This is a genomic window from Mucilaginibacter sp. P4_A11, assembly GCF_056402535.1.
Map to the genome: position 1 here is coordinate 115,344 of NZ_JBFUHE010000011.1, position 57,671 is coordinate 173,014.

At 43.3% G+C, this 57,671-nt stretch carries 41 protein-coding genes (2 of these 41 cut by a window edge); 16 read left to right on the forward strand and 25 right to left on the reverse strand.

What is annotated here, in order from left to right; genetic code table 11:
- Positions 1 to 2,121, reverse strand: the 5' portion of a protein-coding gene (locus AC1DUD_RS20715; protein WP_477377855.1) for an alpha-glucuronidase family glycosyl hydrolase. Its footprint begins 60 nt before the window's first position; the window shows 2,121 of its 2,181 coding nt (coding positions 1-2,121); it begins with the start codon at positions 2,119 to 2,121; its stop codon lies off the left edge, out of view.
- 264 nt (positions 2,122 to 2,385) lie between these two features.
- Between AC1DUD_RS20715 and AC1DUD_RS20720 the strand changes: the two genes are divergently transcribed.
- Entirely contained in the window at positions 2,386 to 3,684 is a 1,299-nt protein-coding gene (locus AC1DUD_RS20720) for a family 8 glycosyl hydrolase (protein WP_477377857.1), read from the forward strand.
- 86 nt (positions 3,685 to 3,770) lie between these two features.
- Here the strand turns inward: AC1DUD_RS20720 and uxuA are convergent, their stop codons facing one another.
- Positions 3,771 to 4,964, reverse strand: a complete 1,194-nt coding sequence (uxuA, locus tag AC1DUD_RS20725; protein WP_477377859.1) for a mannonate dehydratase — start codon at positions 4,962 to 4,964, stop codon at positions 3,771 to 3,773.
- Positions 4,965 to 5,121: 157 nt separating this feature from the next.
- Between uxuA and AC1DUD_RS20730 the strand changes: the two genes are divergently transcribed.
- Both AC1DUD_RS20730 and AC1DUD_RS20735 read left to right on the forward strand, forming a co-directional pair.
- A complete protein-coding gene (locus tag AC1DUD_RS20730) occupies positions 5,122 to 6,153 on the forward strand; it encodes a LacI family DNA-binding transcriptional regulator (protein ID WP_477377862.1) in 1,032 nt (343 codons plus the stop codon).
- 17 nt (positions 6,154 to 6,170) lie between these two features.
- Positions 6,171 to 6,917: an SDR family NAD(P)-dependent oxidoreductase gene (locus AC1DUD_RS20735; RefSeq protein ID WP_477377864.1), complete on the forward strand. Its 747-nt coding sequence runs from the start codon at positions 6,171 to 6,173 to the stop codon at positions 6,915 to 6,917.
- A 271-nt stretch (positions 6,918 to 7,188) separates the two neighbouring features.
- On the opposite strand, the gene AC1DUD_RS20740 is transcribed toward AC1DUD_RS20735, so the two are convergent.
- Together AC1DUD_RS20740 and AC1DUD_RS20745 are read right to left on the reverse strand one after the other, a co-directional pair.
- Complete coding sequence (locus tag AC1DUD_RS20740; RefSeq protein WP_477377866.1) at positions 7,189 to 8,709, reverse strand: alpha/beta hydrolase family protein; 1,521 nt, start codon at positions 8,707 to 8,709, stop codon at positions 7,189 to 7,191.
- A 23-nt stretch (positions 8,710 to 8,732) separates the two neighbouring features.
- Positions 8,733 to 10,661 (reverse strand): sialate O-acetylesterase, encoded by a 1,929-nt coding sequence (locus tag AC1DUD_RS20745; protein WP_477377868.1) that lies wholly within the window; start codon positions 10,659 to 10,661, stop codon positions 8,733 to 8,735.
- A 233-nt stretch (positions 10,662 to 10,894) separates the two neighbouring features.
- Here AC1DUD_RS20745 and AC1DUD_RS20750 point away from each other — a divergent pair, with 233 nt between their 5' ends.
- Positions 10,895 to 12,724 carry an ABC transporter ATP-binding protein gene (locus AC1DUD_RS20750; protein ID WP_477377870.1) on the forward strand — a complete coding sequence of 610 codons (1,830 nt, stop codon included), beginning with the start codon at positions 10,895 to 10,897 and terminating at the stop codon, positions 12,722 to 12,724.
- A gap of 193 nt (positions 12,725 to 12,917) precedes the next feature.
- On the opposite strand, the gene AC1DUD_RS20755 is transcribed toward AC1DUD_RS20750, so the two are convergent.
- From AC1DUD_RS20755 to AC1DUD_RS20765, 3 genes are all read right to left on the reverse strand, one after another.
- On the reverse strand, positions 12,918 to 14,243 hold the full coding sequence (locus AC1DUD_RS20755) for a vanadium-dependent haloperoxidase (protein ID WP_477377872.1): 1,326 nt from the start codon (positions 14,241 to 14,243) through the stop codon (positions 12,918 to 12,920).
- A gap of 9 nt (positions 14,244 to 14,252) precedes the next feature.
- Positions 14,253 to 17,603 (reverse strand): VCBS repeat-containing protein, encoded by a 3,351-nt coding sequence (locus AC1DUD_RS20760; RefSeq protein WP_477377874.1) that lies wholly within the window; start codon positions 17,601 to 17,603, stop codon positions 14,253 to 14,255.
- Positions 17,604 to 17,916: 313 nt separating this feature from the next.
- Positions 17,917 to 18,942, reverse strand: a complete 1,026-nt coding sequence (locus tag AC1DUD_RS20765) for a glycoside hydrolase family 53 protein (RefSeq protein ID WP_477377876.1) — start codon at positions 18,940 to 18,942, stop codon at positions 17,917 to 17,919.
- Positions 18,943 to 19,098: 156 nt separating this feature from the next.
- On the opposite strand from AC1DUD_RS20765, the gene AC1DUD_RS20770 reads away from it, so the two are divergent.
- A complete protein-coding gene (locus tag AC1DUD_RS20770; protein WP_477377878.1) occupies positions 19,099 to 19,659 on the forward strand; it encodes a thioredoxin family protein in 561 nt (186 codons plus the stop codon).
- A gap of 205 nt (positions 19,660 to 19,864) precedes the next feature.
- Here the strand turns inward: AC1DUD_RS20770 and AC1DUD_RS20775 are convergent, their stop codons facing one another.
- From AC1DUD_RS20775 to AC1DUD_RS20810, 8 genes are all read right to left on the reverse strand, one after another.
- A complete protein-coding gene (locus AC1DUD_RS20775; protein ID WP_477377880.1) occupies positions 19,865 to 20,965 on the reverse strand; it encodes a phytase in 1,101 nt (366 codons plus the stop codon).
- Between the two features lie 60 nt (positions 20,966 to 21,025).
- Positions 21,026 to 22,279: a right-handed parallel beta-helix repeat-containing protein gene (locus AC1DUD_RS20780; RefSeq protein WP_477377882.1), complete on the reverse strand. Its 1,254-nt coding sequence runs from the start codon at positions 22,277 to 22,279 to the stop codon at positions 21,026 to 21,028.
- Between the two features lie 32 nt (positions 22,280 to 22,311).
- Positions 22,312 to 25,080: a TonB-dependent receptor gene (locus tag AC1DUD_RS20785; protein WP_477377884.1), complete on the reverse strand. Its 2,769-nt coding sequence runs from the start codon at positions 25,078 to 25,080 to the stop codon at positions 22,312 to 22,314.
- 259 nt (positions 25,081 to 25,339) lie between these two features.
- Positions 25,340 to 26,983 carry a tetratricopeptide repeat protein gene (locus AC1DUD_RS20790; protein ID WP_477377886.1) on the reverse strand — a complete coding sequence of 548 codons (1,644 nt, stop codon included), beginning with the start codon at positions 26,981 to 26,983 and terminating at the stop codon, positions 25,340 to 25,342.
- A gap of 160 nt (positions 26,984 to 27,143) precedes the next feature.
- Complete coding sequence (locus tag AC1DUD_RS20795) at positions 27,144 to 30,260, reverse strand: AsmA family protein (protein WP_477377888.1); 3,117 nt, start codon at positions 30,258 to 30,260, stop codon at positions 27,144 to 27,146.
- Between the two features lie 232 nt (positions 30,261 to 30,492).
- Positions 30,493 to 32,970: a glutaminase family protein gene (locus AC1DUD_RS20800; protein ID WP_477377890.1), complete on the reverse strand. Its 2,478-nt coding sequence runs from the start codon at positions 32,968 to 32,970 to the stop codon at positions 30,493 to 30,495.
- A 45-nt stretch (positions 32,971 to 33,015) separates the two neighbouring features.
- Entirely contained in the window at positions 33,016 to 34,731 is a 1,716-nt protein-coding gene (locus AC1DUD_RS20805) for an arylsulfatase (RefSeq protein ID WP_477377892.1), read from the reverse strand.
- A 381-nt stretch (positions 34,732 to 35,112) separates the two neighbouring features.
- A complete protein-coding gene (locus tag AC1DUD_RS20810) occupies positions 35,113 to 38,577 on the reverse strand; it encodes a TonB-dependent receptor (RefSeq protein WP_477377894.1) in 3,465 nt (1,154 codons plus the stop codon).
- A gap of 154 nt (positions 38,578 to 38,731) precedes the next feature.
- On the opposite strand from AC1DUD_RS20810, the gene AC1DUD_RS20815 reads away from it, so the two are divergent.
- The gene (locus AC1DUD_RS20815) at positions 38,732 to 38,884 is read left to right on the forward strand and encodes a hypothetical protein (protein ID WP_477378110.1); all 153 of its coding nucleotides are present in this window, start codon (positions 38,732 to 38,734) and stop codon (positions 38,882 to 38,884) included.
- 63 nt (positions 38,885 to 38,947) lie between these two features.
- On the opposite strand, the gene AC1DUD_RS20820 is transcribed toward AC1DUD_RS20815, so the two are convergent.
- Positions 38,948 to 39,478 (reverse strand): OmpA family protein, encoded by a 531-nt coding sequence (locus tag AC1DUD_RS20820; protein ID WP_121812668.1) that lies wholly within the window; start codon positions 39,476 to 39,478, stop codon positions 38,948 to 38,950.
- Positions 39,479 to 39,766: 288 nt separating this feature from the next.
- Between AC1DUD_RS20820 and AC1DUD_RS20825 the strand changes: the two genes are divergently transcribed.
- The 3 genes from AC1DUD_RS20825 (at position 39,767) to AC1DUD_RS20835 (ending at position 44,359) form a co-directional block, all read left to right on the forward strand.
- Positions 39,767 to 40,948 (forward strand): alginate lyase family protein, encoded by a 1,182-nt coding sequence (locus AC1DUD_RS20825; RefSeq protein ID WP_477377897.1) that lies wholly within the window; start codon positions 39,767 to 39,769, stop codon positions 40,946 to 40,948.
- A 367-nt stretch (positions 40,949 to 41,315) separates the two neighbouring features.
- Positions 41,316 to 42,731, forward strand: coding sequence for a glycosyl hydrolase family 18 protein (locus AC1DUD_RS20830; RefSeq protein WP_477377899.1), 1,416 nt, complete (start codon positions 41,316 to 41,318; stop codon positions 42,729 to 42,731).
- Between the two features lie 236 nt (positions 42,732 to 42,967).
- Positions 42,968 to 44,359, forward strand: a complete 1,392-nt coding sequence (locus tag AC1DUD_RS20835; RefSeq protein ID WP_477377901.1) for a glycosyl hydrolase family 18 protein — start codon at positions 42,968 to 42,970, stop codon at positions 44,357 to 44,359.
- A gap of 170 nt (positions 44,360 to 44,529) precedes the next feature.
- On the opposite strand, the gene AC1DUD_RS20840 is transcribed toward AC1DUD_RS20835, so the two are convergent.
- On the reverse strand, positions 44,530 to 45,342 hold the full coding sequence (locus tag AC1DUD_RS20840; protein WP_477377903.1) for a DUF3108 domain-containing protein: 813 nt from the start codon (positions 45,340 to 45,342) through the stop codon (positions 44,530 to 44,532).
- Between the two features lie 234 nt (positions 45,343 to 45,576).
- On the opposite strand from AC1DUD_RS20840, the gene AC1DUD_RS20845 reads away from it, so the two are divergent.
- From AC1DUD_RS20845 to AC1DUD_RS20855, 3 genes are read left to right on the forward strand one after another with little or no spacing between them, the layout of a single operon-like run.
- Positions 45,577 to 46,596 (forward strand): sensor histidine kinase, encoded by a 1,020-nt coding sequence (locus AC1DUD_RS20845; protein ID WP_477377905.1) that lies wholly within the window; start codon positions 45,577 to 45,579, stop codon positions 46,594 to 46,596.
- Positions 46,593 to 47,303, forward strand: a complete 711-nt coding sequence (locus AC1DUD_RS20850) for a LytR/AlgR family response regulator transcription factor (protein WP_477377907.1) — start codon at positions 46,593 to 46,595, stop codon at positions 47,301 to 47,303. Before AC1DUD_RS20845 ends, AC1DUD_RS20850 begins: the two co-directional genes overlap by 4 nt.
- A 35-nt stretch (positions 47,304 to 47,338) precedes the next feature.
- Positions 47,339 to 48,526 carry an alginate lyase family protein gene (locus AC1DUD_RS20855; protein WP_477377909.1) on the forward strand — a complete coding sequence of 396 codons (1,188 nt, stop codon included), beginning with the start codon at positions 47,339 to 47,341 and terminating at the stop codon, positions 48,524 to 48,526.
- A gap of 4 nt (positions 48,527 to 48,530) precedes the next feature.
- Here AC1DUD_RS20855 and AC1DUD_RS20860 read toward each other — a convergent pair whose 3' ends face one another.
- Positions 48,531 to 48,971 (reverse strand): SRPBCC family protein, encoded by a 441-nt coding sequence (locus AC1DUD_RS20860; protein WP_477377911.1) that lies wholly within the window; start codon positions 48,969 to 48,971, stop codon positions 48,531 to 48,533.
- A 140-nt stretch (positions 48,972 to 49,111) separates the two neighbouring features.
- Here AC1DUD_RS20860 and AC1DUD_RS20865 point away from each other — a divergent pair, with 140 nt between their 5' ends.
- Positions 49,112 to 49,708: a TetR/AcrR family transcriptional regulator gene (locus AC1DUD_RS20865; RefSeq protein ID WP_477377913.1), complete on the forward strand. Its 597-nt coding sequence runs from the start codon at positions 49,112 to 49,114 to the stop codon at positions 49,706 to 49,708.
- A 9-nt stretch (positions 49,709 to 49,717) separates the two neighbouring features.
- Positions 49,718 to 50,866, forward strand: a complete 1,149-nt coding sequence (locus tag AC1DUD_RS20870; RefSeq protein ID WP_477377915.1) for an FAD-dependent oxidoreductase — start codon at positions 49,718 to 49,720, stop codon at positions 50,864 to 50,866.
- 102 nt (positions 50,867 to 50,968) lie between these two features.
- Here the strand turns inward: AC1DUD_RS20870 and AC1DUD_RS20875 are convergent, their stop codons facing one another.
- From AC1DUD_RS20875 to AC1DUD_RS20895, 5 genes are all read right to left on the reverse strand, one after another.
- Positions 50,969 to 51,991, reverse strand: coding sequence for an asparaginase (locus AC1DUD_RS20875; RefSeq protein WP_477377917.1), 1,023 nt, complete (start codon positions 51,989 to 51,991; stop codon positions 50,969 to 50,971).
- A 36-nt stretch (positions 51,992 to 52,027) separates the two neighbouring features.
- On the reverse strand, positions 52,028 to 52,795 hold the full coding sequence (locus tag AC1DUD_RS20880) for a TatD family hydrolase (RefSeq protein WP_477377919.1): 768 nt from the start codon (positions 52,793 to 52,795) through the stop codon (positions 52,028 to 52,030).
- 122 nt (positions 52,796 to 52,917) lie between these two features.
- A complete protein-coding gene (locus AC1DUD_RS20885) occupies positions 52,918 to 53,910 on the reverse strand; it encodes an FKBP-type peptidyl-prolyl cis-trans isomerase (protein ID WP_477377921.1) in 993 nt (330 codons plus the stop codon).
- Positions 53,911 to 53,970: 60 nt separating this feature from the next.
- Complete coding sequence (locus AC1DUD_RS20890; RefSeq protein ID WP_477377924.1) at positions 53,971 to 54,948, reverse strand: FKBP-type peptidyl-prolyl cis-trans isomerase; 978 nt, start codon at positions 54,946 to 54,948, stop codon at positions 53,971 to 53,973.
- A gap of 7 nt (positions 54,949 to 54,955) precedes the next feature.
- The gene (locus AC1DUD_RS20895) at positions 54,956 to 55,966 is read right to left on the reverse strand and encodes a DHH family phosphoesterase (RefSeq protein WP_477377926.1); all 1,011 of its coding nucleotides are present in this window, start codon (positions 55,964 to 55,966) and stop codon (positions 54,956 to 54,958) included.
- A gap of 210 nt (positions 55,967 to 56,176) precedes the next feature.
- Between AC1DUD_RS20895 and AC1DUD_RS20900 the strand changes: the two genes are divergently transcribed.
- The gene (locus AC1DUD_RS20900; RefSeq protein WP_477377928.1) at positions 56,177 to 56,596 is read left to right on the forward strand and encodes a nucleoside-diphosphate kinase; all 420 of its coding nucleotides are present in this window, start codon (positions 56,177 to 56,179) and stop codon (positions 56,594 to 56,596) included.
- Between the two features lie 149 nt (positions 56,597 to 56,745).
- Positions 56,746 to 56,943 (forward strand): hypothetical protein, encoded by a 198-nt coding sequence (locus AC1DUD_RS20905; RefSeq protein WP_147446141.1) that lies wholly within the window; start codon positions 56,746 to 56,748, stop codon positions 56,941 to 56,943.
- Here AC1DUD_RS20905 and AC1DUD_RS20910 read toward each other — a convergent pair.
- Both AC1DUD_RS20910 and recF read right to left on the reverse strand, forming a co-directional pair.
- On the reverse strand, positions 56,930 to 57,220 hold the full coding sequence (locus AC1DUD_RS20910; RefSeq protein ID WP_477377931.1) for a DciA family protein: 291 nt from the start codon (positions 57,218 to 57,220) through the stop codon (positions 56,930 to 56,932). The two genes, AC1DUD_RS20905 and AC1DUD_RS20910, sit on opposite strands and share 14 nt — an antisense overlap.
- On the reverse strand, positions 57,213 to 57,671 hold the 3' end of the coding sequence (gene recF / locus AC1DUD_RS20915; RefSeq protein WP_477377933.1) for a DNA replication/repair protein RecF. It continues 642 nt past the right edge of the window; only the last 459 of its 1,101 coding nucleotides appear in the window; its start codon lies beyond the right edge, outside the window; its stop codon occupies positions 57,213 to 57,215. The genes AC1DUD_RS20910 and recF overlap by 8 nt, the downstream gene beginning before the upstream one ends.

The following is a 57,671-nucleotide window of genomic DNA, read 5'->3' on the forward strand; positions in this document are numbered from 1 at the left end:
ATAATAGTCAAGCGGATGCTGCGGCTTTGCATAGGCAGCCCTAATAGGCATTTTTGAAAACGTTTGAAAATATAAAACACAGGCATCCCGCCAGGTTACAGCTTCGTTGAGCTGAACCTGCATTAGTTGCTGCACTTCGGTAAAACGTTCGGCGTCAATCTTGCCTTGCATTTTACCCCAGGTTAAACCCATTTGCTTAACAGAATCGGCTCCCAGGTAATAATGATGAACCAGCTCATCCCACAATGACTTGCCCGAGCGCATTTTGTAGGCCCAGCTTAAATGATGGAACCATAGCAGGTATTCATCGGGGCAGGATTGCAAACTTTCCCAATACGCTTTAACCTCTGGTGCATATTGCGATAACGCGTTACTGCCCTTACCTGTACGGTCAAAGCCTATCCCCGCCGAATCTGCCTTATGATAATAAGTAGCATTCCAATCCGGTCGACCGGCATTATCAACCCAGGGGCCAGGACCATAATGTGTTGATACGCCCATAATATGGTGCAGCCCGAGCGGGGTCATATAGCTAACCGTATTTTCTCTTGATTGCAGCATAAACTTTTTTACCGGCGATACAAATCCCACATCGTTGGTAAAAGTCATTTTGAGCCAGTCGGCAGCAATTAGCGCCGGGGATTGATCCGGGTTCCAGGCCATGCGGCCAAAGGCATACCAGTTAGCCTGCGCAAAAGGGTGCCCACACCAGTTTAAATCGGTGCCGATATTGGCTACGCCCGCCATGCCGGTTATCAGTTTTTTGTTGAAATCACCTTTTATCACCCGTGCCACGGTTGAACCTTTGCCTTGTGTATAGGTGTCCGATTGCAGGCATTCGGCAAATAATGGCGCTTCATAAACCAAGTGTGTTGAAAAGCCCAGATACTCCTGTGTTAACTGGAACTCCATCATCAGCGGGGTATTGGGCATAGCTCCAAACAGCGGATGAAACGGCTCTCTTGGCTGAAAATCGATCGGACCATTTTTAACCTGGATGATCACATTATCCTTAAACTTTCCGTCAAAAGGTTTAAACTCGTTATAGGCTTGCTTAAAACGGTCGTCGGGTACTTTATTATCATAAACAAAGGCACGCCACATCACTATGCCATGATGCGGGGCTAAAGCATCGGCCAGCATATTGGCACCATCGGCATGGGTACGGCCATAGCTTTGCGGACCAGGCTGCCCCTCCGAATTAGCCTTCACCAAAAAGCCACCGAAATCAGGGATGTAGCGGTAAATTTCATCGGCTTTATCAGCCCACCATTTTTTTACAGCAGGATCGAGCGGATCGGCAGTTTTTAAGCCCCCCAGCTCAACCGGGCTGCTGAATTTTACTGACAGGTAGATCCTGATCCCGTACGTTCTGAAAACATTGGCTAAAGCCTGTACCTTTAATAAATATTGAGGCGAAAGGGTCAGTGCGTCGGCATTTACATTGTTGACAACCGACCCATTGATCCCTACCGAAGCATTGGCCCGCGCATAATCAATATAACGCCGATCAACAACACCCGGCAACTTGTGCCAGTTCCAGATAGATGAACCCGCATACCCGCGTTCCACAGTGCGGTTCAGGTTATCCCAATGATCCAGTACCCGGTACATGATACGCGGATGATCAGCAAGATCCAGTTTATTTATGGACTGGTCAGTTTGTATGAGCTTCAAAAAATTAAAAACGCCATACATAACACCCGCGTCGGTGTTAGCGGCTATGATGATGCATTTCTTTTGGTTGATAAGAGCCGTTTTAATAAGATAGCCTTCGCTACCTATACTATCTGGCACAGTTATCAAAAATGATTTCAATGATTTCGGTGTGCCGATTATAATGGTTTGCCCGCCCGTTATGTTTTTAGCATCGGTTGGTTTTAATGTCAACATTCCATCCAGCCCGGTTAAAAGCTCGGTCTTTGCGGCTTTAAGCTGATCAGATTGTGCCGGGAAGATCAGGTATTGCAACTGCTGCCTGTAAGCCGTTGCCAATGGGCCGTTGGTTACTTTATTATATTCAAGCCATAACTTATAACCATTATCCGCATAAACGTTGTTTATCGCCGCAAAGAAAAGCAGCGCCAGTAAACACATGTTCTTTATTGAATATTTAGCCATGGCGTTATTAATTCAGCTTATAAACCATTAAGGTGATTTATAAAAAACACAATTGATCTGTTGAAAAATTCATCAATGAAACAGGTTAAGACCCTGCCTCATTTAGTACGGTTTATAAAATCTTTAATTTTATGCAATCGATTGCAAATATATAAACCTTTATTTACATTTAACAACTGAAAGCCAATTATTCATTTATTATTTAAGCACTTACCCTGAGTTATACCCACGAACTTCTCTCCAATAAAACCAAAACAGAAATCTATGAAAACACCCTCCCATTTTAAAATATCATACATCATAACAAGTGCACTTTGTATGATTATTTGCGGGATAACAACTAATGCACAAACAGGCAAATTGGATAATGGCAAAGGGGCGTTTGCTACCGGGAAGTATCCAAACCTGTTTAAAGAACGAGGCCATAGCAAAAACGAAATTGACGACAAGATCAACAAAGCCTTCAACCAGCTATTTTTCGGTAACCCGGATAGCGAGGCGGCTTATTTCCCTGCGGGGAAAAATGAGAGCGGCCCGCTGGCTTACGTAAGCGATGTACCACATCATGATATCCGCAGCGAAGGCATGTCATACGGGATGATGATAGCCGTACAACTAAATCGGAAAGATGTTTTTGACGCCATCTGGAACTACGCTATGAGTAATATGTATATCAGTGATCCTAAGCACCCTTCGGAAGGTTACTTTTCATGGTCATTAAAAAGAGATGGCACGCCTAACGAAGAAACACCGGCTCCTGACGGTGAGGAGTATTTTGTAATGTCGCTTTACTTCGCCTCCGGCAGGTGGGGCAACGGTGCAGGGATTTATAATTATCATCAGTGGGCCGATAAGATCCTGAGCACCATGCGGCACCATCCCATAAAAAGCGGCATGACCAAATTCGGCCCGAGAAAAATTGGCCCGATGGTTAATGAAGAAAAGAATATGATCTTATTTGTACCCGGTATTGAACGTGGCTCGTTTACCGACCCTTCCTATCATTTGCCTGCATTTTATGAACTCTGGGCCCGCTGGGGACCAAAAGAAGACCGTGCCTTTTGGTATGCCGCCGCCGATACCAGTCGCGCCTTTTTTATAAAAGCAACTAATCCACAAACGGGGCTGGCATCTGACTACGCCAATTTCGACGGCAGTCCGCGGGCAGCCGGTTTCAATAAAAACGCTGTTAATTTTTCTTTTGATTCCTGGAGAACGGCCAGTAATTGGTCGGTTGATTGGAGCTGGTGGCACAAAGCGACTGACGAACAGGCATTAAGCAACAGGATCCAGGCTTTCTTTATCTCCAAAGGGATAGACAGCTACGGCTGCCAGTTTACGCTAACCGGCAATCAATATGATAATCGGCACGCAACCGGCCTCATCGCCACCAATGCGGTGACCAGCCTTGCGGCCACTAATGCCAATCGCAATCAATTTGTTGATGCCCTATGGAATGCACCTGTACCACAGGCACTCGTTGAGCGCTATTATGATGGGCTGCTTTATTTGATGAGCTTTTTACATTGCAGCGGCAACTATAAAATTTATCCACCTAAATAAGCGTAAAGCACAAGGCTAAAAGCCTAAAAAATAAGCAAAAGCGTAAAATAAGTACAGCTTTAAGCCTTATGCATTCTGCTTTCAGCTTAATAGGTCAATGTTCTTTTTATTCCCATTTCTAATCCTCGTAACTCGGCCAGGCCCTTAAGCCTGCCGATTACCGAATAACCGGGATAGGTATCATAATTAAAATCATCAAGCAGCTTATGTCCGTGATCGGGCCGTATAGGGATGGCTGTATCGCCCCGGCCCGCATTTTTGCGGGCTATCTGTTCATCAATAATGGCCTTCATCACGGCATACATATCAACACTGCCTGTTAAATGATCGGCTTCATAAAAACTACCATCCTGCTGTCTGGCTACATTACGCAGGTGCAAAAAATGGATCTTATAGCCCAATTGGGCTATTATTTGAGGAATATTATTTTTGCCCGATGCACCTAATGACCCGGTACAAAGTGTTATACCATTAGCAATTGAAGGATAACTGTTTAAGATATCAGTCAAATCATCCAGGGATGAGGCTACACGGGGCAGCCCCAGGATAGGAAATGGGGGATCATCCGGGTGAATGCACATTTTGATACCCAGCTTTTCGGCATAAGGAATGATCGCCCTTAAAAAATAAAACAGGTTTTCCTTTAATGCATTAGCATCTACCCCACTGTATTTGTTCAGGTACTCTTTAAACTCAGCGATCGTGAAAACCTCATCTGTACCGGGTAGCCCCGCTAATATTGTATTGGTTAATAGTGTTCTATCATCCGCATTCAGCCCATCGAGGTAAAGCTTTGCGGCAGTTTGTTGTTCAGCACTAAATTCGTTAAAAGCATTCTCCCGCTCTAAAATATACAGGTCGAAGGCGGCTAAAGCAGGGGCATTATAAAGCAATGCCGAAGCACCGTTTGCTAAGCGATGATCAAGATGTGTACGAGTCCAATCCAATACGGGCATAAAGTTGTAACACACCGTAAAAATTCCTTCCTGCGCTAAATTTTGCAACGTTTGAATATAGTTGTTAATATAATGATCGCGTCCCGCACTACCTGTTTTGATGCTTTCATGAATATTCACACTTTCCACAACTGCCCAGTTAAAACCTGCACTTTCAATCAGAGCCTTCCGCCGGCTGATCTCTTCCTGGCTCCAAACATCACCGCAGGGGATATGATGAAGCGCGGTAACTATCCCGCTTGCCCCTGTTTGTTTTATTGCACTTAAAGTTACCGGGTCGCCGGGGCCAAACCATCTGAAGGTTTGTTCTAAATCTGGTACCATATTATTTAACGGATAATTTATCAAGGCGATAAATTTATGCAACCGATTGCATAAATTTTAGTATTTCATTAATAATTTTATACTTTTATCCATTAAACAATTTTGCACCAGCTATCATCAAGCCTGCAGAATTGTTTAAGCACCTCAAATTAATTATATGCCGGGCAGCGAAAAAGAGATAACCATATATGACATTGCCGAAAAACTAAAGGTTTCGGCAGCTACGGTTAGCCGTGCGCTTAAAGATCACCCGAGGGTTAATAAAAATACCAAAAAAAAGATCGTAAAAGCTGCCGAAGAAATGGGTTATCGCTCCAATTCGTTCGCCAGCAATTTACGCCGCAAAAACAGCAATATCATTGGCGTAATTGTGCCCCGGCTCAACAGCAGTTTCATGTCGGATGTTATCGCGGGCATCGAAAAAGTTGTGAACAATAATAATTATAACCTTATCATCAGCCAGTCGTTAGAGACGATGAAGAAGGAGATCAGCAATGCCAAAGCTATGCTGAATAACCGGGTCGACGGCCTTTTGGTTTCCTTGGCTTATGACACCACCGGCATTGAACATTTTGAACCTTTTATTAAACGTAAGATTCCGGTGCTGTTCTTTGACAGGATCATTGAACATGCGCATTACCCGCAGATCTATATCGATAATTTCAAGGCAGCCTACGAAGTAACCGACCACCTGCTTCAGCAAGGCTGCAAAAGGATAGTGCATATTAACGGCAACCAGCTGCGCAATGTTTACGCCGAGCGTCTTCGCGGATATAAGCAGGCACTTGAAGCACATCATATTGAGTTTGACGAGCAACTGGTGATCATCAACGATCTGAGTGCTAAGGAATCTGCCGCGGCGGCTGAAGCTATTTTAAAAATGGATCCGCTTCCCGACGGTATATTTACTGTTAATGATGTGAGTGCCGTTAGCTGCATCCAGGTGCTGAAAAAAGCAGGCATTAAAATTCCCGAGCAAATAGCCATAGCCGGCTTTAACAATGATCCGGCAGCCTGCGTGATTGAGCCAAACCTCACCACCGTAAATTATAAAGGATATGAAATGGGCGAAGTTGCCGCGAGCATGCTTATCAACCATTTAACCAACCGGCAGGACCTGCAACAAACGCATAGCCTTATCCTCCGGTCGGAATTGATAGTACGCGAATCATCTTCCAGAAAAAAATAACCTTTTTTTAGACTTCCATGAACTCAAAAACCAAACTTGCTATTGTAACCGGGGGTGCTTCGGGCCTTGGACTTGCCACCACCAAAAAATTCACCGAACAAGGCATCAGAACCATCATCATTGGCCGGGACGAAGCAAAACTGATCGCAGCAGCACAGCAGTTTGGTGAGCTTTGCAGTTACAAACAATACGACCTGAGCGATACAACTGGTATCCCTCAATTGATAGCAGAGATTGAAGCTGAATTTAGCGTTCCTGATATTTTGGTTAATAATGCCGGCATCAACCACAAAAAAGCGTTTGCTGAGGTAACCGACGAAGAGTTTTCAAGGGTGATCCAAACCAACCTTACTTCGGTATTTGCCATAAGCCGCGAGGTAGTAAAAAGCATGTTAAAATCAGGCGGAGGTAGTGTTGTTAACATCAGTTCGATGGCGGCCCAATATGGGATCCCCTATGTTATTGCCTATTCAGCATCTAAAACTGCTATTGAGGGCATGACAAGGGCTATGGCTACCGAGCTTTCGCCGCAGGGCATCAGGGTTAATTGCGTTGCTCCGGGTTTTATAGCCACAGATATGTCGGCAAAGGCACTGGATAACGATCCTGCCCGCAAGCAAAAGGTAATGGGCCGCACCCCGATGGGTAAATTAGGCGAGCCCGCCGATGTAGCCGAAGCTGTTTATTATTTAGCTACCGACAGCGCCAAATACGTAACCGGGGTTATTTTGCAGGTTGATGGAGGAAATTCGATAGGGTTTTAGGCACTATAATTCAAACGTCATATTTAACTTGTTTCAACATCTCACTCGCTAAGCCATATGCTAAGTAAATCGCCTACCTTTCTTGTGGGGGCTGAAACAAGTTCAGCATAACGATAACAAAAATTATGGTCATACTGAGCTTCTCGAAACATGGCGGGCAGGCCTCTGCGCGCGACCCTTCGACAAGCTCAGGGTGACAGGCTCTCTTTGTTTAATCTCATTTCTCCTTCAGAGTCCAACGGTTTTAAACACTCAGGATGACACTGGCAAATCACTTCCCTCCTTCCTTTCCATAATGCATCAGCTTATTGGCCCAGGCAATAAAGTATTTTACGTTTGGCGCATCGGTATGGCCGCCGTCGTGTTGTCGCCAGGCCAGTTCGCCATCAAGCAAACCGGTATTAACCGGCGGCATCTTTTCGATTTTGTAATCATTTGAAACACCTATGTCTTTTGCGCCAAGCAGTTTAAATACAGAACCGGCGGCGACAGTTGCCATATAGCTTCCCTGCTGATCAAGCCATTTGGCGTCGCCCTGTTCCGGGATGCCATAGCTTATAAAAGTAAAGCGCGGGGCGCATAGGGCAATCAGTTCATGTGCATCTACCGGAAGATCTTTCGCCGTTTTGGCACCGAATGTTGCCTCCGATGCACCATACTTTATAAAGTTACCGGCCATCCAGTAATATTCGCCGCCGGTAAGGCTTTCAACTGCCTCACCAAAATTGCGGCGGTGCAATTTGGCTCCCCCTTCTCCCGAAGAACCGATCAGCCCCATAGCAAACCGTGGTTCAAAGGCCAGTGTTACCAGGGCTGCCTTTCCATAACGGGAAACCCCTTCAATGCCTACATGTTTGGCATCAACTGAGGGTTCTGTTTCCAAATAATCCAACGCACGCGCCGCTCCCCACGACCAGGCCCGTAAAGCCCCCCAGTCTTCAGGTTTGCGTGGTTGCCCTTTGTTTACCAAACCGATGATCCCTTTGGTCAAACCTTCGCCGTTGTCAGGCTGGATCGATGAAGGGTCTATCAACACATAACCCCAGCCGTTGGCTATCAACTGCGTGGCAGTCGGTGGATCACCTTTGGTCGCCTGGAAACCGCCCGGCCCAAAAGGTGATTGTTCAGGAATGGGGTTATAGGCAGGATACCGTTCAAAAATGGTCTTTAACTCGGGATGCTCTTTTACAAGCAGCTCTTTCAGTGCGGTGTTGATCTTTTCAACATCTGCAGGTGAGGGCTGGGCAGGTGCGGGCAAAGCGCTTCGGCCAAACATCATCAATACAGGTACCGGGCCTTTGGCATTTGCTGGCACTACCAATGTCATTTCAATATTCACATTGATAAGCGGGTAAACCGAATTATCAACATGGCCTATCAGCTGTTTGGCAATCACCGGGAAAAAACCCACGCGTTCCTTATCGGTTACTTTAACCGCCCAGCTCACTTTGGGTACATTGGCCGGGATGCGGCCATAAACCTCCCGTTCCATGTCTTCTACAATTTCGGGGCGGCGCTGTTTCCACCAAATTTCGGCTGTAGTTACCTTTTTGCCGTTCTTTAATGTAAGTGCATCCGGCAAATCAGGGTAAGGGTTAGCCAACGCTTCATCATAATTGGCATGGTTAGGAGCCGATTCGTCACCACTGGGACCATTACGCAAGGTTTTGATCCCTAATTGTTTCATCATGTTCTGATGATCCTGATCGGCAGTAAAATTTACCGGAGCGGCGTTTTGAGCTTTTGCTGCAACAGCACACGCGAGTAGAAAAAAGAATACAGTAGTTTTCATTCTCCTGGATTTAGGTTATTAGTTTATTGTGGCTTATCGGTTTGGAAAGGTGATGCGGGCAAGCCTTCTTTATTATACAGATTTGCACCCTCCGGGTTATCGGCCCAGGCATATCTCACATAAAGCGGTACGGGGATCTTATCGTTCCAAACCAGCACCTTATCCCCTTTAATGACAGCCTTTGCCCAAACAAACCTTTTATCGGCACCGGCTATTGCAAATTGCGACAATTCCTCACCATCCCCAGTAACAAGCCCCGAACCTGTATTTTTAAAAGTAACTTCGATTTTATTCCCGTCAATCTTAGCCGATTGATAGATCGGCCCCGATGGCACTACATTCACGTCACCATAAGCAACATATTCGGCAGCCCGGGCCAGCCGCTCTCCTACAGTCTTTTTATTGAGGGGATGGATATCGTTCCATTCACCGGCCTCAAGCGTAACCGCCATGCCCGTATTGGATACTTCAAGGGCGCTTAGCTGCCCGTTACGCAATTGAGCCAGGCTGCTTTCTGTAGGCGAATATTGTACCTCGTTAAAGTTGGGAAGCTGGGCATAAATAAAAGGAGTATTACCCTGCTGCCAGCTGTTACGCCAATCGACTATAAGGGCTTTTAGCAACTTTCCATATTCAAATGCGCGGGAAGTATTACTTTCGCCCTGGTACCAAACCATCCCTTTAATGGTATAATTGATAACGGGCGCCACCATGGTATTGTAAAGGCCGGTCGGTGCATTTTGGGCCGAAAATTCAGGTTTTACCCTAACCGGTTCAAACACCTGCCCTACCTTGTATTGCCAATCGCCGCGGAGGTCGGTAGTGTCACCGGCTATTGCCAGATAATACCTTTTGTCGGGCACAAAACCACCTTTACCTGATGTATTGGTAACCCGTACCACTATAATGTTTTTGCCCGGCTTTAATAAGCCGGCGGGTACTGTATAACGCCTTGGCGGGTACTGATAAGTAATGTTCCCAACCGGCCTGCCGTTAACATAGGTTTGATCTGCATCTATTATCCTGCCTAAAAACAGTTTAGCCACTTTACCCTGTACCGATGCAGGCAGGGTGATTTCTTTCCTGAACCATACTACCCCATTCAGGCCTTTTACACCCTGATCCGCCCAATAGCCGGGCAGCCAGAAATGGTGCCAATTGTGCGGTAAATAGGTGGTATCATACCATGGTTTGGCCTCATTTAAACCTTTATCTGCATCAAGCGGTTCCGCAGGTTCCGGGCGCTTTTTCAATACACTATCCATAAAAGCAGTATTGCTAAATTGAGCAATGCGGTTATGGTACGATTGGATATCCTTTAATCCATCGCTGCTGATCCAGGCCTCGATAGGCGTACCGCCCACACTTGAGTTGATGATGCCTATAGGCACATGATATTTTTGATAAAGCTGCTTTGCAAAAAACCAGGATGCAGCGCCAAAACCCAAAACAGTTGCTGGATCGGCTTTAACCCATTTGCCGGGTAACAGGTCCGGATGCTGTTTGGTTACATCGGCCTCTGTTTTCACAAAAAAATTCCTGATCTGCGGGTAATTGGCATTGGCTATTTCGTCCGGATATCTTTCCTTTACCCGCTCCATGGGCAAAACCATGTTTGACTGACCCGAACAAAACCATACATCGCCAATTAAAATATCGCGAAGAGTGATATGGTTAGTACCAGCGATCTCCATAGTATATGGCCCTCCGGCTTTCATTGGCTGAAAGCTTATTTCCCATGAACCGCTTTGATCAGTAACAGAGCGGTATGTTTTATGCTGAAAATTAACAGTGATCTTTTCCCCGGCGTCAGCCCAGCCCCAGATCTTTACTTTGGCATCACGCTGCAATACCATGCCATCGGCAACTAATTGCGGCAGGCGCACCACCCCATAGCATGGTAATATAAAACAGGCACACAGCGCGACAAGTAATAGCTTCACTGACCTCATAACTTCGAAAATTTATTGATGGTTTATTTCACTAAGTAACAAATAAAAAAAGATTTGTGCAATCGATTGCATAAATCTTTTTTATTTAATCATTCCCTGCTTAGTTACCTAAAAAGGATGCCTCTTCAATACAATTACATTGGTCAGTAAATGATCATAAATGTGCTGATAGTCTGTATTTCAATACTAATGAGCATTTTTTTGTTTAAAATCGCATTTATCAAAACAGGCAGATGGCTAAAACAAGAAATATTAAACCTGATCAAAAGATCTCGTTCAGAGAGCGCCTGTCTGCCCTGAGCAATCTCCCGGAGTTTTTCAGGCTGGTATGGCAAAGCAGCCCGGGCAAAACAACCACGAGCTTTCTGTTACGCATTGTACGTTCGGCGATGCCGGTTGCTTTGTTATATGTGGGCAAGCTGATCATCGACCAGGTGGTATTGCTTAACCGCCATGGCGGAAGTCAGCATGAGTTATGGAAACTGGTTATCATCGAATTTTTGCTGGCCGTGGTAACCGATGGATTAAACCGGATGATCAGCCTGATGGATAACCTCCTGGGTGATCTTTTTGCTAACTATACCTCGATGCGCATTATGCGCCATGCCGCCACGCTCGACCTGGAACAATTTGAAGATTCCGTATTCTATGATAAACTGGAACGGGCAAGACAGCAAACTGTTGGGCGTACTGTACTTTTATCGCAGGTAATGAGCCAGATCCAGGATTTTATATCTATAGCCTTCCTACTAACCGGTTTATTAACTTTAAATCCCTGGCTTATCCTGTTGCTGCTTATAGCCATCATCCCTTCATTTATGGGCGAAAGCTATTTTAACAGCCAAAACTACGCACTCACCAGAAGCCAGACACCTGAAAGACGCGAACTGGATTATGTGCGCTACCTTGGCGCGAGCGATGAAACAGCTAAAGAGGTTAAGATCTTCGGCTTGTCGGATTTTATCATTAACCGCTTTAAAACATTATCAGATAAGTTTTATGCCGATAACAGCAAACTGGCCGTACGGCGCTCTGCCTGGGGTACCTTCTTCTCTGTTTTAGGCAGCGCGGGCTATTATGCTGCTTATGGTTTTATCATTTACCAAACGGTAACGGGCAAATCCTCCGTAGGTACGCTAACCTTCCTGGCCGGTTCATTCCGGCAGCTTAGCAGCTTGATGGAAAATTCGCTGAACCGCTTTACATCAGTTTCACAGGGTGCTATCTATCTCAATGATTTCCATGAGTTTTTTGAGATCAAACCTAAGATAAAAGTTGCTGCATCTCCTTTACCATTCCCAAACCCAATAATGCAGGGATTCACCTTCGAGAACGTGGGTTTTAAATACCACAATGCCGAATCATGGGCCAACAGGCACCTGAACTTTACCCTGCACCCCGGCGAAAAGATTGCGCTGGTTGGCGAGAACGGCGCAGGCAAAACTACACTTGTTAAACTGCTGGCCCGCTTATACGATCCTACAGAAGGGCGCATTCTGCTGGATGGTGCCGATCTGAGAGATTATGATATTGCTGGTCTCCGGTTAAACCTGGGCATCATTTTCCAGGATTATATCCGTTACCAGATGAGTTTTTCGCAAAATATTGCTGTAGGGAATATCGACGAACTGGCCAATACCGAACTGATCCGTAAGGCTGCCCATGAAAGCCTTGCAGATGTGCTTGCGGCCAAACTTCCGTTGGGCTATGAGCAATGGCTGGGCAGACGGTTTAACGAAGGGGTTGAATTATCAGGCGGAGAATGGCAGAAAGTAGCACTGGCAAGGGCTTACATGAAAGATGCACAGGTGCTTATCCTTGACGAGCCTACTGCGGCGCTTGACGCCCGGGCAGAATACGAGGTATTCCAGCGTTTTTCCTCTCTAACCCAGGGAAAATCGGCTGTCCTTATTTCACACCGCTTTTCAACAGCACGCCTGGCCGACCGTATCATTGTATTGGAAAAAGGCAAGATCCATGAGGCAGGAACACACCAGGAGCTAATGGCTAACAATGGCCGCTATGCCGAATTATTTAGTCTACAGGCGGCAGGGTATCAGTGATAAAAGAGGGCCTGTCACCCTGAGCTTGTCGAAGGGTCGCGCGCAAAGGCCCAGCCCACCATGCTTCGAGGGCCTCAGCATGACACCCTTTTGAAGTTGCCATGAGGGACAAAGCATCTTGTTCGCCATGTAAAGCGGCTTTGCCAATCAAAAAAGAACCTCCACTATCGCTCAAGATAACATATGCCTATTTTTATAACTTCTTTTGCCCGCTTAGTTTAGCTACAACCAGATTGCCAACCTTGTTACCCTGAATAATGCCATTATCAATAGCATCCATAAAATGGATGCCACCCCAAAACCTGGATATAGCGGCTTCCTTAGCGGCTTGCGTAAAAGAATTGAAATGGCGCGGTGGCACACCGAAGTTCACTTCTACATCATCTGTATATTTAAAATTATCGCCCAGGTAATGTGTTAGGATAACCGCGGCTGTTGATGAAACTACCGAATGCCCGCTGATGTACTCGGGAAATGGCGGTGTTTGCAGCAGGGGTTTCCAATGCGGATCGAGGTACTTGCGGATAGCCGTTTCGGGCCGGATGCGGTTGGTGCGGTATTTATCTTCCCAACAGCAGATAAAGCCATCAAGCAGACCGATAGCTACAGCCGTATTAACCTGTACCGTTTTGGAGAACCCGGTTTTGGCCTGCTTACAGGCAATGGCCGTTACCCCCATCCAGTGTGCCCCCGGCGAGATCTTTTTAAGGCCGATAAGCATATGCCCGTCGTTTTGAACAGCAAAAGGGTTACAATCCCAAAAATTGGCTATATCTTTTTCTTCCTGCTTTAAGCCATTGCCGCTTTTGGCGTAGCTCATTTGCAGGTATTTATAAAAAAGCGAGTTTTTATCGGTTGAGAAAGGAATAGGCGCGTCAGGAACAAACTGCGAGGCCGAATCAAGCGTCATGGGCCGGATGGTGTTAAAATAAGGCTCAACCGGTAACATGTAAGCAGGCGGTGTAAGGTCCCAGCTGCCCGGTGTTTGTTTAAGCTTATAACGTGGATAGTTACTTATTTTCCGGTAACCATCGGCCTTGGCATAAGCCAGGATCTGTTTGCTGATTGCTTTGGCATAACTTTTTGAGCTATCCACAACCTCGCTGCTAAAACCAATATTTTTGCACGAATCAATAAAGGAAGCCTCATACCCCAGCATCAAAGCACCCGATGGCTGTAACTTGGCCGCAGTTTCAAACATGGCCAATACCGAGCTTAACTGATAATTATAACCCTTATTTTGTTTGGGGTGTTTGATATCAGGATATTGATTCAGTACACCGCGCATGCTACCGATCTGCTTATCGTTTTCGGCAACAACCTCATATCCGGCAAGACAGGTATAAGTATAAAAACGGGCTGCCAGCGGCGGATTGGTAACATCATGCACCATTACGCTGGTCATGTGACCTATCACCTTGCTCACATCCTGGTTGGTTAATTCGGGTTGCTTTTTAGGGCTGCAGCTTATCATTGCAAATAAGCCACAGGCCGGTATTAGCATTAACAATTTTTTCATTACTTTTTATTATTGCTTATATGCCTTGAGTTTGCCTTTATCAAGGGCAAACAGTAAAATATTATTTAATTGGACTACGCTCCTTACATCACCACGAATATTAAAGCCTGATTTCGGTTGACTTATGTATTGATAATTACCTTTGCCATCTCCTTTTAGCAGTACGCCATAATTGGCATCATATTTACCAAAACGGATGCGGGCCTTGTTAATGTTGCCGCAAAGCAAAAGATCGTCTTTTCCATCATGGTCATAATCAAGTGTAGTAATAGTAAAAACCGGCGAATACTGGGCCTGTAATGGCAATGCGACCTGCTTTAACCGCCCTTGCCCATTGCTAATGAAACATGCTGTTGCAAGCTCGTTGGTTGTCAGTTTTTTTACGTCTTTTAATTCCTCAGGGGTAAAGATCTTATCCATGGTGGCGTCGGCGTAGCTTTTATAATCAGGGAACCGGCTGCGCATAACACTTAACTGATCAAGCAATTCATCGCGGCTTACAAAGGGGTAGCTTTTATGCTGAATGTAAAAACACAGCATAGGGTCGACTGATCCATTGTCGTCAAAGTCTTTATAAAACATTTCGGCAGGCTCGGCGTCGCTTGCTTTGCACTGGGTATTTAACCCAACGTTTCCGGCAACAATATCGGGGTGACCATCATGGTTGATATCGCTTACTTGTAGACAGTTCCACCAGCCGGCATATTTTTTATCAAAATATTTTGTTGTGACATTGGTTAACTTTGTACCGCTGTTTTCAAAAACTGTTATAGGCATCCATTCGCCAACCAGCACCAGATCGGGCTTTTTATCACCGTTCATATCAACCCAGGCGGCATCGGTTACCATACCTATATTTTTTAATGCCGGATTATATTTTGCTGTTTCATCGGTAAAATGCCCCTTACCATCATTTATCAGAATATAGCTTTCGGGCGCTTCGGGGTACCGGCCGGGCACTACCCTGCCGCCAACAAAAAGGTCAGGGAAACCATCCCCATTAATATCGGCCGCCTTTACACAGCTTTTACTGCTGATCATTTTAGGCAAAGCGTTGTTTACTTTGCTGAAGTTTCCTTTGCCATCGTTAAGATACAGCCTATCCTGTAGCAGTGCATCGTCGGGTTTATAATCGGCGTAACCACCTGAGCCTACATAAAGGTCGGACTTACCATCGCCATTGGCATCAAAAAACAAAGCTGCGGCATCAGTACTATTTTTATCAGCCTCAAAGGCGGGAACAGTTTTGCTTATAAATTTCCCATCTTTTTGCTGCAGGTATAACACTCCGGCTTTACCATCATGCGCACCTGCATAGATATCTTCAAGCCCATCACCGTTTACATCGCCTTTGGTAAGGATAGAACCCGAAAAGGATATGGAGTTTACCATTAATGGTTGCCGCTTAAAATCATTGGTTGTATTATCGCTTTCGCGGAATGCTACAGGCGCGGGCACTTCCTTAAATACAGGTTCTATTTGTTTTTGTACCGGACTGACGCCTGTGGCTTCCTTTTCGTTTAAAACAAGCTGTTCGTTGGCTTTTACCTTTTGAATTATTTGTGATTTGCCGCTTTGCCAGGTGATCCTTAATGAATCAACCTGCTTGTCTTTTCCTAATCCAAAATGAAGTACCGGCGAAACAGTTGACTGGTAGCCATGGGTTGGCATTTGCTCCAGGTATTGCATTTTATTACCTGAATAAATGCTCACTTTAGCTCCTATCCCCTGTGTATTGGCCCCGCTGCCATTTAATTTTAAAGCTAAATAATGGTTATCATTTTGCTTAGCGGCCTGGTTTTCATAAACAAAAGCAGGCTGATTTATATTGTTTACCACCAGGTCGAGGTCGCCGTCATTATCCAGATCCACATAGGCCGCGCCGTTACTGTTTGATGGCAGCGTTATGCCCCATTGCTCGCTTGTGTTGGTGAACGTGGCATTACCGTTATTTTTAAACAGGTAGCTTTTCATTTGCGACGATGGCATCTGGCTCACAAAATCCAAAAGGTCCTTCCGCATTACGCGCCTGTCTTTAAGGTTATCGCCCATAAATTTTAAAAAGTCCATGTTGGTATAGTCACGGGTATAACCGTTGCTTACAAACAGGTCTTTCCAGCCGTCATTGTCGTAGTCAGCAAATAATGGCGACCAGCTCCAGTCGGTATTGGAAATGCCGGCCAGTTGCCCTGTCTCGCTGAACGAGTTATTGCCATTGTTGATCTGCAGCATATTGCGCATATACTGGTAATAAAAGCCAACCCTCAGGTTCAGGTCAAAAGCTTCATAGTTATCAACGCCGAACAACAGTTTTTGGCGTTTGTTATCTTCGGGAAGCATATCCAGGGTATAGATATCGGGCTTACCATCATTGTTGATATCTGCCACATCGTTCCCCATGGAATAAAATGAGGTGTGGCCGATCTGCTTTTGCAACTCGTCGGTAAAACCGCCCTTACCATTATTGATGTACAACCTATCAGGAATGCTGTAATCATTTGATACATAAATGTCCGGCCAGCCATCGCCATTAATATCGGCTATGCCGGCTGCCAAACCATATGACAGCGAGGTGTTGATGATGCCCGAAGCCGGGGTTATATCAATAAAATGGTTATTATCATTCCGCAGCAACCTGATCCCAGATTCGTTATCTTTTTTTGCGGTCATCTCTTTAACAAATGCATCGTCAAGAATGCTGATCCGTGCCGGGTTATGATTAACTAACAAAAGGTCGAGGTCACCATCCCTGTCATAATCAAAAAAGTATGCCTGTGTGCTGAACGATGGAAAATCAAGACCGTAATCGGCAGTCATATCTTTAAACATGGGTACTCCAGCGGCATCGTTACCCTGGTTTATGAACAACTGGTTAACCCTTTTCTCAGCTCTTATTTTACCCGAATAACATATATAAATATCCAGCTTGCCATCGCCGTTAACATCGGCTATGGTAACACCTGTTTTCCAGGGGCCAGGCCTGCCCGTTACACCTGCATCAGTTGTAATATCCTTAAACTGCATATTGCCCTGGTTCAGGTACAATTTATTATCAGTCATGTTGCCGGTAAAATAAAGATCCTGCAGGCCATCGCCGTTTAAATCGCCAACAGCCACACCACCACCATTATAAAAATATTCGTACATCAGCACGTTGGTGTTCAAACCTTCGGTTAAAGTATTGGCAAAATCAATATGGGTTTGCTCCGGCTGCAATAATTTAAACAATGGTTGTTGGGAATCAGCAGCAGGCTTGTGATTGCACCCTGCGGATAGTACCAGGATACATAAAAAAGGCAACATCAAAAACGATCGTTCTTTTCGCTTTTTAAGCAATAGAGGGCACCGGAATATCTTCATTTTGGTTTACAGTGGCTACGATAAATGGGCATCGTAAATTTGATGTCAATATAACAATTATTCTGTATCCAAAATATTTTTAGCTTACTTCAGCGTAGCTTTGAATTTTCAGGTGAACATGCATTAAGCAAAGCTTTTTAGCCGCTGGATTTTAAACAAAAATCCCCCTGACCTTTAATCTTACTATCTAAAAGCCCGGGGAAATTGCTTTATTACTGTTTTCTCTATTTGATCACTATTTTTTTACGCTCTCGCTGGGTACGGGGCGGGCATGCAGCGCCCCCATCTTCGGCCATTACTTTTTTTATGGAGCTTACCGGTTAATACGGTATTGGTTTTTAATGCTATCATAGGTGGCCATGTGCATGTTGGTATTGCCTTGTTTATCAACAAAGGTTTCGCCCCAGCTAAACGGTTCCCAAATAAAAGTGCCTTTAACTTTGTTGCCGGGCAATGAAAAGGCTATGTCGTTTACCTCGCGCTTGTGCTGCGAATATTCAGCAACTATCACATCCTGTTTATAGCGGGCGGTAAGGCTCGTGAGGTTATTTTTTAAACTATCCGGAGTGCCATGCCATTCGGGATAGTATGATTCGCCAATGATATCGAAATTTACCCCGCGTTTAAGCATGTTATCAACAAAATAAATAGATTCGGCCTTTTGCCCGCCGCAGGCTATATGCAACATTATCCTGATGTTGCTACTTACTCCCCGTACTGCGCCAATGCCTGCTTTTAAAAAGCCGGCCAGCGTATCCAGGTTTTTAACACGACCATCGGGCCATAAAATGCCATGGTTAATTTCGTTGCCTACCTGTACCATATCGGGCAGGGTGCCCTGCTTTTTAAGGGCAAGCAGGGTAAGCCGCGTAAATGCTTTTATGGAATCCTGTAATTGCTGGTTGTTGAGCTTTTTCCAGGCAGCAGGTTTGTATTGCTTACCCGGATCGGCCCAGGTATCACTGTAGTGAAAATCAAGTAAAAACCCCATGCCGGCTTCTTTAATACGCAAAGCCATTTTTTTGGTATCCTCCAACCCGCAATAGCCTTTTGCTGAGTAACCGCTATCGGCCTTAGGGTTATTAAATATCCGGAGCCTTACATAGTTGAAGCCATGATCTTTCAAAATAGCGAAAGGGTCTTTGCTTACGCCGTTATCATTAAACTTGCGTCCCTCGGCTTCCAGCTGGGGGATAAAGGAAATATCGGCACCCATGATTTGTCTAAACTTAACCGGAACATTTTTTTCCGGCAAATATTTATAGGCCGATAAAGCCCCGAAACCTATGATACTTGATACTATCAGCAATATTTTGTTTATACTAATCCTGGTTTTCATATTGGTTGTGTTAATAACCAAATTTACATAGTATATTTAATCATAGCCCTGTAAAGGTTATCGAAATTAATCTACATCAATAAAATTCACTGGCACATTATTTAATTTAACACCACAAAAGGGACAATCATTAAATGGTACCAAATATAAAGCACTATGGATTTTACGGCATATCAGCAGTTGTTTTTCGATATTTTAAACAGCCCGAACCCGACTGCTCCTTATAATAACCCAGATTATTTAAATTATACAAGGTTGAACTGGTCGCGCCAGCAGCGTTGGCTAAAAGTCGGTGTTCTGAACCCGGACCTGACAAATGCCATCGAAAAGATCAACAAACCACAATTATGGACAGTTATCACCGAGGCCTGGTGTGGTGACGCTTCGCATACCATACCATTTTTGCACCGCATTTCGGAGTTGAATCCGTTGATTAAGGTTGATTACCAGTTGAGGGATTCACCGCCGTTTTTGATTGAAAGCTACCTTACCAATGGCACCCGGTCAATCCCGAAGATTATTATTGCAGATGAAAAGAATCACGATCTTGCCACCTGGGGGCCCCGACCGGCCGAATGTCAGCGGTTATACCTGCAAATGATTAAAGATCATATTGAAATGAGCGAAAAGAAGATAGCATTACAGAAATGGTATAATGAGGATAAAGGCGAAAGCTTCCAGCTGGAGTTTTTAGCTATCATTAATGCAATATTATAACTCTGGGCTAAAACATGCGACTCTCAAAAACAGCATACAAAAAGGCGTCATTGCGAGGCACGAAGCAATCCCAAACTGTACAGAGAGACTTGCATGGCCGCTCTGCCTCTCGGGGATTGCTTTGTGCCTCGCAATGACGTTTCTTTATAATGTCCCATCAGGATCCTCTGCGAGAGACCCTGATGGGACGACAAGCAGTTTATTTCTATTTCACCTTAAGTTCTTTACCAGCAATATCTTCCCAACGATAGTAATGAAAAGTTTTATCGTTGCTCATCACCACAAAAATACCATGTTTAAAAGTATCATTTAACGGTGTAGCGGTTACATCACTGCCATCACTTTGCCTCGCGGCTACGTTTGCTATTTTCAGCAGCCTATGCTCAAAAGGATTTGCTTTAGTGCCTTCCCTGCTAAATACCTGGAACCTGTTAGCCCCCTGATCAGATACCAGGATATATCCCGTTTTATCGGTCAGTTTATAAATTGAGATGCCCTCATGATCGGCATTAAATCCTGATGTGCCGAATATCGCCAGTTCCTGGTCTCCTTTTTCGGGATCGGCATAATACTGACGAACGCCCACTTGTTCGTCTGAATAGTATATATAACCCAGTTCATTATCAACAGCAATTGACTCTATTTCTTTTTTGCCGCTGTATTTACCAAACTTGCGTACAAGCGTTGCCTTTACATTCCCGGTGCCATCGTCAGATAACAAATACTGCCAGATATATCCACCAGTTTGGGGGCCATTTTTGCGACCGGCTATGGCATACATTTTTCCATCTTTTGAGGTATAAATAGAGATGCCCATCAGATCGCGGTATTCAAAACCTGTTTCGCCTACAAAAGCATCAATGCCGCCATTATCTACAGGTTTCATATCCGGCAGGGAAAAGATCCGCAGTTTGTGGGTCATACGTTCGGTAGTAATAGCAATATCGGTGGGTTTGCCACCAAGCATCAGGCCATAAGCAAGGTCAACGTTGTTAGGGCGTTTTAAACCTCGAACAACCTTATCTTTAATAATCTTCCCTTGCAAGTCGAACACGTAAAGGGCACCCTCGCTGTTTTTATCGGTGCCTATGATAAGGCTTTTAGCCGGATCTGCGGGGTTGACCCATATGGCAGGATCATCAGTATCATACAATACAGGTTCGGTAATAACTACTGGTTTAATTTCGGGAGATGTACTGCCGGGGATAGTAAGGCCTTTATTATTGCGTACCTGGCTTTGGCTACACGCGGTATTACCTATGGCAACAGCAAGTGCTACAAATGCTAATTTGCTTAATTTATTCATTGATCATTATTAATAAAAATGATCCTGCAAGGGTATGCAGGACCATTGCGATGAGTTAATTTATTTTGTTCCGAAAGCACCGATATAGGTAGCCGGATCAGGAGATACATAAGTTATCCCGTTTACGGTAATACCAGCAGCATGGTGACGGGTAAAATCTGTTTTACCATGGTTTAAAGCAGGAGAACCACTTTGCAAGTGAAAATCCCAATTGGTATCAAAAACCGCGTTCAGTACCGGGGTAGATTCAGGGTAGTTCACAAATTTTGGGTCATTATCACCGGCTTTGGCACTTCTGATCTCATTAACACCTGCAATAATATCTTTTGATGGTTGAAACTGGTTTACCGTAGTTTGATCATAGCCATAATAAAGGTTATTGCTGATGATGGTACGCTTATCTTCAGTTGATTTGGTATCGCGTTTGATACCAAAACGGGTATTGGCAAACAGGTTATTGTAGATATCGGCGTGAACGTTGTTCTCCAGCCAGATAGAACCACCCTTTGCCGATGGCCTGCGCCAGCCTGTATTTACCATAGTATTGTTATAACATATAATATAAGCCTGCGGAGTACGGTCGCCAGAATTTGATAGCTTCAGGGCATTGGTGTTGGCGCTGTAAACCAGGTTAAAGCCAACATCAGCTAAACAGCCCGATTTAAAGTTCATAGCCTCGCCGCCGGTTACACCGGTAGTATAAAAAGTATTATTGGCAAAAATGATGTTACCACCTTCAATATAGGTACAATCTTCCTGAAAGTTACGTACAGTTGAATTTACAACGATGAGCTTACCATTAACATTTGAAAACCATAAGGCGGGCAAGTTTTCGCCGGCCACGGCTTTATAAAGCCCTTGTTTTACCGATGTTGAAGCATCAGATGTTGTATTACCACCATACTCTAAAATGGTGTGGTCAAGCACCAACTCAGCACAGGTTTTAGCAGCCAGGATACCGCCCCACATCTTACCAAATTTTTTGGCATCGGTACGGTATGCCGGGTTTACTGTTATCCTTACCGGGTTTTCGGCAGTACCTAAAGAGTAAAGGTTACCTTTTACTATAAACTCAGGTTTAGCAATGGTATCCATCAATACAGTTACCCCTTCTTCAATGGTAAGCGACTTACCCTCGGGGATAATGATATCACCTTTAATGATCTGGGTGCTGCCTTTGGCCCAAACACCAGATACCTCACCGCTTGCTGATCCGTCGCCAGAGCTTGCATCGACGTCAAGATTAGCTTTTCTGCAACTGCTAAAGGCTACGGCCGATAGCAGCATTACTGCAAATATTTGTTTCAATTTCATTGTAATGCCTTTTATTTATGTTTTATAAATTATTAGAGTTTATAGCGAACGCCTATCAGGTAGGTTTGCTTGTAGTAGTCACTACGGATCAGCGTTTGTCCGTTTGCTACGATGTTATCATCTTTCAGTGTCGCGTTTTCAGGGTTGGTACCTTTTATAAACAGTTTGCTTGGGGTGTTAAGCAGGTTACCGGCCTTAACAAATACACTCAGGTTATTTTTAAACCTCTTTTCGGCCGATGCATCCATCTGGATAAAGCCACGCTGCCAAAGGTCATTGTTCAGGAACTGTGATACGGTGTTGATCCGCGGACCGGTATATGCTCCGGCTATCTGCGCATCCCAACCTTTTTTAGTGTCTTTATATAGTAATGACAGGTTTGCAATGTGCGCCGACTGACCATACAGCGGCCTTGTTTGGTTTACCGAAATTTTGCGGGTATCACCATTGGCATCGGTGATGTAAGTATCTTTAGGAGTAGTGATGCGTGAGTGGGTATAAGTATAGTTTGCTTTTACACCAAACTTGTTAAAGAATTTGATGAAATCGAGTTCCAAACCATAGTTCTTGGCAGTACCAAAGTTACCAGGTATATAATAAGTATCCTGTCCGCGTGTAGCATCGGCCTGGAAGCTGTATTCAATTGGATTCATGATCCTTTTGTAAAATGCACCTGCTAACAATTGAGTACTTGCATCAGGGAACAGCTCATATCTTAAATCGTAGTTATCGGCAACAGCATGTTTCAGGTCAGGATTACCACGTTCGTTATATTCATCCCCTACTCTTCCGCCGGGAATAAGCTCATAGAAGCCGGGGCGGTTAACTGATTTAAAATAAGAAGCATGAAGTTGCTCTTTATCAGTTAAAAAGTATTTAAGGGTTAAGCTTGGCAATACATCGGTATAGATCTGGTTACCTGTTGGCCTCGATTCTCCCTGCGGGAAAAGCATCCGATAACCCTGATTGGTATGCTCCACACGGGCACCGCCAACTACCTGGATGGTTTTTGTGGTAAATTTAAACATACCATAGCCAGCGCCTATCTTTTCAGATGCATCGTTGGTTAAGGAGTTATTTACAGCACCGCCCGGGTTGGTTACGTTAAAGTTAAGCTGGGTATAATTCGTAAAATCAGTACCGTATAAGGCACTTGGATTGGTTGCTGTAAGATTGTAATTGTTATAAAAGCTGCTACGCTCTTTATCACGATATAAACCACCGGCAGAGAAATCTACATTAACACCTCCAATCGGAGCGGTATAAGTAAGGTCGAGGTAACCTGCTTTATCCTCATCGGTATTACGTTCCCAGCGATGGGTAAGTGAAGTACCGTTTGTAAGATAAGTAGGCCTGTCTACAAAGTTTTCGCGTACACCATTTAAGCTGATGGTGGTATTATTTGGCACTTCATTTTCGGCCGAAGAATAAACTGCCGACCATTGTACTTTAAGTTTATCATTAAACAGCTTATGATCACCGCGCAGTGTTCCGCTGTAAATTTGTTGCTCGGTAAAACGGCTGCGGGTTGCATAGCCTAACTGGGCATTTCCTTTGTCCGGATCATAGTCGGTTGAAAAACTGGTAGATTTTTCATCCCGTACCTGGATATTGGTTAAGTTAACATAGGTGTTAAACAAGCTCAGTTTATTGCGGCTGTTTATCACATAATCAACTTTTGAAAATAAGCCATAACGCTTTTGTTGTTCAGAGTATTGTCTGTCGGCCCTGCTGGTAACTGCAGCATACTCGGCCGTTGGTACTACTTTCGAACTGTAAAACACACTGTTGCTGCCACGATAAGTATTCTGGTAACTTCCTGCTACCAATACACCCAACTTGTTATTAAAAAAACGCTGACCTAATGACAGACTACCCACCAAGTTCGGGGCCGGGTGCTTAAGCGAATAATTTAAAGTTCCGGTACCAAAATCGGCCTGGGTTGCCTGGTATGCTTTACCATTAAGTTCATAAGGCGATTTATGATTAATGCCTGAATAATCGAAACTCATAAACTTACGATCAAGAAGCAACTGGCTGTAACCACCGGCAATGTTAGCGTTTATTTCAAAGCGCTCGGGAGCATCTTTCATCACCATGTTAACAACACCACCTACGGCATCACCTTCCAAATTTGGGGTAAGTGTTTTGTAAACTTCCAGCCTTGATAGCAGATCTGAAGGGAAAATATCAAGCGGTACATAACGGTATTTATTATCAGGACTTGGGATTTTGATGCCATTAACCAGGGTATAGTTATAACGTTTATCCATACCACGTAAAATGGCATACTGGCCATCGCCATTGGTATTACGCTCAACAGATACACCGGATACACGGGAGATAACGTTAGCCACTGTCAAATCGGGCGATACTTCGATAGCCCTGCCCGATACAATGTTCATTACCTGTGTGGCCTGCTGCTCAATGCGACGGGCAGTCCTTTCGGTCGAGCCGTTTTTCTGCGACACAACGCTGATCTCCTGTAATTGCTTATTTGCTTCTTCCAGGTATATTTTCAAATGCGGGTTATCATCTTTGGTTATTTCAACCTGCTGCACTGCGGTTGTATACATAACGAAAGAAACCCTTACAGAAAAGGTACCTCTTGGCACATCCTTCAATTCAAACGAACCATCGAGGCCGGTTGTCGTAGCGATCTTCGTTCGGTCGAGGCTAACGGTGGCCCCCACCATAGGCTCGCCGGTTTTCCGGTCATAAACATGACCTTTCAGCTTGGTTGCGTTAGCGGCGGTAACGCATAACAGCATGAATAATAATGACTGTAAGTATTTTTTCATTTTGCGAAACGATTAATGCAATTGTGATTTGCTTTTTTTGACGGGGCAAAGGTGTTTAAACCACCGGTACTTACATTAAAACATAGCGTTACAAAAAGGAAACAGCGTTACATGAGGCGTATACGCACCGTCAACACAAAAATGCAATTAATTGATTTTCAATTAAATAACAAAAACAAAAACCTCCATTATCATTCAGTTACCGTTACATTAAGCCAATGTTAAGCGGCGAAAAGGCGGAAAAATACGAGTTTTTGGATTACAGGGCCTGTATAAAGGTGCTGAGGTTTTCTCCCTGGTCAATGTCAAGTTTCTTCCTTAGACGGTAACGGGCCACCCGCAAACTATCAATAGAAATGCCTAATAAACCTGCAATATCTTTAGAATCCATATTAACCTTAAGCAGGGCTATAAGGCGCAGATCTGTTGAGGTAAGATCATTGCTCCGCTGTTTCAGTTTATCAAAAAAGCTTTGGTGAACCTGTTCAAAAGCAAGTGTAAATTCTTTCCAGTGCTGTTCATGATTAAAGCTCTGGTTGATCTGCTGGATAATTTGCTGCATTTGCCGCTTCTGGTCACGTTTGTCTTCTTTCACCATATCCTGCAGGGTATTACGCATGCTTTCCAACAGCTGATTGTTTTTGATGAGGTTTAAAGTATGGGATGACAACTCCTGCCCTTTAAGTTCCAGCTGCTGTTTAAGGCTTTCCTCTTCCAGTTGTTTATTCTTCAATTCCAGCTCCATTAAATCGCGCTGTGCTTCAAATATCGATTTGTTTTGCTCGGCCAAAACACGCTGATCATGTATTTTAAGACGCTGCCTGCTGAAGGTAACAAACCCCAGGATAACAAGCAGCAGAAAAATGGTGATACCGGCGATGGTAACTATCTGGTTGGTTTTGCGGATATTGTTAAGGCGCGTAATTTCATCGCTTTTTTTATCCATATCATATATCACCTGCAAAAATGAAGTTTGTTTAATGCTTTCCCTCGAGTAAACCTCAAGCGAGTATTTGCGGCTGAGTTCGAGGTAATGATAAGCGCTATCCAGCTTGTGGAGGAGCTGATATGATTTGCCCAGGTCACGGCAGGAGGCTGCCAACTGGTACAGGTTATCTGTTTTCAGTGACAATGCATAAGCTTTGCGCGATTGTACGATCCCTTCCTCGTACTTGCCAGTCTTCCGCAAAATATCGCCTATATTATTGATCACCTCAATACTGGCTACTTCGTTATTGTACTTGTTATAGATCTCTAACGATTTTTTAAAGCAGGAATATGATGAATCATAATTTGCCAGGTCCTCATGAATACTGCCAAGGTTCTCATATATTTTTGCCTGCCCGTAATCGTCACCAATGCGCTTGTAGCTGCTTAGGGCCAGGCGTTGGTAATAAAAGGAACTATCGTATTTATGGTGCTTTTCGTAAAGGTGGCCAATAGCACCAAAGATCTCGGCCTGGCCTTTTTTATTATTAGTTACCTTATATAAAGTCAGCGCCCTCTTGTATAGCTGGAATGATTTATCTGATTGCCTGTTGTAATAATACAGGATTCCCATTTTACCCCAATTTTCTGCCAGGAGATCTTTATTGCCAACTTGCCCGAATACCTTATCGGCATGTAAATAGAAATCAAGGGCCTGCGCATAATGGCCCTGGTTAAAACAGATCTGCCCCATTTGCTGCAGGCTCATACCGGCTTTAAGGTTATCGTTATCCTGAACAGCATCGGCGTGGAGCTTTTTCAGAATGATGAGTACCGAATCGGGATGCTGCTGGGCCTGTAATTGCAGTTCCTGGAACCGGTCAGTTTTGTTTGATTGAGCCACAGCCGCTGTATCAGCTATTAATAAAAACAGATACAGCGTTATTTGAATAAGCCTGGCAAAGCATTTAATCATATCTGAAAATTGAGCTGGGTGATCATCAAGCTAAAGAAGCCACTCTTTAACCACTAAAGCGTCAAAAGAGCATACAAAAGAAGCATTTCAATGTTACTTTAATGTTAACTAACCACAGCGTGTTAACTATATTACATTCATCAGGCCGCTCAACCCGCTTCTATTCATCGTCCTGGGTTTCTTTCAGCTCATCCTCTTTTTTACCCTTGCCTAAATGGATAAGTGGTTTATCCTGGGTTCCGGTGATCGTCATCGGGATGCCGAAAATACCAAAAGGTGGCAGCCCCAGCCTGAATTTCAGGTTCAGCTTACCATCTAACCCTACCTGGCCTTCAAATCTTGGCCTGAAACCGGCAATGCGCATTTTAGTACGCTCGATGGTCATTATATTATTGGCTATAGTAGTTTTAATATCAACCTTTTTCACATCACCATGGCCAACGCTGTCATGCCCGGTTTGTTTGCCTACAGCACTCAGTAGCTTCAATCCATATACTTTCACTTGTTTTACAGAAAGTACGCCACCGCCTTTTAATGACGGATAAACAGGCTTCATATCGCTGTTAAGTTTACCGGCCAGTTTATAATCTAAGGATACAATGCCCTGCACATGCTCTGCCGACGTAGCCATATCATGGAACAATTTGATCTCGCGGTAGGCACGTTGAATGTCAAATTCTTTGGCGCTAATGTGGTAATCAAAAAATGCTTTCTGCGGATTAATGCTGCCGTAAGTAGCATCCATAACAACAGGTGCGCCTATCAGGCTAAAACCGGCTTGTTTAAGTAAAATCTGTCCGTTGGTTATATTCATTGCGCCTTTGGCGTCGCTGATATCCAAACCGCTATATTTTACCTTTTTAACATCAGCAGCAAAATTAAGATCGAGGTTGGATGGCACCAGTATTACGCCTGATGATTTGGTTGGTTTGGCAGACGCAGGCACACCTGCAAAAGCCATAAAATCATCGGCAACAATCAAATCACTCTTCAGGTTGAACTCCCCTTTCAGTGGCGAATTTGGCTGCATAGCATAACCTATCACATTGGATAAAGCACCATCAAGCACTACTATTGATTTACCGTAATTAGCCTTAAACTGGTCGAACTTCATTTTATCCTGATTAAAGCTGAATACACCATTGGTAATAAAAAATGGTTTCGGGAACAACTCGGTAGTAAGTTTGATGTTCTTCACCTTCATACTGCCTGAGTTGTCCAGTTTATCATAATGGCCCGAGGTAGCATCGCTTTGCCTGCCTTTTAGTTTAAAGTTGGTGCTTACAAATCCATTTACATCGTAACCCTTTACGGCGAACACCTTATAAATTTTACCTAGATCCAAACTACCACGTGAGGCTACATTGTAATCAAGATCATCAAAATTGCGGAGATTGGCCCTCAGCAAAAATGGCTGCCCTTCAAAGTTGAACGACACCGGTTTGATATTCACCTTAAGGCCTTTTAATGAACCTGTATTATTAAATATATTCACGCTCACCTGTACATTCTGCATAGGGTGCGGATAGTATTTGGTTTGGATGTAACCGTTCTTCAGGTTGATCTCGGCATTAGTAACCGGGAAGATCCTGCGGGCAGGGATATACCTCCCCTTGCTTTGCAGATTAGCATCAAAATCACCACGAAAATCAATGCTATCAACCGGGTAAAACTGTTTGATATCATCTAAATGGAACTTGGCATTCAAACCGGCATCAATCAATGCGCCGGCTTTGTTGCTGAGTTTCAGGTAGCCTTTGATGTAATTATTAAGTGCATTAACGTTCAGATTGCGCACATCCATAGTGGCGTTGGCAATATTATGATCGGGACAGGCGGCATCCAGGTCAAAACTGATATTATTGATGGCTTGCGGCAGTTTGGTATATTTAAAATACCCGTTCCGGAATGTTGACTTGAGTTTGAATTGAGGAATACTTGTAATCACAGTATCTACCTTTTGCCTTAAGCCTGTTTTTTTAATACCTGTTGTGTATTTGCCTTCGGCCAATAAATGTAAACCGTACCTCCCCTTTACCTGGAATGGCTTAATTCCAAAAACCTTATACCATTGCTCCAGGTCAATCTCGGTATTCACCTTGGCATAAATATATGGTGACTTAATCCCTTTCACTTTTAATACCGAGCCGAAATAATCTTTACCAATGTTAAAATAAACCGAATCGACATTCAGGGTTAAGCTATCGGGGTTAAGACCAGGCAAACTGGCATCCATATTCAGGTACAAATTTTTAACCGGGGCTGGCGTGCTTTTATTGGCGATGAAACCGTCGCGCACCTTCATGCTGATGCTCAGGTTAGGCATGATATTTTTTGAGGCGATGTATTTGCCTGTAAGGTCAAGCTGGATGATGCCGTTACCGTTGATATCCATATTGTCAACATATTTGGCATATTCGTCGGGGATAGCTGTAAAAACATCCCCAAGGTCGTTCTGATCGCTCCTGATCTTGAAATCCATATCGTACCCATCTTTCAAAAACTCAAACCGGCCCTTAAACTTAACCGGAAGCTGGTTGATAAGCAGATCGTTTTTCTGAAAAGCAAAGGCCAGTGATTTGGTATTGATACTGGTAACCAGGTCAGCATTTACTTTTTTCTTAAGCACATAAGCTTTGTTGGCATAATAAAAATCAACCGAAACGGCATCTACATGGCTATAAAGGTCGAAGATATCTTTACTTAAATCGCCTCTGCCCTTGTAGTTAAGCTCCCGGGCGTTGATCTGCATGGGCAGTGAGCGATCGTCATAAACCAAATGACTTTTTTCGATCAGGATCTGTTCAATCCCTAGCGATGCGCTGGCGGTGTCGGCTTTGTTATCCTGCTTTGGAGGCGATGATTTGTAAACGTTATAATTGGCTTTACCGGCACTGTCAACCTGGATATTGATCAGGGCGTGGTCGAGATAGATCTTATTTACATTGATCTTGCTTTTAAACACCGATGAAAGATCAATAGCCAGTGAAATTTCTTTAGCCGAAATCAGTGTGTGATTCTGAAAAGGTACGCTGCCATTCAGCACAAAATCATTAAGCGTAAGGGTTAGCGAAGGGAATTTTTTAAAGAATGATAAGCGCGTGCTTGAAAACGAAAGCTTACTGTTTACACTGCCCGCCGCCCATTGTTTTATTTTCTGAGTTACCGTTTCCGGGAACAGGTACGGCAGCAGGAACATTAACAGCAATAAACTCACAATAGTAATCACGCTTATTTTAAGCGTTTTAACCAATATTTTTTTCAAAGGGAACGGCATAGGAATTATTATAGCTAACGAAGCATGAAAGTAATCATAAAACCTAATTATTGGATATCAAATTATGATGATTGTAATGTTAGGAGAAAGTGAGGGATGATGCCAAGTGGTACTTGTACTGGTCGAAGTTTATTTTCCAGGTAACTTTCACCATCCGAACAGAACAAATATAATTTAACAACAAAGGGCTCGCAAATGCGAGCCCTTTGTTAAATCAGTGGATTATCAGCTATTACTTCGCCGCCAACTTATCCCTTAAAGTTTTCATATAATAACCGCCAACAACACTCCTGGCCTGGAAACCTACCATTTTACCGTTGGTAGTTTCATGCCAGTCGCTAAGTGGTACACGCGATGAGGTTTCGGTAGCAAATTTATAAACCGGAGCAACTAAAGCATTGAAATCTGTTTTGTTATCGGTCATGGTTGCCGTCCAAAGGATCCAGTCGCTTTTGCTGTAGGTTTTACGGCTATCCAATGGCAAACCAAATTGATTTTGATGAGCTAAATAGTATTTAAACTCGGTATCGTAAACCTTTTGCGGGAACAGATGCAAGCCTAATACTTTATCCCAAACCATGTTATATTTCTGGCTCCAGGTGTTTTTGTTATCAAAAACTAAAGCATAGTGATCGCCTGCATTGTCTTTTTCTTCCCATTTAGCGGCCATATCTTTAGCCATCGCCTTGTATTTTTTTGCAGTAGCGGCATCACCCATCATACCGGCAAGCTCGCCATAAGCATCAATAGCTACAATTGCTTTTACCGATAGGTTGGCGTTATGCGCCAGGTGACCGGCAAAATCATCGGTACACAATTGGTTGCCCGGATCAAAACCAGCTTTGGCGAGATAATCAGTCCAGATGGTTAATGTTTTCCAATGTTTTTTTGCGTAGTTAGCATTGCCCTCAACTTTGGCAATTGCGGCAGTAAGGATGATCATGTTACCGCTTTCCTCAACAGGCATATCTTCACCATAAGTTTGACCATTAGCCAATGGGTAAGTTCCTAAATCATGCGATGAATAAGGCTTGTTCCATTTACCGCTTTCGCTAAAATAGAAGATACCGGTCAGCATACCTTTCATCAGCTCAGGGTTGTAAAGCAAATACATTGGTGCTGAAGGATAAGTTACATCAACCGTATTGATCGAGCCGTTGCTGAAATTCTCTTTTGAGAGGAACAACAGATCGCCCTGCGGACTTTTAACCAGCTGATGCGCAGCTATACTTTGGCGGTAAGCCATAACGCACAGTTTAGCATATTCCACGCCGCCCGCTTTAACAGCATCCTGGTATATTTTAGCATCCGTTTTAATACAAGTACCTATTACTTTGGCGTAATTCTTTGTAGCGTCGCTTAACACACCTTCAATAGTAGCGCCCGCGGTGTTACGCCACCATGGCCTTAAATTGGTTTTAAAATATTGGATGGAATAGATATCATCATACCCAACCGAAATAAATTTAGATACAGGAGTTGCTGTCACTTTGCCAAACGGCAAAACGGTATTCAGCATTAGCTGTTTGCCGGTTGAAGAAGCAGTACCGGTTTGAGCCCCCATAAAGGCAGATACAGCATCACCTTCCGGAGTGATATATTGTTTAGCACCAGCAGTTGATGAAGCAACATAAACATAGCCCCAGTCAATACGCAGGTTATCACCTTTTTTCTGTAATATGGGTTGTTCAACAGTACCGGCTTTTAACAGCTTAAGCCCATTCTGGCTGTATTTTGATGCAGTAACGTCCTGCGAAGGCGTATTTACAGCAACATTGCTTGATACACCCTGGTAAACCTGAACATCATGTGCTTTATCGTCGGTTGATTTTAACTGGTAAGTGATATATGATACCGGGGTAGCAAACAATTTCAGATCGCTCATAACTAATGGCGAAGTGAAAGTAAGTTTCAGGTTAACCTCACCCGCTTTGAAGTTATATACCGTTTGGGTAGCAGTAACTTTAACGCTGGTTTGCTCGGCCAGTTTAACGGCTTCGTCATCCTTGCTCAATACCTCTTCGGCAAGACCGGCATCAATAAACGAACCACCACCGGTGTTTTTGCAATGGATAGCCAAAACATTCTCGCCCACCTTTAAATTTGATTTTGCACTGGCTGATAACGCAACAGTTTCAAAATCGCCGTTAGCACCGCCTTCAGCAGCAATCTGCTGACCATTCAGGTATACCTCGGCTTCATCATCATGATAGATCTTCAACATCAAACGGCCTTTCGGCAATTCGGCAATGTTGAATTTACGACGAACCCAAATATCTTTACCTCGCCAGTCGGTGCCTTTGCTTGCGCGCTCATCACCAAATGGTGCAGCTCCGCTTTTCCAGCCTTGATCATTGAAGCCTGGTTTTTCCCAGCCATCGGCAGGTGCTGTTTCGGCCTGGTACTGGCTGCTGTATGATTTTTCGTCGGTAGCAGCTAAAACTGTTTTGTAATTAACGGCCGATGCCCCCATAAAACGATAGTAATTACCATCAACTTTAATAAGGCCTAATAACGATTGGTCTTTACCTGTCCAGTGTTTGGTGGTCGATTCATTCAGTTTATCGGTGTTTGACCAGATGCTGAAATAAGTGTTGTGCGTGATCAGCGGATAAGATGGCATCTTATCCTGAGCTAACACTGTTTGTGCCACAAACGATGCTGCCAGTCCGGAAACGAGCAGGTACGTTTTTTTGAAAATGCGATTCATAAACTACGTTTTACTTTTTGGTTTTAATTTATTGTCGGTTTTTTATTATTTGCTTTTATTGCCCGGTTTCGGAAAAACCTGGTGTGTATTTGCCCAGGTATGCCAAAGGCTATCTAATTGGTGCACCTTTTCCGGATGCTTTGATCTCAGATCAGTTGTTTCGGTTTTGTCTTGAGACAAATCATACAAATGCCAGGTAGTATCATTACTCAGCGATACCAGTTTCCAGTTCCCCGAACGTGCGTACCGGGCACCGAAGTGTTCATTAAACAGATCCTCATGGCCGGGAGTTTGTTTGCCTTTAAAGCTTGACACCAGACTAATGCCCGTAGTCGGTGGAATGTCGTGTCCTTTATAGGTTTTGGGATACTTACCCCCTGCCAGCTCAACAAATGTGCTCATGAAATCCATCACATGGCCTACATGATCGTTAAAGCCACCTTTATTGGCAGCGATTCCATTTGGCCAAAAAGCGATCATCGGGGTATGGATGCCACCTTCGTATGATTCGGCTTTCCAATATTCATACGGAGTATTGGCCACATTTGCCCAACGGGGGCCTATAGATGAATAGGTGGTTTCCGGTCCGGGCAAAGCTTCTTTTTTTGTAGCATAAACTATTTTCCGCCCGTCGCGGGTTTCATTAGGGCGATCAAAGCCCGGACCATAAGCGGCACAGTTTTCGGCACTGGCCCCGTTATCCGACAGGAAAACAATAAGCGTGTTGTCCAACTGACCGGTTTCTTTTAATGTTTTAATGATGCGGCCTATCCCCTGGTCCATCCTGTCGATCATGGCAGCATGAACAGCCATCGCCATGGCGTCCCAATCTTTATCGGGGTTGTTTTCCCATTGCAGGTCGCTTTTCCAGCGGTCGGACAGTTTAGTTTTTGTTGGGTCGATGAGGCCAAGCTTCACCATTTTTTCATATCTCGCTTCGCGGATGGCCTGCCAGCCAACTTTGTAGGTGTCTTTGTATTTGGCAATATCCTCGGGCTTTGCCATCAATGGCCAGTGCGGGGCATTTTCGGCAACGTACAAAAAGAACGGCTTTAACGATTTAGCATAACCCTTGATATAAGCTACGGCTGTATCGTTGATAGCATCTGTATGATAGTAGTTTTTGGGGACTGTTTTAATAGGTGTAGTACCGCTAACCAAACTAAACGGATCATAAAAATCAACTACGCCCCAAATGGTACCGAAAAACTTCTCGAATCCGCGGCTGGTTGGATATTGGCTGATAGGCGAAAAATCGCCAAAGTTTTTATGATGGTTTAGCCAGGCCATCTGATCCTGCGCGTCGGACTGGCCGTTGGTATTAGAAACATGCCACTTACCCGACATAGCTGTGTGATATCCGGCAGATTTCAACACTTCGGCCAGGGTAACCGCATTATCAGTGATATGGCCAAGATAACCGGGCTCGTCCTCAGCGTCGGTCATTTTACCAATGCCTGCCTGCTGATTATATAAACCTGTAAGTAAGGACGCCCTTGTTGGGCAACAACGCGATGTATTATAGAACTGCCTGTACCGGATACCGTTTTGAGCAAGATAATTGATATTGGGTGTGTTAACCTCGCCACCATAACAGCCAATATCAGAGAAACCCAGATCATCGGCCATGATGACGATAATGTTGGGGCGCTTCCTTGCCTGCTGCCCGGGTTGCTTTACGGCTTTAATTTGCCACGCAGCTGAAACAAGCGCTATTGCACCGGTGCAAAATAAACCGGCATATAGTTTATATTTATTCATAGGCGATTAAATTACCTGCGCCAGAGCTGGTTAAATTTATGTTTTCAATAAAAGCAGGAAGGTTAAAAATGGCCGGAGCTATCATGCTTGAACATACAGCACAACGAACAATTTTGCACGTTCCAAATTAAAACAATCATTTTACACAAAACGGCTCAATCATTGGTAAAATCGTATCATTTTTGTGATAAATGGAGCTTAGATTAAACGACGCGTTTATTTCAACGAGTAAGTCGGGAAATTGCGCCGGCATTGAGAGTACTCTTTTACTCTGTGCGTGGTTCCATTACATAACTTAGAAGACTTCACTTTCAAGCCTCTCAGGGGCCATCCTCACGTTCTCGGTATTATATTTTTTTTAGACGATATAAGTCGAATGTCTTATTGGACATTATACCTATACACCTGCCGTCCCAGGTTGCCATTCTCGTCTATTCCTTCAATAACTACTTTGTAACTCCCCTCTCCATCGGCATTAAAGTAATTGAATGAGGCATCGCCATCCTTATCTGTTGTTAATTCCGGTTGCCAATAAATGGTACTTCGAAGATCGGGCCGGTTACCGGTCTGTTCCAGGCTTTCATACTTTGGCGAATAGAATAACCGCGCCTTATAAAAACCGGGTACCGTAATTGGCAGGATGCCTGTCGATGAAATATCTTTGGAACTGAGCCCTCCTCCGGCTTTCGTGGTTACCACAACAACTCCACCTCCGCCTCTTACCCCATATATTGCTGCGCTTGGGCCATAAAACAGCTCTACCGTTTCAACGTCGTATACATTTATAAGATCCATATCTGAGAAAGGTACACCATCTAAAATCACCAACCCTTTAAAACTGCCCCTCATTATATTTCTTGCGTAGGGCCCCCGAAGCTTGCTCGAAATTGTGGTAGATAACGACCCCGTTACCGGAAGCTGAGCCATATGTATTACCAAATCGGCGTTCCCTGGCCCTCCTAATGCCGAAGACCTATAATTATCATTACGCTTAACGGCTTTGATATTTACCTGCTTTAGCATTTTAACTTTATTGTATTTCAGATAATCATCAAACTTCAGTCTGTTGTTTTCAAGATACCTGCTCATAGATAAATTAACATCCAACTGCGTATTGCCATTCAAAGGCATTACCACTGGTGCCTCCTCTTTTTTATAGGTTAGCACAGTTGTGTTAGCTCCTTTTCCGTTCACAGCCTGTAAGATAAATTTGCCGGAATCTGTAAAAAGAAGATCACTGAACTTAAAACTGCCATCACCGCCCACAGGCACGCTTAGCAACTGTGCGCCTGGTGCAGATGAAACTAATGATACTGTTCCGCTGCTTAGCGTTTTTCCCCACAACGTTTTTGCATTACCACTGATACTTAACCCCTGTTCGGGCCGAAAGGCCATGGGCGGATAACTATCGTTTAAAAGTGGCTTCCACTCAAACTGGCGATAACCATTGGTAAGCATTACAAGGTCAAGATTACTTTGAGTTTCATCATTAATATTGATGAAATAATAATTGGGTTGTTCTACCGTACCTTTTAAGTCGGATGTTAATAACAGACTGGTTAATATGGTATGTTCAGCACTTTCATTTACCGGCACTTTATTTTCATCAATCACCGATACCGAAAAATGGCCGATAGCAGGGTCGCCGGCCCTGTTTTTGACATTTATTCTGATGCCCGCACGCTCTCTTTTTTTGTAATTTGTTTTATCGCTTTTAACATTAAGGCTCAATTGATCATAATTCTGAATAAAAATCAAGCGTTCACAAAGGGGCTCATTATCGGCAGAGAATAAGGTAATAGCGGCAATTCCTGTTTTCAAACGCCGCTTTAAAATATCAAGCACTATCTGCTGGCTATCTAATTTACATGCAATAGTTGCTATTGTGCCTCCCGAATAAATTAACAATGGAAGCTCCTCTCCTTTATGTTGCCTGTAAAAGGCGTCACTGGCGCCTATTTTAACCACAGCCCTTGGAATTTCACTGTTGTTGATCGATAAGTTAATGCCATTTTCCCTCACTTCAGGAAGGTTGATAGTATTTTTTGTGCCGTCGGCATAATTAATTTCGGCTTTATAATTTTTTCCGGGCTCAGGTTTAATATAAAAGAAGCCCATTCCCAAATGTGAAGATGCAAAAGTGGTTACTTCCTTATTATCATTATCGATAATAATACCACGAACACTTACCCCCTTTCCGTTAACACCAACCGCCTTGAAAGCTATTTTTGATGAAACGCCTGTGATCATGTTGCCGCTTTCGGCAAAAAACTGCAAATCTATTTTATTCGCAGTAACTGGCGGCAGAGCCTCTGTAGCACTTTCAGTTATCTTATTATTGATAGGTCCTATTTTTATTTCCTGATCAAAATAACCATAGTCGTCCTGGTTTTGCATCCATCGCGTATATGCCCGTATACGATAGTGTCCTCCCGGCAACGTATCGGGTAAGGCAAAATCGCCCCAGGCAACGCCATCCTTTATTTGCAGGTTTATTGATTGATCTATTTTACTATATGCGTTTATAAGTTCGGCGTGCAGCACCCCACTTATATCCGATAATTCATGCCGGTCGCCGACTGTTACATAAGCTTTAAAATAAATAGTATCGCCGGCTGCGTAGTAAGGTTTATCAAAATGCAGATACGCTTTTTCAACAATATGTTCTGATTTGTAATCTTTTAATTTGTTTACGATGTTGGTAAGCCCGCCCTTATTCGCGTTGGATTGTATGACTGGAGGAATATAATCAACCGGAAGTAATTCGGCCACACGTCCATTACCCCATGCTCCTCTATATGATATGCTGTTGGGATCGAGCCAGGCACCATTATGATCAAATAAGGCATAAGGTGTATTAAAATTTAAAATGGTAATATCGCGATTTGCAGGGTTATCAATAATATTCATTTGCCCGCGTTTCGAAAAACGGTGATCTTCATTATAGGTTATGTGAAATGAATCAAAATCACAACCCAGTGCATAAACGCCAGACTGATCTGTTTTACTCATTATCTCATTCTCGCTTAAAGAAAAATTCAATAGTATAGGACTGATCTTTGATTTAGCTTTCTCCCCGCGTTGCGGATTAACGATTTGCAGTACCCGAAATCCTTCGGCATCCAAGTGTTTGCTTTGAAGGGATCGCAAAAAATGCAGGGCCGACCCCTTGTAAACCTGGAGCCTCGCTCTTTGCCAGTCCTTTTCCTCCGACTGCTTTCCATTCAATTCCTCAAATAATATATAGCCTTCGTAATGCAGTTTTTTCGCCGATAGATCTTTATCGCTGTAAGTAAAATTTGTGATCAAATACCTTATCCGGTAACCAAGCCCGTTATTTTCGATTATTAAAAAATCTGCGGACGATGCGGTTAAAGTCTCTGTATTATCATCGTAAACAAAATCAAGTATTTCTGGATTCAGTATCTTACATTGATTTGCCAGTTCGGATTTGCCCAAAAACTGCTCTTTAAAAACAGACAGATACCTGGCGCGATTGGGATCAGAACTTTGCTTAATAGTTACTTCTTCTAAAGCATATATTATTGGCGACAAGGCAATATCGGGTAACAATATGTTGCCCTCAGTAATGTTTATTGTTTGTTTATAAGTTGCAAACCCGATAACCGAAACCACAAGCTCGTACTTGCCGCTTTTAACGGCATTAAGTATAAATGCTCCCTCTTGTGTTGTTTTTGCACCGATAGTAGCATTACTTAAAAATACGCTGGCATTAGGGATGCCCATTTTATCGGTTACGTTAATAACCCGACCCACTATTTTAGTTTGAGCTGTGCATAAAAGTGTCGAAGCCAGCAAATAATATAAAAACAGGATCCTTAACATAGTGTACACGATTCAGGCAAATATCAAGTAAGCAACTGGTGCTGATACTTTTGGATGGTTTATGGTAATGATAAAATTACCAAATATTATGACTTGAAACAATACATTATTTTATACTAACTCTTCATTTTCGCATAAGACGATCATCATCAATCTGCTATCGGCGCTTAATGAAACAGAACTGTCTCGTAGTGGAGTGCACCCTAAACATGAGAAGCTTACTATTTTAAAATGGGCCGAGTTTTTTGTGCTGCATGAGGCTCATCATCTATTCACTATTTTTCAGTTGGTTAATAGCACCGAATAATTTTACCCAACAAAAAAGGCAGCCCGATTGAGCTGCCTTTCATTTTTTTATTAAAATATTCTATTACTGAGCTAATTTTACTTCAACGCGACGGTTAAGCACACGGCCTTCTTCAGTAGAGTTGTCGGCGATCGGCTTGCTTTCGCCCCAACCTTTTACAGTCAGGTTATCGCCGTTAACACCACTGTTAACTAAATACAATTTCACAGAGTTTGCCCTATCAACTGATAAAGATTGATTGTGCTCTGCAGTGCCTTCGGCAGATGCATTTCCATTTAAAATAAACTTAGCCGACGGGTCTAATTTCAGTTCTTTAACAATATGATCTAAAGTTTGGTAAGAAGCGGTTTTTAACACTGCCGAGTTAAACTCAAACTGGATATTGGTGAAATTATAATCAGGCTTTTCCGGAGCCGGAGCAGGCGGCGGTGGAGGTGTTGGCGCTGGCTTCGGAGCTGGCGGCGGTGTTGCAGGTTGTGCTGGCTGCGCCGGAGGCGGTGTTTGCACAACGGCTTTTTTGGTTTTGCAGGCTTGGGTCGTGATAGCTAAAACAGCTATAGTAAGTGCTAATAAAGATGTTTTTAGAGTTTTCATGTTTAATGAATTTGCGTAAACATAAAAAACGTTGGCATATTGTTTATAGTGCCTAACCATAATTTTATGGTTAAATAACGCTTTTTACGTACAGGTGTAGATTATTTAATCAATAGTTATGCCATTTGCGTTGCAGAGTCCGCAAATCCTAATGAAGAATTCTCCCTAAAAGTTTTTTACTTCAACGTTATCGTGAAAAAAAGCCTCTGCACCCCCCTACACACTAAAAATACCAATCCAATTCCCTGGGCTATTCTTATCTTGTTGGCACCATAATAAACCATCGCCATGAAAAAATTATTTGCTGCAACATTAATTGTCGTAACAACTCTTTCGCAACTTGCCTTTACGCCCGAACAAATTAAACCAGATAAGTCTCCAACCGAAAAAACCGCAGAGCAAACCCTTAAAAAACAAATCATGACCGAAGCTGCCTGGGCCATGCAGCAGCAGCCGGTTACCGTTACAGCATCATCCTCTCCAAGGAGCGCAGGCGGCAAGCATGACTTTTTTTCGGAAGCCGATTATTTCTGGCCTGATCCTAAAAATCCTGACGGTCCTTACATCAATCGCGATGGTCTCAGCAACCCCGATAACTTTGTAGAGCACCGCAAAGCCATGATCTGTTTCAGCAAGATCATTGGCGCATTGGCATCGGCTTATAAAATAACCGGCGATGTAAAATATGTTAAACAGGCTGTCATCCATCTTAAAGCCTGGTTTATTGATCCCGAAACCATGATGAACCCAAGTCTTTGGTTTGCACAAGCGGTTAAAGGGCAGTTCACCGGTCGCAATTACGGCATTATCGATACCATCCACCTGATGGAGGTTGCGCAGGGTATTATTGTTATGGAAAAGGCGATGGATGCAGAAACCACCAAGGGCGTTAAAAAATGGTTTGCCGAATATACCAACTGGCTCATGACCAGCAAACCTGGCATGCAGGAAAGAGATGTAAAAAACAACCACGCCACTTGCTGGGCCATGCAGGTAGCCTCCTTTGCCAAACTTTGCGATAATACGGTTGTGCTTGATTCATTACGATCCCGGTACAAAACCATATTGCTTCCCCGGCAGATGGGTACCGATGGTAGCTTCCCTTTAGAGCTGGAACGTACCAAACCCTATGGTTACTCTATTTTTAACCTTGATGCGATGACCATGCTATGCCAGATCCTTTCAACCTCACAGGACAACTTATGGAATTTCGAAACAGCGGACGGCAAATCTATTAAAAAAGGCATCTCCTATATTTATCCTTTTGTTGCAGATAAAAGCAAATGGACTTTAAAACCCGATGTAATGTACTGGGATAACTGGCCTGTTGCTCAGCCTTTCCTGCTGTTTGGCGCCAACGCTTATCATGAAAATCCATGGCTAACAACGTGGCAAAAACTTGATCATAACCCTCAGGTTGAAGAAGTTATCCGGAATATACCTATCAGGCACCCGCTTATCTGGTTTTAACAGGATAAGCGATTTGCAAAATCCCCGCATGTTCCAGTTTTATAATGATATATAAACTGTGAGTTAAGCGTATCACAAAAATATTTCTTCCTTGGAAAGACGGATTTTCCCCCTTGGGATCACACTACAAAAGCACTACTGCGCTTGTGATTGAATCGTATTGAGGTTATTATAAGGTATTTATAATAAGATGTTTGTATAATTTTACTCATACAAAAACATCTATTGCACCTATTAACGCGCCTTTCCTGATATTAGTATATGATATTCATAAGTATCATGATTTTGGTTAACAGGTTTGTGTTTTATTCCCCGGCTTATTTATAAACCAAATAATACATCAAAAACCACTTAACAAACTTAACTTATGAGATCAAAATTTAACTCCTATCTCCTTGGCCTGATCCTGGCCGCAATTACAGCACTATCATCCTGTAAAAAGGACAACATGAACCAATTTAAAACCGGCGGCGATTCCAACACCGACAACAGCAGCAAGCCGGTTTCCGTTAACAATGCCGTACCTATTGCTTCATTTAAGGTGATAGGTTACCTGCCCAGCTGGCAGGGAGATGTAAATACGGTACAGTACAGCAAATTAACCCACGTTAATTATGCTTTTCTTACCCCAACCAATACCGGTGGGCTAAACCCGCTCGATAACCTTTCAAAATTCACCGCCCTTGTATCAAACGCACATAACAATAATGTGAAAGTTGTTATTTCTGTCGGCGGTGGAGGTGGCGGGGATGCCTTCCATCCTATTGTAGCCAATGCCGGTTACCGCACCGCCTTTGTTAACAATATGGTTAACTTTTGTAACCAGTATAATGTTGACGGTGTAGATATCGACTGGGAATTTCCATCGGCAGGCACCGAAACCAATAATTTTTATTTATTACTGCAGGAGTTATCAACGGCTATGCACAACGGTGGCAAGGTATGTACCATTGCCTCCATTTCGGTTGGAGCAAGCTATGTTACTACCAACATGTTCTCCATTCTTGACTGGATCAACGTGATGGATTATGACGATAACAACTTTCAGCACTCCACTTATCAATCGGCGGTTGATTGTTTAAACTACTGGGCTGGTCGCGGTCTGCCTGCTGCTAAAACTATTTTGGGTGTTCCGTTTTATGCAAGGGATAACCGGTATGATTATTCAACCAAAAACTATGTTGATGTATTGGCTGCCGGCGGCAGTCCTAATTCAGATACCTTTCAAACTTTTGGCTATAACGGTATCCCAACCATTAAAAGTAAAACCACGCTGGCACTTAACCAGGCCGGCGGTTTGATGATCTGGGATTTGGGTGGAGACGCTTCGGGGGCTAACTCCCTGCTTTCGGCTATGAATTCAGTTATTACGGGCGGTACTACAACTCCGCCACCAACAGCGCCGCCAATAGGCACAGTAATTTCGCTCAAAGGCTTTAATGGCAAATACGTAAGCGGCGAAAACGGCACTCAAGCCATGACCTGTACCCGCACCACCGCAGGCGACTGGGAGCATTTCACCGTGCTTGACGCCGGCGCGGGCAAAATCTACCTGCGCAGTATGGGCAAATATGTGTCATCAGAAAATGGCACGCAAGCCATAACCTGTAACCGCACTACCCCAAGCGACTGGGAAAAGTTTGACTGGATAGTTACTACAGATGGCAAAGTCACCATTCGTGGCAACAACGGCAAATTCATCTCAAGCGAAAACGGCACCCAGGCTATGACCTGTACCCGCGTTACAGCATCGGGCTGGGAAGCTTTTGGATTGAATCAGTAAAAAAAAGGTTTAAAAAAAATGTCATTTCGATAGAGCAGGGTGGGTTGAGCGCAGGGGGCGAAAGAGAAACCTTATACGCCATATAGACTCACGATACATAGCGTGAAGCAAGGCGTATAAGATTTCTCCTCACCCACTCGCGCAGTCTATCCCTTCTGTTCGTCGAAATGACAACGATTTTAACATAGCTTATATAACCTGCATCCGCCACATTCATTCACCAATAAACCACCTTTATGAAAGCAACTTTAAAATCCCGCCTGCTATGGTGCATAGCAGTAGTATTCTTTGCACTTTCATCGTGCCGTAAGGACAATTTTTCTCCCAATCAGCCTAATAACCCGGTTGATAACAGCGCTCAAAAATCAGTAGCAGTTGATGCCGTACCCGGCTTTAAGGTAGTAGGTTATCTGCCAAGCTGGGCAGGCGCCGTAAGTTCTGTGCAGTTTTCAAAACTTACCCATGTAAATTATGCGTTTGTTCAGCCAACCACTTCGGGCGGGATAGGCGCCGTGGACAATGTATCCAAACTGCAAAGCCTGGTATCAACAGGTCATGCCAATGGCGTAAAAGTACTGGTATCTTTCGGCGGCTGGAACGATGGTAACGACAGTGTCTTCGAAACCCTGGCGGCAAACTCAACTTCCCGTACCAATTTTGTAAACAACCTCATCAGCTTTGCCAATCAGTATAACCTGGATGGGATTGATATTGACTGGGAATATCCTGATGATGGTGCATCGGCCAATAATTACGCAGCGCTGATGTCACAATTAAGCACTGCCCTGCATAACCAGGGAAAGTTGTTAACCGCCGCCGTAATATCAAATGATGGATCGGGCGTATTGAACAGCGTATTCAGCTATGTGGATTTCCTAAACCTGATGGCCTATGATGGTGAAGGTTCAAACCACTCACCATATTCATTAGCGCAAACTTCGTTAAACTATTGGATCGGCAGAGGGTTACCAAAAGCAAAAGCCATTTTAGGCGTTCCGTTTTATGGCCGCGAACCTTATACTTCGTACGCCGATATCCTTGCTGGCGGTGGAAGCCCCAATTCGGACACATGGAATGGGATAGGCTACAACGGCATCCCAACCATTAAAAGCAAAACTACGCTGGCCATTAACCAGGGCGGCGGTATCATGATGTGGGAATTATCTCAGGATGCTACGGGCGCAAATTCGCTACTTTCGGCCATTAACTCAGTTATTAACGGCAGCACAACACCACCTACAGGCACCCCACCTATTGGTACCGTAATATCGCTTAAAGGATTTAATAACAAATACGTGAGCGGCGAAAACGGCACACAAGCCATGACCTGCACCCGCACCACGGCCGGTGATTGGGAACATTTTACCGTGCTTGACGCAGGCGCAGGCAAAATTTATCTGCGCAGTATGGGCAAATATGTATCCTCAGAAAACGGCACTCAAGCTATTACTTGTAACCGTACCACACCCGGCGATTGGGAGAAATTTGACTGGATAGTTGCCGCTGATGGCAAAATAACGATAAGGGGCAATAACGGCAAATTCATCTCAAGCGAAAACGGCACACAAGCCATGACCTGTACCCGTGTTACAGCATCAGGCTGGGAAGCTTTCGGCCTAAACCAATAAAACTATTAACTGCTCATACAAAAGGCCGGGCTATGATTTTAGTATCATAGCCCCGGCTATTTTTATTTCCTTTTAATGTAGAGACGCATAATTGCGTCTCAGAATATGCAGGTCTTGTGATGCCTGCTTGTCCTGCGGGAGACGCAATTATGCGTCTATACGATATATTTCTACTTCACAAACCTCGGCAGCAAATTAGTTGCAGCACTCATCATTTTTACCTTATACCGATAACCTCCTGCAAAAGAATCTTCTTCCTTTAAAAACTCATGGTTCTTTTTGCTGATCCAATAGGTTTCGGTAAAATGGCGACCGTTGTAATCACTTTCATTGAACAATTTCCAGCAATCAACCTTGTTTCCATCCCATGTGGTAATTACCTCGCTGCCGGTTACCTTGTATAATACATAAAGCGGGGCGGGAATCCCGGCTTCATAAAAAGGGATGGCGAAACTTTTGCCTTCGGCCAGTGGTAACATCTCAAAGGTTTCGATGTCTAAATTCCAGTTAAAGTTGGCAAAGGCAAAATCAAGCTTAAAATTTTCCGCCTCGTTACTGGCAACGGTATCGGCACTTAACACTTTATCAGCAGCCCAGTTAAAGGCTTTTGTTTTTTTGCCGATGGTTTCTGAATGATAAAGAGGCGCGAAATCAACCGCCCTGTTAATGGAATAAACAGAGCGGTATGATGAGCTGTCACTGCCATACCAGTGCTGGGTTACGGTAAATACCTTTTCATTATTACGGGTTTCGAGGCTAATATTGCGCAGCCAAAGCCAGAATTTCAGGCTGCGGTTGTCTTTCGTATTTTGAAAGTATACAAGGTATTGTTTTAACCCGGGCTTAAGCGCTGATGTAAGCAGGCGTTTGTCTTTTACGCGGATGGTATCGGTTTGGGCAAATACTTTAGGTGTATGCGATAACAACAATAAAAGGCTTAGGCTTACAGCTATTATTTTTTCGGCTAATTGTTCAGTTTTCATGATAATTTGATTGTTTGATAAGGATAATCTCTGTTAATAGTTCAAAGCTGCCCTTTATCAGCAACCCGGTAAAATCAGTTAAACCAATGCTGCGTTCTTTTTAACCCGATACCGTATTTATTCAATAATATACCTGCCACCCGCCTTGTTGAATGCTTTGGGTCATTCATTTAATAAATGCCGGCATCGGTTTAAAACCGGCATCAACAAACAAAAAGCTAAGTAATTTTAAAAATGCAATTATTTAAAACCCGGCCAACAATTAAACAACTCCAGCTTTTGATCTGGCTGTCGGTGTCTTTGTTGCTATTCTTTTCTTATCTGCCGATGGATGGTGCAGGGCAATCAGCCATTTATACCTGTGTGAACACAGCATTTTATGCGGTTATTATATATGGCAATATTCTGTTCCTGTTCCCAATGTTTTATCAAAAAGGCAAATACGTTTGGTATGTGCTGCTGGTTATAATTTTTTTAATTGCAACCGGCATACTCCGGGGATATTTAACCCTTTGGGTTTATAACACATTTTTCGCTAAAACGCCGGAAAGCATTAATCAGGAAGCAATAATCAAATACGCTTCGGGCGGAGTACTTATTTTTATATTGAGCCTTATTTTCCGGATCGCGATTGCCTATTTTAAATTAAAACAGCAAACCGAAGAGATCATGGTACAAAAAAGCCAGGCCGAGTTGAACATGTTGAAATCGCAGGTACAGCCTCACTTTTTGTTCAATACACTTAACAATATATATTATGAGGCTTATCGTGAATCGCCCCGCACAGCTGCTTTGATAGAGCGGCTTTCAGATATTATGCGCTATTTTGTTGATGAGAGCCCGAAGGATGATGTCACTATTGGCACAGAAGTGCAGTTTATTGAAAATTACATCGCGTTAGAAAAGATCAGGATCAGGCACGAGGTAGTGGTATTTTTTGAAAAGAATTTCAATTCTGATCTTCGCATTCCGCCTATGTTGCTCATGACTTTTGTAGAAAATATTTTTAAGCACGGCATCGATAAATCGAGCGAGCAAAATCTTATTGGTATATCTTTGATTCAACAGGATGGGTACCTGTTTTTTAAAACCAATAACGCCATTCATGCCGAAGTAGCCAGCAAGCGTAATGCTGGTTTTGGGATTGCTAATTTAACCAAAAGGCTAACCATGCTGTACGGCTCAAACTTTGAGCTGAAAATTGATAAAAGCAACAACACCTTTGCAGCATTTTTAAAGATTCCGGTAACATGAATTTAAGCTGTATCATAATCGACGACGAGCCCAATGCGGTGAACCTGCTGGAGATGCTGGTGCAGCAAAGTACCCAATGGCAGCTTAAAGCCAAATGCTACAATGCGCTTGAAGCCCTGGCCTTTTTAAAAAACCATAAGGTCGATTTTATTTTCCTGGATATCAACATGCCGCAACTAACAGGCATGGAGCTTGCAGGTCTGCTTCCGCCACAAACAAAAATTGTATTCACCACCGCCTATTCAGAGTACGCAGCCGAAAGCTATACTTATCAAACTATTGATTACCTGCTCAAGCCCATCACACTGAAGCGCTTTTTGGCCGCAATGCAAAAGATAGAGGGATATTTCGGTAAGCCTGAGCCTGCAATTCAGCAAGCCCCGGTTAATGATGAAGGATATTTCTTTGTAAAATCGGGCAAAGTATTACGCCGGATCTTACTGGATGAGATCCTATACTTTGAGGGAGAAAAGGAGTATGTACGCCTAGTAACCACCCAGGAACAACTACTCATTTACCGTCGGCTTAAGGATATTGAAGAACAGCTTTCTGTACCCTTTGTACGGGTACACAACTCCTACATTGTAAACACCAAACAACTGGTAAAAATTCAGGATAACCATATTTATATCGCTGATAAGCATATCCCGGTAAGCGAAAAATTTAAAGATGGCTTTATGGCGATAATTAATAAAAGGATATTTTAGCGTACTGCAAGGTATACCAAACCTTGCCCTATCTTATGAAATTCAAAAAACTATCTGCCTCGTTGCTTTTGCTATTTGTTATGTTTAATAAATTATCCTTTGCACAGCAAAAAACAAGCTTTCTGTTAGTTGATGAGCAACTATTAGCCAAATCCAGACAACTTTTAAAGCAGGGAGATAAAGAAGCATCTACAAAAATTAACGCCATAATCAGCCGGGCAGACAGTGCACTTACTAAAGGCCCCTATTCGGTCACTTTTAACAAAACCAAAACAGCACCCAGCAACGATAAGCATGATTATGTTAGCCAGGCACCTTACTGGTGGGCCGATAAGACAAAACCCAATGGTTTACCTTATATCCGCAAAGATGGTGAGCGCAACCCCGAAATTTATTTATTGCACGACCGCAGTCAACTGGGCGATATGTGTACAGCAGTAAAACAATTGGCGTTTGCCTACTACTATACCGGGAATGAAAAATATGCATTAAAGGCCAAGACCTTATTGCAAACCTGGTTCATTGATCCTGCAACCCACATGAACCCTAATTTAAATTATGCTCAGTATATCCCCGGATTAAATGACGGTCGCGGTATTGGCATTATTGAAAGCCGTGAACTAACCGCCATACCCGATGCCATAGCAATGTTAAATGGCAGCAATATAGTTGATGACAAACTTATAAACGATATCAAAGATTGGTTTAAAGCTTTTACCGGCTGGCTTCAAAATAGCCCTAATGGTAAAGATGAACATTCTCAGCTCAATAACCATGGTTCGTATTATGACGTACAACTTATTGACTATTCCCTTTTTACGAGCGATAAGGCAACGGCTATACAATTACTGCAAAATACTACTGTATCCCGGATAGAAAAACAATTTACCCCTGAAGGTGCACAGCCCCTTGAACTGGCCCGCACCAAATCATGGGATTATGTAAATATGAACCTATATGCCTGGTGCCAGCTGGCCATACTGGCAAGCCATGTAGATATCGACCTGTGGCACAAACAAACTGCCGATGGCAGGGGTATGAAAGCCGTAGTAAAATGGCTGATCCCCTACGGCTCCGGCGAAAAGAAATGGGAAAATCAGCAGATCGCTTCTTTTGAATATGAGCAGCTACAGTTTATTATGGATAAGGCGAGTGCACAATATCCTGATCTTTCGTTTGAAGAAGTGTTTAAGAGGTTTCCGAGGGAAGTTGAGGTGGAATGATAGATTAGTTGCTGCTAATTAACATCTTTTCCAGTTTTTGAAAAGTTGATTTCCAGCCAAGCTCGTAATCATGTGCTGATTCATAGCCAACATGCGCATGTTGAAATTGCATTTCAGTAGTATCGCCATCCGGCCTTAACAATACTGTAACTAATGACTCAACTCCCGGCTCACTTTTCCACATCCACGTAAAGGTTAGTTTATTGGGCTCTTCAACTTCGGTATAAACGCCGTAGCAGGTATGTGCTGTTCCGTCTCCATTTTTAAAGGAAACTTCAAAAATGCCACCTGGCCGTACGTCAAGTAGGGCGTCAATTCCGGTACCATTTGGGTCGGAGCCAAACCATTTTAGGATGAGATTTGGATTAGTCCATGCTTTCCATACTTCGGCTACAGAGCTGTTAAGTCTGTAGGTTATATTTATACTATCAATTGCATCCATCATATAAATTTAAACATTATAGGATAAAATTTGCCACGCGTCATGAAATCTCTACCTATCATTCCAAAGTCATTTAAAAGAAAAACATTATAAGTAAATAAACATTTACTTATAATTGTATCGTAATTCAAATTACTCACATTATGAGGCCAAAGAATTTAGAAAAGGAACAAGCCATCCGTACCATTGCTCTTGACATTATCGCCAACGAAGGATTGGAAAACCTCAGCATGCAGAAACTGGCAAAGGCAGCCAACGTATCGCCACGTACCATTTATATTAAATACGAGGATAAGGATGACTTACTGATCAAGCTTTTCATTACCGAGGTTTTGGGAGCTTACGAAGCCGCTATTTTAAATGAATTTAATGAAGGGATGGATTTCGAAACCGGTGTAAAAAAACTCTGGGACAACGGTTTTCAATATTTAAAAAACAACCGCACACACTTCGCACTGATCTTGTATGGCAAATCCTCGCCGCTGCTGAATAAAGCCTATCAAAAGCAAAATATCCGGCAGGGACAGTTCTTTGCGCCCATTCACCAGTTTATGGAGGCTAAGGTAAAAGAAGGCATCATTCGCGATCTTCCTTTTGACGCGCAGCGGGCATTGTTGTTCTCTCCGCTGTTGGATTTGGTGAACGAGTATTTTGATCACGCTGACCGGCCGGTACAGATCATTACCAACGAAGTAATGGCAGTCTGTTGCGATGCAGTGATAAAAGGTATGATGAAATAATTAAACAACATGAAAGCAATTAAAAACAAAAACATAGCAATTGTAGGCGGCGGTCCCGGTGGGCTAACCCTTGCCCGGATCCTACAGATGAACGGAGCCAGCGTAAAAGTTTACGAGCGCGACCTAAACCGGGAAGTACGGGTACAGGGCGCCACACTTGATCTGCATGAAGAATCGGGTTTAAAAGCGCTCGAAGTGGCCGGTTTGACGGATGCATTTAATGCCAATTACCGCCCCGGCGCCGATAAGCTCCGTGTTGTAGACAAAAATGGCAGCATTGTGCTTGATGAACATGGTGCAGACGGCGGCTCCTATAACCGCCCCGAAATTGACCGCGGCCCGTTAAGAAAAATCCTGCTCAATTCCCTTCAACCGGATACGGTTGTTTGGGATAGCCAATTTTTATCACTCACAGAGCTGGATAGCACAATTAAACTCGAGTTTAAAAATGGCACTACTGCTCATGCCGACCTGGTGATAGCTGCAGATGGCGCCAATTCAAGGATCCGCCCATACGTTACGCCAATCAAACCTTTTTATGCCGGGGTAAGCGTGATAGAAGGCGCTGTTTATGACTCAGAAAAGGCAACTCCACGCATCCATCAACTTTTGAATGGGGGTAAAATATTTGCCATGGGCGATGAAAAAACACTGATAGTGAGCTCAAAAGGCGATGGCAGCCTGGTATTTTACGCAGGCCTTAAATCTGCCGAATCATGGTTGCAGGATAGCGGGATTGATTTTAAAGATAAGGCACTGGTATCTGCATGGTTTAAACAGGAATTTGCCGATTGGAGCAGCATATGGGACGAGCTATTTGAAAATGCCGAACCGGTATTTATTCCACGGCCACAGTATTGTATGCCTTTAGATCAAACCTGGGAAGCTCTGCCTAATTTAACCATGCTTGGCGATGCCGCTCACTTGATGCCACCTTATGCCGGCGAAGGTGTAAACATGGCCATGCTCGATGCTTTGGAACTGGCCGAATGCCTGCTTAGCGATAATTTTGCCGATACACATGATGCGATAGCAGCTTATGAAAAACAGATGCGCGCAAGGGCATTAGAAACTGCCGCCATGACATTGGAGCAAACGGATTCATTGCATTCTGCCGATGGGTTAAAGAATTTAGTGGCGATGTTTAACCCGGAATGACAAAGGCTGTCACCTTGAGCTTGTCGAAGGGTCGTGCGCAGAGGCCCCACCCACCATACTTCGACGAGCTCAGTATGACAGCCATTTTATATTTTATCTTACTTACGATACCGTGATCTCGCCCCTCAAATCCGTCTCGAGCCATTCTTTAACCTGCAAAGGATCATCGCTTTGGCCCAGCAGGTACATCATTTTGGTCACGGCCGATTCAAAGGTCATGTCATAACCGTTAGCTATGCCGATATCTTTAAGGTGCTTGCTGGTCTCATAACGGCCCAATTCAACAGTACCTACTTTACATTGCGAAATATCAAGGATCACTTTGCCGCTATCTACTGCATTTTTAAGCAAATCGATAAACCATGCATCGGTTGTGGTGTTACCGGCACCAAAAGTTTCCATTACTATACCACGCACATCGGCGCTTAAAATGTTTTCAACAACCTTAGGGCTTATGCCCGGGTACAGTTTCAATACACCAACATCGCTTACCAGGTTATTATGAATTATCAGCGAGCTTTCGTCTTCAGGCTGCCTGATATCGTTTACGCTGAAACGCAAATGTACACCCGATTCGGCAAGTATCGGATAGTTTGGTGAGCGGAAAGCTTCAAACTTTGAGGAGTTATACTTAAAAGCCCTGTTACCACGGAAAAGTTTATAATCAAAATAGATACAAACCTCGGGTACACGGGCACGATCATTCTTTTTAGCTTTGGCTATTTCAATAGCCGTCATCAGGTTTTCCTTCGCATCAGTGCGGATGGCGCTTATCGGCAATTGCGAACCGGTGAAAATGATAGGCTTCCCTAAGTTCTCTAACATAAAACTTAATGCCGATGCGGTATAAGCCATGGTATCGGATCCATGCAAAATCACAAATCCATCATTATCATGATAGTTTGACTGGATCAAACCGGCCAGTTCGCTCCAAATCTCGGGGTTCATATTTGATGAATCGATGATCTCGTCAAACGAGTGTACTTTGATACGGCAGTTAAGCTTTTCAAGCTCGGGCACATTATCCATTATTTGCTCAAAGTTGATAGGCTTGAGCACCTTTGTAACCGGATCACTCATCATACCTATTGTCCCTCCGGTATAGATGATCAAAATTTGGCTCATTAATTAAGTTTATGCTGTGGTAAAATATTAAACAATTTAAATTCCGAACACAAGCCTGGAATTTTCGGTAGTGACCTCAGCCACTTTTTCAATGCTTGTTTGGTGAAGCTCTGCAACCTTCTGGGCTATGTACACCAGGTATGAGCTTTCATTAGGTTTACCCCTGAACGGAACGGGCGTAAGGTACGGAGAATCTGTTTCTAAAACTATATGCTTTAAGTCAATTTCCGGTATTACTTTGTCAAGTCCCGAGTTTTTATAGGTCACGATACCGCCTATCCCAAGGTAAAAATTAAGGTCGATCACTTTTTGGGCCTGCTCTACAGTTCCCCCAAAACAATGAAAGATGCCACGTAACTTTTCATCTGCTTCCTGCTTCAGCACCTCGTATACTTCGTCAAAAGCATCACGACAATGGATCACAATGGCCAGGTCAAGACTTTTAGCCCAGTTGATCTGCTTTACAAAAGCATCTACCTGCTCTTTTAAATGCGTTTTATCCCAATACAGGTCAATACCTATCTCCCCTATAGCATAGATCTTATTTTGTTGATGAGCGTTCATAATGGCAGAAAGCTCTTCCTCCCAATTCGCCTTTACATCGCAGGGATGCAGGCCCAGCATTGGGTAACAATATTGAGGATAGTCATTCACCAAACCATAAACCAGTGGTATGGAAGCAGCATCAACATTGGGTAAAAACAAACGGGTAATGTTATTATCAATACAACGCTGCATCAACGCGCTGCGTTTTTCGGTAATGGTTTCGTAGTATAGATGGGTGTGCGTGTCGGTTAAAACCATGCTGCAAAAATAAACCTTGAATACTTAATAACGAATTTATAGCGGTAAAGTATCGATACTTTCAATTAATTGCCCGGCGACTGTAAACAAAAAACCTCCTGTTTTGGCAGGAGGTTTTTTGTTTAGTTCTTTTTAGCGATCGGTTTCTTTGCTCCGGCTTTTTTTAGCGGCGTTTTACCAGCGGCCGGCTTCGGGGTAACCGCGGCATGTTTGCCCGGTTTTACTTTTACCAGTTCGATATCAAATACCAGTGTACTGTATCCCGGGATATCCGCTCCGTAGGCACGCTCGCCATAAGCAAGGTTTGACGGGATGATGAACGTTGCTTTTGAACCTTCGTTCAATAAAAGCAAACCTTCATCCCATCCTGATATTACCCTGTGTTCGCCCAAAACAACGCTTATAGGCTCATACGGGCGGCCCGGCTGTTGTACGCCTGCCGCTTTGGCGTTAGCTTCGATACTTGTATCAAACAGCTTTCCGCTAAGCAACTTCCCGGTATAATTTACCAACACGGTGTCGCCATTAAGCGGCTTTCTCTTTGTTGTTGGACTTGTTATCACGTATTTTAAGCCAGATGCTGTAGTAACTGGTTTAAGACCGTGTGCTGTAATATAGCTTTCCCTTTCCGCAGTTTCGGCTTGTTTTAGCTTTTCAAGGCCCGCATTCCTTTCGGCAATAGCATCATTTAATGATTGTACCTTCTCTATCTTTAAAATAAAGGTAAGGAAGCTGCCTTTAGGTAAAAATGGCGGACGGGCTTCTTCATGACCAACAAACACCGAATCTGTCGGGATTTTTACGATGGCGCTGTCTTTAGCCGCAAGCAGCGGGAATATATCCATCAGGTCGCCTACGTTTTGTGAAGCCTGAACCTGGGCTTGTACCGGGTGGCCTGCCTTATAACTGCTAAACAATACCGAATCTTTATCTGTTTTTTGGATAAAGTTAAAGGTAAGTACGTCGTTGATCTTAGCCTTGTCGCCAGGGTTTGCCGTATAGATCTGGTAAAGGGCACCTTTAGCCGTTTTTTGCAAACCAGCCGTTTGAGCACCTGCATTTAAAGCAAAGGCAGAAAGGGCCGGCAATAAAAGGGAAAAAATATGTTTTTTCATAAGCTATAAATAAAAAAGCCTTTCCTGCTGGTGCAGGAAAGGCTTTGTAAAATAGTATAATTATTTTGTTGCCGGAGTTGGCATTTGCATTTGCGGCATAACCGGTTTCGGTGCATTTGGATTTGGATGAACAATATTTACCAGTTCAACTTCAAATACAAGTGGTGTGTAAGGTTGCATTTGCTGACTGCCCTGATCGCCGTAACCTAATGATGACGGAACAACCAATACTGCTTTAGTACCTTTATTAAATAACGGGAAAGCTTCGTCCCAACCTTTGATCACTTTACCTTCACCTACCGGAATACGGATAGGCTGATAAGGGTTCATAGGGTTGATCTGCATTTTCTCTTTTACAGCAACTTCTTTAGAGCTGGTTTCTAAAACTTTGCCGGTAACAAGCCTTAAAGTATAGTTAATTACTGCGGTATCGCCTACTGCTACATTAGCGCCGCTACCTGGTGTAGTAACAGCATAGTTTAAACCCGATGCTGTTTTTACAAACTTAAGGTCTTTATGTCCGTCTAAATAACCCTGGATCTTAGCTGGCTCTTTTCCTTTAAGTGCATCGGTTTGGCCTTTCATGTATTGGGTAACACGATCGCGGAAAATTTGCTCGCTAAGTGCGCCTTTTGTAATAACCTTTTCAATTTTAATTGTGTAAACAAGGTATTTGCCTTTAAAGCCCGGAGGACGTTGCTGGCCACCTTTAAATACCGAATCGGCAGCAATTTTGAATGTAGCGCTATCGCCTTCACCCAATAAACTTAAACCAGAAACAATATCACCTTTTGTTTGAGGCTTAGGCATCAGCGTTGGTATAGGCTGTCCATTGTCATATGAGTTATTGATTATCGAGTCCTTATCAGTTTTAAGGATCATGTTCAGTGTCAGAAAGTCACCTTCTTTAACTTTAGGATTGCCTTTTGAAGTGTGGATATTGTAAAGCAAGCCGCCTTCGCCCTGCTTAAACCCACCGTTGCAACTTGCAAATCCAATAGCCGCAAGTGACAGAAACATCAGTTTTCTTTTCATCATTACTTTTTTACTGTATTAATAGCTTTTTATATTCGGGTAAAATTTGTTTAAATTGTTGTATAACCTGTTCAAGGCTATCATCAGAATGACCGCCGGCCGCATTACGGTGACCACCGCCATTAAAGTATTTTTTGCAGATTTCATTGGCCGGAAACTCTCCTTTTGAACGTAATGAAAGTTTTACCCTGTCACTGCGTTCAACTATAAAAGCTGCCAAACGGATGCTGGCCATTGATAAGGCATAGTTTACCACACCCTCTGTATCGCCTGTTTCAACATCAAACCGTTCCAGATCATGTTTACTAACCGCAATAATAGCTGTATTAAATTCGGGCAATACTTCAAGACAATTAGCCAGGCAGTGACCTAAAAAGCGCAGCCTGCTTTCTGATGCACTATTATATACCAGCTCATGGATGCGCCAGTTTACCGCACCGGCATCAATTAAATCAGCCACTATACGGTGAACTGTAGCTGTAGTATTGGGAAGCCTGAAGGAAGCAGAATCGGTCATGATGCCTGTATAAAGACAGGTTGCCACATCCTTATTTACAAGTTCTTTGTGGTGAAGCTGGTTCACTATAAAATCATACACCAGTTGGGCTGTAGCGCAGGCATTGATATCCCAGTGCCTGTAATCATCAAAATCGGCAGGTTCCAGGTGATGATCTATCATGATCTTGTAGGCGCTGCTTTCGCCAACCAGTTCGCCCATATCATTGATACGGCTTAAGGCGTTGAAGTCAAGACAAAATATGAGTTTCGCTTCGGCTATCAGGGCGGCAGCCTCTTCGCGGTGCTCGGTATAAATAATAACATTCTCGTTACCGGGCAGCCAGCTTAAAAAATCAGGATAATCTGTAGGGGCAATAACCCTGGCATGATGGCCCTGCTGTATTAAATAATTATATAAGCCTAATGACGACCCCATAGCATCTCCATCAGGTTTATGATGGGTTGTGATCACTATTTTTTGAGGTTTCGTTAAAAGGTCAGTAAGCGAAGCTAAATCAAACATTAATTCTTAAAAAAGAGTTGCAAAGCTAAATAAATTAATCAAATACAAACCATCTAATTTAATTCAAAAAGCTTTATCTTACAGTTACAAAAGCCTATTTTTGCCGCAAATTTTAAATATCTCCATAAGCTATGGCAAGCTTTTGGTTTAAAACTAACCCAACAAAGGCAATTAGTCTATTAATAACCCAAAAAAGAAACAATTATTTCAATGAAAACTAACAGAACATTTACCATGATAAAGCCTGATGCTGTTGCTGACGGCCATATCGGTGCTATTTTAGACATCATAACAAAAAACGGCTTTAAAATTGTAGCCCTTAAATACACTAAATTATCTGCTGAAAAAGCCGGACAGTTTTATGAAGTGCATAAAGAGCGTCCTTTCTATAACGGCTTGGTTGAATTTATGTCATCAGGCCCTATCGTAGCTGCTATCCTTGAAAAAGACAACGCTATTGCCGAATTCCGCAAACTGATCGGTGCTACTAACCCTGCCGACGCTGCTGAAGGTACTATCCGGAACCTGTATGCAAGGTCAATTGGCGAAAATGCCGTTCACGGTTCAGACTCTGATGAAAATGCCGACATTGAAGGAAACTTCTTTTTCTCGGCTTTTGAAAGGTTTTAACTAATGTATTTCGGGTGTAATTACGTAACCGAAAAGTTACACCCGAAATGTTTACGTTTTTTTTGTAATTATGGTTACGTTTTTTGTAACTTTACAAAACATACCTAAACTATATTGCATTTTTAAACAAACCGATAATATCACACAACATGAAACCGCTATTCAAATACATATTTTACGTACTTATACTGGTGCTGTTGGTTATTGGCTCATTAATGCTTTACAGAACACACCCCGAAGCTCAACTTGCTTTTACTATTCCAGGCTTGTTCATCCTTGCTTATTCAAAGCTTACAGATGATATTAAGTTAAAACACCACGGCTTACGCATGCTTAGAGGAAGATAATCTCCTCAACCAGTATACTTTTAGCTTCATTATTTATCTTTTCAATTATCTGACTGCGCATCAGCATCAGTTCATTTTTTATTACTGATGATTCTATCCGCAGGAATAATTTTTTGTCGCGTACAAATAACTCTTTAGTACGATTGGCTACCGATTTACCAACCAGATCCGGCCAGGCCGTAATAATACCGGTTTCGTCAAAACGCCGTTTGATCTTATATACATTAAGCATTTGCTCAATGGCTTCCTTCAGTGTTTTGTCGTTAGTTTTACGCATCGATAGCTCCTCCCTTTACTTTAAATAGTTTAACAGGCACTTCTATTTTATTAAAAACACTTTCCACACGCCCAACCCCGGTATCTGTTATAAAAACCTGCCCAAAATCATTATTTGATACCATCTGCATTAATTTGGTAACGCGCCCGTCATCAAGCTTATCAAAAATATCATCAAGCAAAAGCAATGGCTTAAAGCCTTTTTGTTGGTACAGAAAAGTATACTGAGCAAGCTTAAGTGCAATTAAAAATGACTTTTGCTGGCCCTGCGATCCAAATTTCTTCATGGCCATACCGTGAATATTGAATTGCAGATCATCTTTATGAATACCTGCTGTAGTACGCTCCAGTGCCTTATCCCGGTCAAAACTCTTCTTTAATAAACTATCAAAATTATCGGCAAGCAATTGTGATTCATATATCAGTTCAACGCGCTCGGCATTATCGCTCAA

Bases quoted from the DNA above. Each gene is read 5' to 3' on its own strand.
- AC1DUD_RS20820 (WP_121812668.1), bottom strand. From the start codon at position 39,478: ATGAAAACTCTAAAAACATCTTTATTAGCACTTACTATAGCTGTTTTA.
- AC1DUD_RS20740 (WP_477377866.1), bottom strand. From the start codon at position 8,709: ATGAAAACTACTGTATTCTTTTTTCTACTCGCGTGTGCTGTTGCAGCA.
- AC1DUD_RS20750 (WP_477377870.1), top strand. From the start codon at position 10,895: ATGGCTAAAACAAGAAATATTAAACCTGATCAAAAGATCTCGTTCAGA.
- AC1DUD_RS20900 (WP_477377928.1), top strand. From the start codon at position 56,177: ATGAAAACTAACAGAACATTTACCATGATAAAGCCTGATGCTGTTGCT.
- AC1DUD_RS20895 (WP_477377926.1), bottom strand. From the start codon at position 55,966: ATGTTTGATTTAGCTTCGCTTACTGACCTTTTAACGAAACCTCAAAAA.
- AC1DUD_RS20870 (WP_477377915.1), top strand. From the start codon at position 49,718: ATGAAAGCAATTAAAAACAAAAACATAGCAATTGTAGGCGGCGGTCCC.
- AC1DUD_RS20730 (WP_477377862.1), top strand. From the start codon at position 5,122: ATGCCGGGCAGCGAAAAAGAGATAACCATATATGACATTGCCGAAAAA.
- AC1DUD_RS20890 (WP_477377924.1), bottom strand. From the start codon at position 54,948: ATGATGAAAAGAAAACTGATGTTTCTGTCACTTGCGGCTATTGGATTT.
- AC1DUD_RS20845 (WP_477377905.1), top strand. From the start codon at position 45,577: ATGCAATTATTTAAAACCCGGCCAACAATTAAACAACTCCAGCTTTTG.
- AC1DUD_RS20735 (WP_477377864.1), top strand. From the start codon at position 6,171: ATGAACTCAAAAACCAAACTTGCTATTGTAACCGGGGGTGCTTCGGGC.
- AC1DUD_RS20790 (WP_477377886.1), bottom strand. From the start codon at position 26,983: ATGATTAAATGCTTTGCCAGGCTTATTCAAATAACGCTGTATCTGTTT.
- AC1DUD_RS20775 (WP_477377880.1), bottom strand. From the start codon at position 20,965: ATGAATAAATTAAGCAAATTAGCATTTGTAGCACTTGCTGTTGCCATA.
- AC1DUD_RS20770 (WP_477377878.1), top strand. From the start codon at position 19,099: ATGGATTTTACGGCATATCAGCAGTTGTTTTTCGATATTTTAAACAGC.
- AC1DUD_RS20810 (WP_477377894.1), bottom strand. From the start codon at position 38,577: ATGTTAAGGATCCTGTTTTTATATTATTTGCTGGCTTCGACACTTTTA.
- AC1DUD_RS20850 (WP_477377907.1), top strand. From the start codon at position 46,593: ATGAATTTAAGCTGTATCATAATCGACGACGAGCCCAATGCGGTGAAC.
- uxuA (WP_477377859.1), bottom strand. From the start codon at position 4,964: ATGGTACCAGATTTAGAACAAACCTTCAGATGGTTTGGCCCCGGCGAC.
- AC1DUD_RS20910 (WP_477377931.1), bottom strand. From the start codon at position 57,220: ATGCGTAAAACTAACGACAAAACACTGAAGGAAGCCATTGAGCAAATG.
- AC1DUD_RS20760 (WP_477377874.1), bottom strand. From the start codon at position 17,603: ATGAAGATATTCCGGTGCCCTCTATTGCTTAAAAAGCGAAAAGAACGA.
- AC1DUD_RS20745 (WP_477377868.1), bottom strand. From the start codon at position 10,661: ATGAGGTCAGTGAAGCTATTACTTGTCGCGCTGTGTGCCTGTTTTATA.
- AC1DUD_RS20875 (WP_477377917.1), bottom strand. From the start codon at position 51,991: ATGAGCCAAATTTTGATCATCTATACCGGAGGGACAATAGGTATGATG.
- AC1DUD_RS20780 (WP_477377882.1), bottom strand. From the start codon at position 22,279: ATGAAATTGAAACAAATATTTGCAGTAATGCTGCTATCGGCCGTAGCC.
- AC1DUD_RS20835 (WP_477377901.1), top strand. From the start codon at position 42,968: ATGAAAGCAACTTTAAAATCCCGCCTGCTATGGTGCATAGCAGTAGTA.
- AC1DUD_RS20825 (WP_477377897.1), top strand. From the start codon at position 39,767: ATGAAAAAATTATTTGCTGCAACATTAATTGTCGTAACAACTCTTTCG.
- AC1DUD_RS20755 (WP_477377872.1), bottom strand. From the start codon at position 14,243: ATGAAAAAATTGTTAATGCTAATACCGGCCTGTGGCTTATTTGCAATG.
- AC1DUD_RS20765 (WP_477377876.1), bottom strand. From the start codon at position 18,942: ATGAAAACCAGGATTAGTATAAACAAAATATTGCTGATAGTATCAAGT.
- AC1DUD_RS20840 (WP_477377903.1), bottom strand. From the start codon at position 45,342: ATGAAAACTGAACAATTAGCCGAAAAAATAATAGCTGTAAGCCTAAGC.
- AC1DUD_RS20855 (WP_477377909.1), top strand. From the start codon at position 47,339: ATGAAATTCAAAAAACTATCTGCCTCGTTGCTTTTGCTATTTGTTATG.
- AC1DUD_RS20830 (WP_477377899.1), top strand. From the start codon at position 41,316: ATGAGATCAAAATTTAACTCCTATCTCCTTGGCCTGATCCTGGCCGCA.
- AC1DUD_RS20865 (WP_477377913.1), top strand. From the start codon at position 49,112: ATGAGGCCAAAGAATTTAGAAAAGGAACAAGCCATCCGTACCATTGCT.
- AC1DUD_RS20860 (WP_477377911.1), bottom strand. From the start codon at position 48,971: ATGATGGATGCAATTGATAGTATAAATATAACCTACAGACTTAACAGC.
- AC1DUD_RS20885 (WP_477377921.1), bottom strand. From the start codon at position 53,910: ATGAAAAAACATATTTTTTCCCTTTTATTGCCGGCCCTTTCTGCCTTT.
- AC1DUD_RS20785 (WP_477377884.1), bottom strand. From the start codon at position 25,080: ATGAAAAAATACTTACAGTCATTATTATTCATGCTGTTATGCGTTACC.
- AC1DUD_RS20800 (WP_477377890.1), bottom strand. From the start codon at position 32,970: ATGAATCGCATTTTCAAAAAAACGTACCTGCTCGTTTCCGGACTGGCA.
- AC1DUD_RS20720 (WP_477377857.1), top strand. From the start codon at position 2,386: ATGAAAACACCCTCCCATTTTAAAATATCATACATCATAACAAGTGCA.
- AC1DUD_RS20905 (WP_147446141.1), top strand. From the start codon at position 56,746: ATGAAACCGCTATTCAAATACATATTTTACGTACTTATACTGGTGCTG.
- AC1DUD_RS20805 (WP_477377892.1), bottom strand. From the start codon at position 34,731: ATGAATAAATATAAACTATATGCCGGTTTATTTTGCACCGGTGCAATA.
- AC1DUD_RS20795 (WP_477377888.1), bottom strand. From the start codon at position 30,260: ATGCCGTTCCCTTTGAAAAAAATATTGGTTAAAACGCTTAAAATAAGC.
- AC1DUD_RS20880 (WP_477377919.1), bottom strand. From the start codon at position 52,795: ATGGTTTTAACCGACACGCACACCCATCTATACTACGAAACCATTACC.